Below are 57671 nucleotides of genomic sequence, written 5' to 3'. Positions count from 1 at the left end.
CAAATATCACTCGTACTTCTAAACCTTTATCATCAACAGCAAACACTCGGCACGCTTGGTCTGGCTGACGGTAGCGCGATTTTGCCATACAACGTAAGCCGTCTTCGCTAAATATATCTGCAGGCGGTAAACCATCGACCCAATCGAGCTTATAAGCTTGCAGCTCATTACTCAGCATCATGGGATGCTCATGACCTTGTCCAACGATCAAACGGTTGTTGTCCAAGTCTTTTGCCAATACGAACCAAGGCTCTTCTGGGCGATCTTTGACACCGCCAATGCCAATACCACCGCGCTGACCTAACGTATAATACATTAAACCATCGTGTTGACCGATAATGTGACCATCGTCAGTCATGATATCGCCTTTTTGAGCGGGCAAGTACTGTTGTAAAAAGTCTTTGAAACGGCGCTCACCAATAAAGCAGATACCGGTTGAATCCTTTTTATTGGCGGTAATAAGATCATGTTCTTCAGCGATTTGACGAACCACTGGCTTTTCAAGCTCACCGACTGGGAACAGCGTCTTAGCGATTTTATCGCCGCCAACCGCATGTAAAAAGTAACTTTGGTCTTTATTGTTATCAAGCCCGCGTAATAGCTGCGCAACCTCAGTGCCATTAGCATTCGTATAGTTCATACTACGGCGCGTGTAGTGACCGGTGGCGATATAATCTGCACCCAGCGTCAAAGCATAGTCTAAAAACGCTTTAAACTTGATTTCTTTGTTGCACAAAATATCTGGATTGGGCGTACGACCTGCTTTGTATTCTGCTAAAAAATGCTCAAAAACCCGATCCCAATATTCCATGGCAAAATTGGCCGTATGTAGCTTCATACCGATTTTGTCACATACCGCTTGTGCGTCCGCTAAATCATCCATTGCCGTACAGTATTCGGTGCCGTCATCTTCTTCCCAGTTCTTCATAAACAGACCTTCGACTTTAAAGCCTGCTTGTTGAAGTAAAACGGCTGATACAGAAGAATCAACGCCACCTGACATACCGACAATCACGTGCTTGGCGCTAGGATTTTCGATATCGGCAAGTGTTAATGGACGATGAGGCGTAAAAGACTCAGAAACGGCTATGCTTGAGGTATCTTGTATGGCTGACATAAAGCGGCTCAACTATTTGTACGTTCTCCAAAATAGATATTGACGCCAAAAATTATGCCATTGCTACAATAGGTAGTCTCAGCAGAACGACGTCAGCTTATCTTTTGGATCTGGTATTATGATAAAATAAACGTCATATTATACCAGTTAATTGAAACTGGTGGCGACCGATGGTGTCTAGGCATTAGTAAAATCGCTTTAGAAATTTAGATAGTGGTTTTGAATTATTTTAATCACGTTTCACTCATCTTGGAATAATAATGATAAAAATTGGTCAAGGTATCGACGTTCACGCTTTTCACAATAATGGTCAGCAGCAGCAATATGTGGTGCTAGCAGGTGTGCCTATTGAACACACGCACAGCTTGCTTGCACACTCTGATGGAGATGTGGTGCTGCATGCGCTTGCTGATGCACTGCTTGGCGCATTGGCGCTTGGCGATATCGGTCAGCATTTTCCTGATACAGATGCCGCCCATGCAGGGTTGGACTCGCGGGTGCTGCTACGTTATGTCTACAGTAAAGTGCAAGAGGCTGGTTATAGTCTAGGCAACGCTGATATCACTGTGATGTGTGAGCGTCCAAAGCTGGCACCGCACAGTCAAGCCATGCGTGATAATATCGCCAGTGATTTGCAGACGGCGGTCAATAATATCAGCGTTAAAGCCACCACCACTGAAAAGTTAGGCTTTACCGGTCGGCAAGAGGGCATTATGGCCAATGCCGTGGTATTATTAGTACCTAATGTTGTCGAATCTAGATAGCTTGGATCGGGTGTCATCGCTGCTTGAGCACTCCGAGTCATATTGACTTGGTGAGTTGAGCGTAGATTTTATATATAGAGTCTATAGAGTTGTACTTGTAATACCGTGGCGCTTGCCCCATGTATCAGCCATCTCTTTTTTCAATCATTTTGTAATATCAATCACTGTTTTCAATGAACCGCTTTATCAATAGGAGCTTTTATGAGTGAGCAAACCCCAAATACCGCTGCAAACGACGTTGAACAATTGATCCGTGATCAAATCCGTGACAATAAAGTTATTATTTATATGAAAGGCACGCCGCAATTTCCACAGTGTGGCTTTTCTGCTAAATCGATTGAAGTGCTTACTCAAATCGGTCGCCCATTTGCGTTTGTAAATATTTTAGAAAACCCAGAAATCCGTGCTACTTTGCCAAAAGTCGCCAATTGGCCGACTTTTCCACAGTTGTGGATTGATGGCGAATTGATGGGCGGATCAGACATTATTTTGCAAATGTATCAATCAGGCGAGTTAAAGCCATTGGTTGAAGCAAACAGCCCTGCTGCTTAATACTTGAGAGTACGCTTTGGATGTCTTTGATATTCAAATAGACTTTATAAGATAAAGCACAGTAAACCCAAATGGTCAGTTAATGGCTATTTGGGTTTTTTATTGTCTTTAAGCTTTAGTGTCTTTAGGCTTCGTTGTTTTTATCGAATTTACCCCCATATAGTGTGCAAGATATCAGCGATATAGATAATAATTATCATACGAGTGAGAGAGCTTTATGAATAGTCAAGCAACGGAACAGCCGAACGTGCAAAAAGAAGCTGCTGAGCAAGCGGTAATCGAAAAACGCCGTGAGCATTTAAAAAATGAATCCACGCGCATCATTGAAATTGCTGGCAATGAGCCACATTCAGCGCTGAAATGTATTCATCAGCTTAGCGTGGCAGGCGGCGCAACAGAAGCCACTTATATTGCGATTGAGCAGCGTATCGTTGCGGATCAAGATTCTGCGGGCGCTTATCATTTGGCATTATTGGCACAGAATACGCCAGATTTACCCATCGATGCGCGTCAACTTATCGAGATGGTCGTTAATAAAGGTGATAACCAGCAGCGTTTGGCATTGCTAAAAAACTTGCTGCTACCGCCAGTAGACATAATTAAAGAGCAAATTTTGGCGAGTAATGATGGCGATGCTATTGGCTTGATGAATGCTTATTTGCAGATCAATCCAGAAGGTTATGGCAGTCAGCATATGCTGAGCAGTGGTCAATCAGATCAAATCGTACCGCTGAGCCCTGGTAACTAGGCGCTAGTTATTAAGTTGCTAGCTACTAAGTTTAAAAACGATGCTTAAAACTTAATGTAAATAGTTTCTACTGCGGCGTTTTTTAAGCATCAAAAAATTGTTATAATGATGGGTTAATAATCCAATATCTAGCGGCTTTTCCAAGTCGTTAACTTTTTAAATCCGACTGACGTTTATTTGCTGATGACCATGCTATTTAGCCATAAAATTCTGGTAATAATAGTTTTTGGCTAAAAGCGGCGTTATGAGTCAAGTGAGGCGTATATGCAATACCCAAAAAATTACGACGTGGTAGTGATCGGTGGTGGTCATGCTGGCACAGAAGCTGCTTTGGCAGCCGCACGTATGGGCGCGCAGACCTTGCTGTTGACACATAATATTGAGACGCTTGGGCAAATGAGCTGTAATCCAGCAATTGGTGGTATCGGTAAATCGCATCTGGTGCGTGAGATTGATGCGCTTGGCGGTGCAATGGCATTGGCAACGGATAAGTCAGGCATTCAGTTTCGTGTGCTTAACAGTCGTAAAGGGGCGGCAGTTCGAGCTACGCGTGCGCAAGCAGATCGTATTTTATATAAAGCCGCCATTCGCCATACGCTTGAGAATCAGCCAAATCTTGATATATTTCAACAAGCGGCTGATGATATCTTAGTCGAAAATGGTCGTGCGACGGCAGTGGTTACTGCAACGGGTATTATCTTTAATACGCAAACGGTGGTACTGACTTCAGGAACGTTCTTGGGCGGGGTGATTCATATTGGTCTCGAGAGCTCAAAAGGTGGTCGCGCAGGCGATCAACCTTCTATCAAGTTGGCAGATCGTTTGCGTGAGCTTAAGCTGCCAGTCGGGCGTTTGAAAACAGGTACGCCAGCGCGTATCGATGCGCGTAGCGTTGATTTTAGTGTGATGACCGTACAGCCGGGTGATACGCCGCTACCAGTGATGAGTTATATGGGTGATGTGTCTATGCATCCTGAGCAGGTCAACTGCTATATCACCCATACCAATGCGCGCACCCATGATATTATCCGTGAAAACTTAGACCGTTCACCGATGTTCTCTGGCAAAATCGAAGGTGTGGGTCCACGTTATTGCCCATCTATCGAAGATAAGATCCATCGCTTTGCAGATAAAGACAGCCATCAGATATTTATCGAGCCAGAAGGTTTGACCACCCATGAGCTATATCCAAATGGTATATCAACAAGTTTGCCGTTTGATGTGCAGTTAGAGTTTATTCATAGTATGAAAGGCTTAGAAAACGCGCATATCACCCGTCCAGGCTATGCGATTGAGTATGATTATTTTGATCCACAAAATTTGAAACCAACGCTTGAGACCAAATCTATCGATCGTCTTTACTTCGCTGGACAAATCAATGGTACAACTGGCTACGAAGAGGCTGGCGTACAGGGTTTGCTAGCAGGTACTAATGCGGCATTGGTTACGACTAATAATAGTGAGTTTGAAACGTGGACACCGCGCCGTGATGAAGCCTATCTTGGCGTGCTCGTTGATGACTTGATTACCCATGGTACGACTGAGCCATATCGTATGTTTACGAGCCGCGCAGAATATCGTCTACTATTACGTGAAGACAATGCAGATCAACGCCTAACTGAGACGGGTCGCAAGCTTGGTCTAGTAGATGATGTGCGCTGGCAAGCGTATCAAGAAAAAATGGAAGCGATCACAACGGAGACCTCACGTCTCAAAGATATGTGGGCAACCCCTGCCAATACGTTAGGCAAAAAAGTCACAGAGCAAACGGGGGAGGTGCTGTCAAAAGAATCGACTGCTTTTGATTTGCTCAAGCGTCCGCAGATTCATTTTGCTGATATCGCTGCCATCACTGATTCGCAAGTCGATGCGCAAGTGGGTGAGCAGATAGAGATTTCTGTGAAGTACGCAGGCTATATTGACCGTCAGCAAGAAGACATTGATCAAATGAAGCGTTTAGAGAATACGGCGCTGCCAATGGACTTTGACTATAGTGTGGTATCTGGCTTATCAAATGAGATTGTGCAAAAACTCACGCAAGTTCGTCCTTCGACTTTAGCCCAAGCGGGACGAGTAAGTGGTGTGACGCCTGCCGCCATTCAACTGTTAGCCATGACGGTTAAAAAACAGAAAAAAGCGAAGGCCGCGCTAGATTCGTAATAGTAGTATAACTAGTATAACAAAAGCCCATAACGATATACCGTTATGGGCTTTTGTTTGTTTATAATGCAATTGCTGTTAAAAGAAAATAGAGCAGGCGCTTGTCTTACTTGCTATTTTGTCTCTATACTAGGTTAGAAAACATAATGATTACTTGTCAATTTATCTCGCTGATGTCCATATCATGATGGGTTTGTCAACGAACTGAGCCTATTTATGATTGATGCTATTGTCTTTGCTATTACCATTGTCTTGCCCAACCTTGCCTTAATGTGGTTGGGTTTTTTTATGCAGAGACGCGGTGAGGCGAGCCAGACTTTTATTGATCAAGCATCGAGCTTTGTCTTTAATTACTGTTTACCCTGTTTGCTTTTTTTTAGCGTCGTTGATAGTGATGTCGATTACAGCAAACAAATCACGCTGATAGTGGCTGGTATTCTGGTGACATTCATTTTGTTTATAGGTGCAGAGATTTACGCCAAATATTTTGTGAGCAAACCGGCTGATCAAGGGGTGTTTGTACAAGGGATATTTCGGAGTAATATGGCTATTATTGGACTGGCAACAGTTGCTAATGCCTACGGAGAACGTGGCTTAAGCATCGGCGCTGTCTATATGGGTGTGGTGACGATACTGTTTAATATCTTAGCGGTTATCACTCTCAGCCGTGTGTCCAAAAGTGTGGATGATACTTGGCTCAGTCGCAGTACCATGATTATCAAAAAACTATTTACCAACCCACTGATTATCGCATTGGTAGCAGCATTTGCTTATAAGGCGTCACCGCTGCCGCCTATTACAGGTGTGATTCATACGACTGGTGATTTACTGGCGGCAGTGGCATTGCCCTTAGCATTGATTTGCGCCGGTGCCAGTATTGATTTGAAGTCGATGTTGCACCCTTCAGGGCTATCCATGCAGGCGAGTATCGGACGTATTATCGTTGCGCCATTGATTGCCATCGCTATTGGATTGGGATTTGGTCTATCAGGTGTGCATATGGGTGTGTTGTTTTTGATGGCAGCCTCACCAACAGCCGCCGCCAGCTATGTAATGGCAAAAGCCATGGGTGGCAATGATGTGTTAGCTGCTAATATTTTGGCTTTTACCACCGTGGTAGGTATGTTTGGAATGGCGATTGGTGCGGCAATATTACGCGGGTTAGGATTAATGTAGTAGCCGTTTGGCGTGATAAAACATGTTCTAATAATAAATCTATAAATAGGAGTACTCAAATTGCAATTACTAAACAAAGCAATCGTGACCGAACATCTCAATATGCAATCTGCCATTGGGGCGATAGAAGCATTGTTGCATCAACAGGCAGCGCATCCCAATTGGATCAAAGCGCCTGAACGTTTGGTCATTGAAACTTTTAGTGAAGATGACGCCCATAGCTTAGGTTCGCATTTATCCATGCCAGCCACGATGTATGATGGTAAGAACGAGTATACAGCCGTAAAATTGGTCACCATTTGTCCTGATAATCCGAGCCGAAATTTACCAACCACAACGGCGATTATTACCGTGTCAAACAATGATACTGGTGAGATATTGGCAATTATGGATGGGGTTTATATTACCCAAGTGCGTACGGCAGCATTGTCAGGTATTGCGACCAAATATATGGCAAGCGCTGACTGTCAAAGTGTGGCGGTGGTCGGTTGTGGTGGCATGGCTTATGAGCAATTACATGCGGTAATGACAGTACGTCCTGAGATTAAAACAGTATATTTATGGAATAGAAGCAGGGAAGGCGCTGAGACTTTCAAAGTGAAATTTACTCGTGATTATCCGCAATGGGACGTTACTATAACGGTTTGCGAAAATATCAATGATGCTGTCCGTGATGCAGATGTTATCAATGTCGCAACCCGCGCAACAGAAGGTTTGTTTGATCTCAACCATATTAAATCTAATGTACACATCAACGCAGTCGGCGCCTATCAGCCTTCAATGAAAGAGATAAGCAATGATGTCATTGCAAACAGTCGCATGGTCGTTGTCGATGATTTGGTTGGCAGTCGTCATGAAGCGGGTGATTTAATCCAAGCTCACGATAGTGTCGATTGTGCATGGACATGGGACGACCTCAGTGGTGACTTACAAGCGCTAGTCACAGGGGCGCTACAAGAAAAAACCGCTAAGTCTAATCATGGTGTTACGTTATTTAAATCGGTTGGTGCAGCCAGTTTTGATGCAGCAGTCGCTCTATATGTCGCACAACAAGCCGCACAAAAAAATCTTGGCTCGTCAATTGAATGGTAATGCCATTTATAGTCACCGTACGTAAAGATTGCTGTGTTTTTATTATGTAGCAAGCCAAAAAAAGCCCTCTTTCTAAATAAGAAAAGAGGGCTTTTTACATTGCTTTAAACGTTCAATTAATACGTCCCTAGCATATTTCGAGAGCGGTTATTAATTTGGATTGTCTTTATTACGTTTGTCTTCGCGCCGCTGCTTACGTTTTGGGCTGGTGCGGTAGGTCAAATAACCACCGACAGCCATCACCGCAAGAAAAGCCACAATGTACATAAATATTGATGAGCCGATAAGCAGTGAGGCACCGATAATAGGAGTTGCATCCATGTCAAACATCCAGCTAAGGTTTATCAATAATTATGCAAGTGTCTGATTTCATTGTAAAGTAAATAAATTTAACTCAGGTGTAAGTTCCAGTGAACGCATGCGCGCTGCCTGATCGTAAACGTTAGCCGTCACAATCAGCTCGTCTGGCTGATACTGGGCAAGGAATGCCGCCAGTCTCGGTTTGACAGTTTCCACAGAACCGATGAATGACACTGATAATGCGCTATCCACCATCATTTTTTCAGCAGGGCTCCAGATACTGTCCATATCGTGAGTAGGTTTCGGCATTTGACCTGTTTCACCACGGCGCAAGCGTACGAAACTTTGCTGCGCAGAGGTAAAATGATACTGTGCAGTAGCATCGTCATCGGCGAGTAATAAATTGGCCGCCAGCATGACATAAGGCTTATCTAAATAGGCTGATGGTCTGAACTGTTCACGATAGGCTGTAATCGCTTGCCCAAGCATTTGCGGTGCAAAGTGTGAGGCAAACACATAAGGAAGTCCCAAATGCGCCGCTAACGTAGCCCCAAAAAGAGAAGAGCCTAATATCCAGATAGGAACGTTTGACTTTGCCCCAGGAAATGCCTGTACTGGGCTATTATCTATACCGTTCCCTAAAAAGTACATCAATTCTTGGACGTCTTGCGGAAAGCGATCAGCATCTTGCATCTGACGGCGTAGTGCCTGAAAGGTTGCGCCATCAGTACCCGGCGCACGACCCAGCCCTAAATCTACGCGATCACCATATAATGCATGCAAGGTGCCGAATTGCTCAGCGATGACGAGAGGTGCATGGTTCGGAAGCATCACACCACCAGCACCAATACGTATATGCTTGGTTTGGCTGCCGATATGCGCTAGTAGTACTGACGTCGCTGCGCTGGCGATGCCCGGCATATTGTGATGCTCTGCCATCCAATAACGGTTTAAGCCGACTTTTTCTGCTTGCTGTGCTGTCTCAACCGTTTGGGCAATGCCTTCAGCGATGGTTTTACCTTCAGGCACGGGTGCTAGATCTAAAAAGGATAAGGGAATAGCGTTACTCATAAATCACCTGTTTTTATGATGCCGCTTTTCAACGACATGGTTATATTGGTATTTGATTCTAGTTATAAAAGAGACTAGCGACAGCAATGTTAAAACAGCACCTCAAGAAACTAGTGCTAATTCAATATTGCTGTAACTAGTCGCTCAATAGTTCATATAATGGGGCGGTTCTATTGAATATAAAGGTTATAAGTTAAGACGATAACAAATCTTAATAATGGGGTAGCGTTATAAGAATCACATGCGCGGCAGTCGATTTTGAGTAGAAATGAGAATAGAAAATGACATCATTATCTGTTGATAACGATGCCATTGACGTTTAGTGAAAATATGAATGAATGGTTCTTTACTGGCTAAATTGTTTTTGACACAGTTCCATAAATGCCCGACCATACTGACGAATTTCCGCATCATCCCGTACCGCCATCCAACTGGTAAAGCGCCCAAAGTGATCTACAGGTATCGCGGTTAAATTTTGATAGTGACTTGGTTCAAACGCCATCTCTGCGATAATACCAATACCCAAGCCCAGACCTACGTAAGTACTGATTACATCAGCATCGAGTGCTGCTAGCACGATATCCGGTTCCAATCCTGCTTCTTCAAAAGTTTTGTCAATCGCACCGCGCCCCGTAAAGCCACCGTGGTAGGTCACAATCGGATAGCTGGCGAGGGTCGGCAAATCCACAGACTCGTGATAGGCCAGTTCGTGATCGCTTGGCACAATGACGCGATGCGTCCAGTCATAATAGCGATAGCAGCGTAAATAATTGTTATGAAGTAAAGACTCGGTTGCAATGCCAATATCTGCCTGCCCGCGAATGACCATCTGTGCGATGGTTTCTGGATCCGCTTGTTGTAATATTAGATTGACTTTGGGGAAACGCTCTTTAAACTCTTTGACGACTTGTGGCAATACATATCGCGCTTGCGTGTGAGTGGTGGCAATCGTCAGCGTGCCAATATTCGGATTATTAAAATCGAGACTCAGGTTTTCAATCGTACGGATCTCGGCGAAGATAGATTCGATATGCGGCATTAGTGCTGTGCCCATGGTCGTAAGACCCGTTAGGCGTTTGCCTTGACGGACGAATACTTCCGTTTTGAGCTGATTTTCAAGTGCCGCAATATGTTTTGATAGGCTAGATTGACTGGTGTGCAGTACGGTCGCCGCCTGACTTAAGTTATAGCCATTAATCACCGTATGCCATACTGTCTCCAACTGCTTGAGCTGAATCTGTAAATGCCGCTGATTGACCACTACGTCGATTGCCATAACTAAATCCTATTGTATAAATATACAAACCCTGTCTGTATACAAAAGTGAAAATGTACAAATATGCAGTAAGAAGGTAGTGTAAAACAAAGTGTTTATTCTTGTATATACTTAATGGTTATCTATTTATATTTATTTGGAATATAGAATAAGTCGTTTGTCCGTTGCTAGAAGCAAACCATTACAATAAAAAAGCCCTCGATTAAAGAGGGCTTTTTTAAGATAAAGGCGTATCTATTTCAGTGGGTTTTAGCGAAAGCGATCCGCATTCATCACTTTATTCCAAGCATTTACAAAGTCATGAACGAATTTTTCTAGGTTATCGTCTTGTGCGTAAAGCTCAGCGTAAGCGCGTAGTATGGAGTTTGAGCCAAACACTAGGTCTACGCGGCTGGCTTGCCATTTTACATTGCCAGTAGTACGCTCACGCACCTCATAGAGGGCAGGGGCGTCATTATTGTCTGTCTTAACGGGATGCCAAGAATATCTCATGTCTGTCAAGTTCACAAAGAAGTCATTGCTAAGTGTCCCAGCACGCTCAGTAAAGACGCCTTGTTGGCTCTGAGCGTAGTTGGTATCCAAGACACGCATACCACCGATTAAAACGACCATTTCGGGTGCAGTCAAGCCCATCAGCTGAGTACGATCTAATAGCATCTCTTCAGGTGATATGGCATAGCTGCCTTTGATCCAGTTACGGTAGCCATCATGTCGTGGCTCTAAATCAGAGAAGCTTTCTGTGTCAGTCATCTCATCGCTCGCATCGCCACGACCCGCATCGAATGGCACTTCAATTTGAATGCCTGCATTAGCTGCTGCTTTTTCAATGGCGGTGCTACCAGCGAGTACCACTAAATCTGCGATGCTGACGTCTTTATCAAAGTTCGTCTGGATGGCAGTGAGCGCCTCAAGTACGCGAGCCAATTGCTCAGGCTCATTACCTAGCCAGTCTTTTTGCGGGGCTAAACGAATGCGTGCACCATTGGCGCCGCCGCGATAGTCTGAGGCGCGGAATGTACGAGCGCTATCCCAAGCGGTAATAATAAATTCGCGATGGTCGATACCACTGCCTAGTATCTGTGCTTTTAAGATCGCAATATCATCAGCGCTCAGATTAACATTGCCTTGTGGAATTGGATCCTGCCAAGTGAAGTCCTCGCTTGGCACATCCGCCCCCAAATATCGAGATTTTGGCCCCAAATCACGATGGGTAAGCTTAAACCAAGCTTTTGCAAATACTTCATCGAAATATTCTGGATTTTGATGAAAGTTCTCTGAAATTTTACGGTAAGCAGGGTCTTTAATCATTGCCATATCAGCATCGGTCATGATTGGGTTGCGGCGTACACTTGGATCATGTGCATCTAAAGGACGATCCTCTTCCTTGATATCGATAGGTTCCCACTGCCAAGCACCAGCAGGGCTCTTAGTCAGTGCCCACTCATGATTTAGCAATAACTCGAAATACTCATAATCCCATTGGGTTGGATGCGTGGTCCATGCGCCCTCGATACCACTTGAGACGGTGTCGCCAGCATTGCCTGTACCTTTAGGGTTGCGCCAACCTAGACCTTGCTCTTTGATATCAGCCGCTTCTGGCTCATCTTCTAATAAGGTAGCGTCACCATTACCATGACATTTACCAACCGTGTGACCACCAGCCGTCAAGGCGACTGTTTCTTCATCATTCATTGACATGCGAGCAAAAGTGGTGCGGATGTCTTGTGCTGTTTTGATTGGATCAGGGTTGCCATCGACACCTTCAGGGTTGACATAAATCAAGCCCATCTGTACCGCTGCTAAAGGGTTTTCTAGCGATTCACGCTGATTATCATCTTCATAACGATTTTTGGTAGCCGCCAGCCATTCACGCTCAGAACCCCAATAGATATCCTTTTCTGGATGCCAAATATCGGTACGTCCACCAGCGAAACCTAACGTCTTAAAGCCCATAGATTCATAAGCCATATTACCCGCTAGTATCATCAAATCTGCCCAAGAAAGTTTGTTACCATACTTTTTCTTGATTGGCCATAATAGACGACGTGCTTTGTCCAAGTTGACATTGTCTGGCCAACTGTTTAATGGCGCAAAGCGTTGATTACCAGTGTTAGAACCACCGCGGCCGTCAGAGCGCCGATAAGTACCGGCAGAATGCCAAGCCATACGAATCATTAACCCACCATAATGCCCCCAATCTGCTGGCCACCATGCTTGTGACTCAGTCATTAGATTTTTTAAATCTTGCTTGACGGCTTCTAAGTCTAATTGCTTAAAGGCTTCTGCATAATCAAAGTCAGGATCCATTGGATTGGTTTTGTGATCCTGCTGATGCAAGATATCTAAGTTCAAGCTATTCGGCCACCAGTCGGTTGCTGCCGAGGCGTTCGTAGTATGTGCTTGGTGCATGACAGGACAGCCACCTATGCTTGGACGTTGTGGCTCGTGCGAAGTATCTACATTTTCACTATGAATGGTTGGTCCATGACCATCTCCTTTATCATAAGTGGTGTTACTTGCAGCATCTGATGTTGAGTTTGAGTTAGTCATCATGTGGCTCCTAGGCAGTAATCAGATAAATGGCAATCGAGGGTGTTATTTACTATTGTTTGCAAAAATTATTTGTCATCTCTAGCATATAGAATAATGATTGATTTAGGGAAGCAATTTATACAAACATATTGTTTTATAAAATAAATGGTATACCTAATAAAATTATATTTTTTAAATATATAAAAGTAAGGATTTAGTAATAATTTCTGGTTGTTAAAGCATTAATTATTAATAACTTATCAGGATAATGATTGGCTAATCACAAGAGAAAGAGGTTTATATAAAACGGTTGTGATGCAAAATACGATATTTTCCTTATTTTTATACCCATGCTCAATATGAAAGTAAACCCTAGTCTATAAGCTAGGTTTTATTAACCAGTAGAAAAAAAGGTTAATGCAAAAATATCGTTAGAATGTCTAGTCAAGGTCAGCGTTCTCAAGTACCATAATTCAATTTTGTTGTAATGGCTGTATTTGTGCAACGTTAAGCAATTTTTATCGATCCCGTTTATCAGTGCTATTTATCAGTATCAGTTACCGATAGATGATACTAATGATTGATAAAAATTGTGCGCGGTTGTGTTCTTTTTCTTAAGTGCTAGTGAGCGATTATGTCTGCTGTCAAATCTGTGCCACCCAATCAATCAGCTGTCAAAAAATCATGGGGAGAGGCTGCAAAGGCTTATTTAGACCCTCGTGTCATTATCATGTTGTTTTTGGGCTTTTCAGCGGGTATTCCTATACTGCTTATTTTTTCAAGTTTATCACTTTGGCTTAGAGAGGCAGGCATTGATCGTAGTGTTGTGACCATGTTTAGCTGGGCGGCACTGGGTTATTCGTTTAAGTTTATTTGGGCGCCATTAATAGATGCGCTTCCTGTGCCATTTTTGACCAAATGGTTGGGTCGTCGTCGCAGTTGGATGGTGGTATCACAGCTGCTTATCATATTTGCCATCTTTTTGATGGCAAATGTTAATCCAGTTAGTGAAGACGTTTTAGTTTACATGGCAGGCGCTGCGGTTTTGCTTGGCTTTTCTTCTGCCACCCAAGATATCGTGATTGATGCTTACCGCATCGAGCTTGCGCCGCCATCGATGCAGTCCATTCTATCCTCTATTTATGTGTCGGGTTATCGTATCGGCATGATCGTTGCGGGGGCAGGCGCGTTATATTTGGCAGATTTTTTTGGCTCGAATGAGACTTTTTATAGTTATGAGGCATGGCGAAATACTTACTACATTATGGCAGGTGTCATGACCTTAGGAGTATTAACCACGTTTGCCAGCTATGAGCCAACGGCTGAAACGTTGCAAAGTAAAAAGCAAAAGGGCAATTTAAAAGTATTTCTTATTTATTCTGCTTTACTACTTATCCCAGGTCTGATTTTTGGCATTATTTATCTGATCAATATTTTGATTAATACAGTGTTCGATAGCACATTGGCGATGATACCGTTAATGGTCATGCCAGCGATTAAGTTTTACTTTTTGGCACTGGTCGCTTGCGCACCGTTGCTGCTGTTGTATTTCATCATCAATCAACCAAAAATTATTAATAAAGCCCCATTGGTTGCCGAAACTCGCGAAGATTATGTGAGATTGGTGGCATTGTTTGTGTTTTCAGTGATCGCATTTATCGCTGCTTATATATTAATGGGACAAGTATTGCCAGAGTTCGAAGGGGCATTTCCTAGCTTCTTTGTTGAAACATTGCATCTGCTGATAAGCTTGGGTGTAGCGATAGTAGCAGGTTATGCATTGGTACAAGTAGGGTTGGTGAAAAAAGAAGTAGCCATGGCAACTTGGGTCGAGCCGATTTTAGACTTTTTTAGACGCTATGGCAAAAAGGCGTTATTACTATTGGCGCTCATTGGGCTATATCGAATTTCAGACATCGTGGCGGGCGTTATTTCCAACGTTTTTTATCAAGACATGGGCTTTAGTAAAACAGATATTGCCAATGCAGTGAAACTCGTCGGCGTGATTATGGCGATTGCAGGTGGGTTCTTAGGTGGGTTATTGGCACAGCGTTTCCGTATGATGCATGCCATGATGATTGGGGCAATTCTTGCGTGTGCGACCAATTTATTGTTTGTACTACTAACTTACAACCCAGGCAGTTTGCCGTTTATGTATGTTGCGGTCATATTTGATAACTTAGCCGCAGGGCTGGCGAGTGCCGTGTTTATTGCTTTCTTATCCGCTCTAACGTCTATTCGTTTTACGGCAGTGCAGTATGCGATTTTCTCTTCATTAATGACGCTCATTCCCAAGGTGATGGGTGGTTATTCAGGTGCTATCGTCGATAATATGGGCTATCCATTTTTCTTTATCTTTACTTTCGCTATTGGGATTCCGATTTTGGCGTTGATTTACTTTGTTGATAAACATATCGTCATTGGTGATAACGATGATATTTATGGCGATGACAATAATGATGGAAGCAGTGATAAGTTGGCCAAGGCGAATCCAAACCTGACCGATACCAAAGAACCACCACGCGCGTCAGAGTAGGCTAAGCAGTGTTCTTATTCTCATTAATGCATAATATTTTTAAGAGTTACTTATGACAGCATCGACCATTCGTCAAATCAAGAAGCACATTCAGCAGTTGACAAATGAGGCTGCAAACAGCAATTTGCCGCCATTTTGGCTCACCGATTGGCTATTATATGTCATCGATAAGCCTGCGATAGCGCTAATCACAGATGAAGGTTACCAGCTAACAGACAGTGAGTTTGAGCAATTCAATGCAGGTGTAACGAAGATGCAGCAAGGAATGCCACTTGCGTATTTGACTGGTCAGCAAGAGTTCTGGTCGTTAAAATTTAGGGTCAATGAGCACACTTTAATTCCTAGGCCTGATACTGAAGTGTTGATTGAGCAAGTATTAGTCTGGATAGCAACTCAACCAAATCATGCAGGTAATAATCAGCCGAAGCGCTTACTTGACTTAGGTACAGGCTCAGGCTGTATTGCGATTAGTCTTGCACATGAGTTAAATACACAGCGTTCAGACAGTAAGGCAGAAAGATGGCAAGTCGTTGCGGTGGATATGTCGCCAGAAGCGCTCAAGGTTGCTCAGCACAATGCAGCTATCAATGATGTTGCTGATATTGAGTTTATACAAGGCAGTTGGTATGACGAGCTGCCCAGTCATGGTGAGCTATTATTTGATGTGATTGTGTCCAATCCTCCTTATATCGATGAGGAAGATGAGCATTTAGCACGCCTTGTAGCCGAACCTATTAGTGCCTTAAGTGCCCCCAATCATGGACTGGCTGATATAGAGCATATCGTAGGACAGGCACCGAAATACTTGCGTGTCGGTGGGCTACTGGCTATCGAACATGGTTTTGACCAAGGTGATGCCGTTCGCAAGTTGTTTGTAGACAGTGACTTCGAATCTGTGCGTACAGTACAAGATTATGGTGGTAATGATCGTGTTACGCTGGGTCAAATTAAGTCATCAGATTTTTGTTAGTAGACTTCTTTAATAATAGGTTATTGGTAATAAATATGGCGCACACATCATATGAAGGGCAGTTGTTGGATGAAGAGCTGCTGCGTTATGCAAGGCAAATATTATTAGACGGTTGGGATATTGATGCTCAACTACGCTTAAAGTCAGCTCGTGTGGTTATGATAGGGGCAGGCGGGCTTGGTTGTCCTGCTTCTGAGACGCTGGTGCGTGCAGGACTTGGGCAAATTCATCTGATAGATGATGACATCATTGAAGCCAGCAACTTGCAGCGCCAAACGCTGTTTTTACCTGAAGATATCGGTAAAACTAAGGCGCAAACAGCTGCGCAAATGTTAGAGCGTATTAACCCTTTAATCACCGCTCGCGGTACAGTTGCAAGACTAAGCGAAGACAATGCTTATAAATTGCTCGACATGGCGACAGGCAAGCCTGATTTGCTTTTAGATTGCACCGATAATTTTGCGACGCGTGATGTCATCAATCGTATTAGCGTGCGCTATAAAATCCCGCTATTATCTGCCTCAGCGATTGCGATGCAAGGTCAGTTGGCGCTGTTTGAGCCGCAACTAAACACTGGTTGTTATCACTGCGTGTTTGGTTCGGTAGTGCTTGATGCAGCGGCTGATGAGCGTACGTGTGCCAACTCAGGTGTGCTAGCGAGTACCACTGCTATCATGGGTAATTTGCAAGCGAATGCTGCCCTGCAGTATTTGGGATTAACCAAAAATCCACTGACAAATAAGCTATTAATATGGGATGGTAGCCAGATGCAGCAACGGCTGATGGGCTATCGCCAAGATGCCGCGTGTCCTGTCTGTAGTAGTTATTAGTGATTGTTCAATAGTAGCTGTGTAGCTTGTCATTATTTATAATCGCCTATTCTCAAAAACCTTTCTTATGACCATAGTTGTTTTTTATGAAAATTCATCGTCCGCATTTATTAAAGCATACCTTCAATGTCATGAACCGTGTTCGCCAAACAGCCAGCGTGGCAGGTTTATCTGCGCTGAGAGTGGCAAAAGGTGAAAAGCCTGATGCCACATTATTAAAAGAAACGTTTGAGCAGTTGGGCACGACTTATATCAAGATTGGCCAGTTTATCGCCAGTACGCCGTCACTGTTTCCACGCGAATATGTAAAAGCTTTTCAGAGCTGTTTGGATCAGACCACGCCACTGTCTTATGCTTATATCGAGCAGGTATTGAAAGAAGAGTTGGCCGTTGATGGCATGACGCTCGCTGATAAGTTCGCCCATATCGACTCAAAGCCACTAGCATCAGCCTCTATTGCGCAAGTGCATGCGGCACGGTTGCATAATGGCGATGAAGTCGTATTAAAGGTACAAAAGCCTGACGTCGAGACCATTATGCAAACGGATTTGGGCGTATTGCATGGGGTGACTAAGTTACTTGAGATCTTGATGCCGTCGATGAAGTTTGCCAGTATTGCGCCGATTATCGATGAGATTCGCCTGCGCATGCTTGCCGAGACTGACTTTATCGCTGAGGCACAAAACATCCGCGATTTTCAGCAGTTCTTAGCCGTATCAGGCAATACACGCGTGGTAGCACCCAAAGTATATGAAGAGCTGACGACCAAGCGTGTACTAACCATGAGCCGCTTGTACGGCGTATCTATGGTAGATGAGTCGCTCATGCGTCAGTATTGTGCTGATCCTGCGCAAGTCATGGCGGATACCTTGAATACGTGGTTTGCCAGTCTCATGCTGTGCAACAGTTTTCATGCTGACCTGCATGCGGGCAATTTGATGTTATTAACCGATGGTCGTATTGGCTTCTTGGATTTTGGTATTGTTGGTAAGCTAAAAGCTGAGAGTTGGCGTGCGTGCATGGGTATGATGCAAGCCATGCAGGACAGTGACTATCAAGCGATGGCGCGCCATATGATTGATATGGAAATGACCCATGGTGGCAATAAAGTCGATGTAGTGGCGTTGGGTAATGATTTGCAGCGTATGATGAAGACTATTATGGCGGAGGACAAGTCCTTTACCAGTGGTGTGCCTTTTAATAGTAAAGAGCAAGCCGATGAGTTAAATAAAATGATGCTTGAGATTGTAGAAGTCGGTAAGCGCCATGGCATACATTTCCCACGTGACTTTGCTTTATTGACCAAGCAGATGCTCTATTTTGATCGCTTTATGCGTACGCTGGCACCTGATATGGATATGTTTAGTGATCAACGCGTACAAATGCTAGGACACACAGAAACAGATGTGACCATGCCACCAACAGTAAACGTATCGTAGTTTTCGCTTGTATGTTTGATTATTAATCCGCTGCTGCTCTTGAATGCTCTAACACAAAGGATTGTGTGCTAATGGCCGCAAAAATGGCTCTGTCATGATGACTGCTCTCAAAAGCCGTGCTTTTCCTCATATTACCAATGAAGCTGCCATTGCCTGTATCGGTATGTACTGCATGGCAGTCGTCATGGGCTATGGACGTTTTTTGTTTACTGCCACCTTACCTGATATTATGGTGCAACTGTCGATTTCAACGACGATTGCAGGCTGGCTTGCCTCTATCAATTACATTGGTTATTTTATCGGTGCCCTCATCGCCATGTTTGTGCCTCAGCGTTCAACGTGGCAAGCGCTGACACTGTGGGCGATTATAAGTGTCGTCACAACGATGCTACTTGTCGTACCTGATATGTCATTAACTCTATGGTATCTCATTCGTCTAATCGCAGGTATTGCAAGCGGTGTAGCGATGATCTTAAGCTCATCGTTTGTGATTCAAAGCTTAAGTCCTGAACGCCGCTCTGTACTGTCGGCAGTACACTACGCAGGTATAGGCGTCGGTATCAGTGCTTCTGCCATACTGACGTGGTGGTTGTTAATATTGGGCTATCATTTTGATGTCATTTGGTTGGTAGCAGGCTTTACAAGTTTACCTCTGTTATGGCTACTCTATGCGGTAAAACCAAGACAAGCACAGGGTTACGACTCGCTGCAGACTGATCCTAAACAGCACGTGTCAGTGTATCAAACCTATTTGAGCTTTAAGCGCGCTTTGTATGAGGCCATTGCTGGTCATCGTAAAACTATTGCTTTGCTGTCAGCGAGCTATGTACTGGCAGGCTTTGGTTATATTACCTCTGCGACTTTTTTGCCAGTCATGGCAGAACAGCGCCTCACGACGCAGACGTATGCTGGATTGCTCATTTGGCTAGTCGTTGGTGTGTTTGCGATGTTATCAAATCCACTGTGGGGCGCACTTGCCAAGCGAATTGGTGAAATCAAAACGTTAATAGGCTTAACGATATTACAAGCATTTGGGATGTGCCTGCCCATATGGTTCGACGGCGCTATTGGTTTGTACGGCAATGCTGCTATTTTAGGTTTGACCTTTGTGGGTATGGTATCGATGACGCTCACTTTGATCAAAAATATCAATCCTGCTTACTCAAATTTGCTGATAGGATTGGCAACTTTGGCTTATGCATTGGGTCAGTTCTTGGGACCATTGGTGACGGTAGCATTGGCAGGGCAGGACGACAATTTCAATGCAGGGTTACTCGTTGCCGCCGCTGGATTGATGGTTGGACTGGTGTTGTTGCTATTGTTTCGTCGACAGCCACCGACTACCATTTAAACCACACTACGATTAAATATTTCTCGCAGCTCAAAACTGGTATGCACTTGAGCGACACCTTCGATACGATTGAGCCTATGTAATAAAAACTCCTCATAATGTGCCATATCGCGTACTCTTACCTTGATAAGGTAGTCTTCCGTACGACCCGTGACAATGCTACAGCTAATGACTTCATCAAAGCTCTGAATCTTACGCTCAAATTGCTCAAAGCGCTCAGCCGTATGGCGATCCATACTAATCGCAATAAAGACAGCGAGCGGGTAGCCAAGTTTCTGCGCATCTGTTTTGGTGTGATAACCCGTGATAATACCAGCATCTTCTAAGCGTTTAATACGGCGTGCACAAGGCGTGGCTGACAGGTTGACGCGTTCGGCAAGCTCGGTGATACTCATACGTGCCTGAGTTTGCAATACGCGCAAGAGCTGTCGATCGATCTCATCAATATCGGCTAAATGTGGACTATCCAGATGACTGTTTGGCATGATCTGTTGCTTTATTAGTGAATTCAGCTAATTATACTGAGTAAATTGTGTTTTTTCACTAAAATAGTGTCATATATTATCAAAGAAAGCTGATTTCTATTGCATAAACTCTGATATTATTATGGTATAAACATTGGTTATCTCGTATGATAAACATTGATCTAATCACCAGCCGTCCAGCTAAAAACATAAATTCCCATATCATCTAAGGATTGATTATGTCTGACCAAGCCAAACGCACTGTAGCCTCAACGACTGCAAAGATTACACCCAAAAATGCCGCTTTTGATTATAAAAAGTATCGTCCATTTGCTTTTGCGCCATCGCTGTCAGATCGTACTTGGCCAAGCAAAACGATTGAAAAGTCACCAATCTGGGCAAGTGTGGATCTGCGTGATGGCAATCAAGCACTGATTGATCCGATGACGATCGAACAAAAAATGCGTTTTTTTAAAACGTTGGTTGAGGTTGGTTTTAAAGAGATTGAAATTGGCTTTCCATCAGCGGCGCAGGTTGAGTTTGATTTTGCTCGCAAACTTATCGAAGAAAATCACGTCCCGGATGATGTGACTTTGCAGGTATTGGTGCAGGCTCGTGAGCATTTGATCGCCCGTACGTTTGAGTCATTAAAAGGCGCGAAGCGTGCGATTGTTCATGTCTATAATTCAACCTGCCGTGTACAACGTGAAAAGGTCTACGGTAAAGACAAAGCTGAGATTAAAGAAATTGCCATCACTGGTGCCAAGCTATTACAGCAGTATGCGGCACAGTATCCTGAGACGGAATGGGTATTCCAGTATTCACCAGAGAGCTTTAGTCAAACAGAAACTGAATATGCTGTAGAAGTCTGTGATGCGGTCTGTGATGTGTGGCAACCACAACAAGGGCAGGAAGTGATTTTAAACTTGCCAGCGACCGTTGAAGCGTCTATGCCCAATGTTTTTGCCGACCAAGTCGAGTATTTCTGCCGTCATCTTGCCCAGCGTGAGCATGTCATTATCAGCTTGCATACGCATAATGACCGTGGCTGTGCGGTTGCAGCAGCAGAGCTTGGGGTATTAGCGGGTGCCGATCGTATCGAAGGTACGCTATTGGGTAACGGTGAGCGCACGGGTAATATGGATATCATGGTCATGGCGATGAACTTGTTTAGTCAAGGTATCGATCCAGAGCTTGATTTTAGTAACATGAGCGAAATTGTACAAGTGGTCAGCGAATGTAACAATTTGCCCTTACATCCGCGTCATCCATACGTCGGCGAATTGGTCTTTACGGCCTTTAGCGGCTCACACCAAGATGCCATCAAAAAATCTCTCGATTATAACGAAAAGCATCAAAACGAGACGGATAACGTTTGGGATGTGGCTTACTTGCCAATTGATCCGGCACATATCGGTCGTAGCTATCAAGATGTGGTACGTATCAATAGCCAGTCTGGTAAAGGCGGTGTGGCTTATATCTTGCAGCGCAACTATGGCTTTAATTTGCCGCGCTGGATGCAAATTGACTTCAGCGGCGTGGTACAGAAGCAAGCTGAATCAGCTGCTCGTGAGTTGCAGAATGATGAAATTTTACAAACCTTTGAAGACACGTATCTACAGCAAGGCAGTTTTGAGCTATTAGATTATACGGTCAATAATAAAGGCGGTGAAGTCTACTTTACTGGTCAAGTACAAATGAATGGGGACATCATTAATATTGATGGCACTGGTAATGGTCCATTATCATCGTTTATAGACGGCCTTGCCCAGCATACTGGTAAATCTATCCATGTTATTAATTACGCTGAGCATGCGATTAATCCGCAGCACAATAGCGGTGATGGCATCGATGATGATACCAATAATGACAACAAAACTAATGCGAATGCGGCGGCTTATATCCAACTAAATGTAGATGGTGAGGTTTATTCTGGCATTGGCACTTGTAGCAGTACTGTATCAGCGATGCTTAAAGGCGCATTATCAGCGTTTGCTCAAGCAGTTAGTACTGCCACTGCTTAATGTTTTTATGATCGTTTTGATAACTTGTAGCTATAACGCTGTCGCTTCTTGTCTTTGGCAAGTAAAGCGATGGCGTTATTTTTTGCATGAAAAAAGACAGTCTATATGCAGAAAGTAGACATTTATGACTATCGCCTATCTTGCAGTTGGCTAAAGCATCACGACTGATAGCATAATGTTACTTGTGTTTTTGATGTCTAAGACTTACGCTAATGTACATAACTCATACTATTATATTATTATAAACAAAAGGTTAATTATGGAACCTATCTCACTTGCTTCATTTTCATTGGCTGCTATTTTGGCGTCATTGCCAGTAAATGGCGAAGTGGTCACTAAACCAACTATTACCACTCATATCAGCCCAGCTATCGCAGGACAATGGGAAATCGACTTAGACAGTAGTATCACGATGACCAAAGAAGCCAAAGCCAGACAAGCTGTAGCAAAAGAGCTGAAACAGACAAAAAGTGATGAGCCAGAAGTGACTGCTGGCACAGAAGGTGGTGTCCTTGTGCAAAGTGAAAAGCGCGTCCTTAATATTAAGCCAAATACCAACAACCAGTTAAAGGTCTCTGCTAAAAAAGCAAACCAGTGCCGCGAGCTGTATAATTTTGCGGCCGATAATGAGATGTGGGCAGTGAGTGGCAAAGAGTGGACATATGGTCGTTACCTAATCACGCACCGCGAAGAAGGGTTGCCCATTATTGCGCTAAAAACAGTCTATGACAACAATGAGGTAGATTGTTCAGGTAACCAAATCGACCAAACTGACGAAGCGTTGATTGCGTTTTTAAACCACGATGGCAACCAAATGCAGTGGTGTGCGGATCCTGATGGTAATGAATGCTTTATGAATTTTAATAGAGTGTTACCGTAGCATTCTCTTTATTTATAAAACTTAAAACCATTTTTTCTAAAATAGAAACATAAAAAACCGCTATCTAAATAGGTAGCGGTTTTTTTGTGTTTAACAATAAATCAAAGCAGGTTATACATCCGCGTTCTTTTTATTGCCAGTTAGAAGCTCTCTTTCAAGGTAATGAATATTTTGTGCTTCGTGAATAAAATTGTCATCTGCCAAAATAACATCGCGATGCAGCGGGATATTGGTTTTAATACCTTCAATCACCAATTCATCGAGTGCATGCAGCGTCTTAGAGACGGCTTGCTGGCGCGTTTGACCATGGCAAATAAGCTTGCCAATCAATGAGTCATAATAGCTTGGAATCTCGTAGCCCGGGTAGAGGTGCGAGTCAAAGCGTACACCAGCACCACTGGGGGCAAATAACTGAGTGACTGTACCAGGACAAGGCATAAAGGTGGCTGGATCTTCAGCATTGATACGACATTCAATGGCATGGCCTTGAATCTCAATCTCGCTTTGACGATAAGACAAACCGTAGCCTGCTGCGATTTTTAGCTGCTCGACGACCACGTCGATGCCAGTAATCATCTCAGTTACCGGGTGTTCAACTTGCACACGAGTATTCATCTCAATAAAAAAGTATTCATTATTTTCAAATAAAAACTCAAAAGTACCCGCACCGCGATATTTCACCAACTCACATGCTTTGACGCAAGCGTCTAAGATAGGCTGACGTACATCGTCAGGGATATCAGGCGCAGGGGCTTCCTCTAATACTTTTTGGTGGCGACGTTGCAATGAACAATCTCGATCATATAAGTGAATGGCATTACCATTACCATCGCCAAGCACTTGTATCTCTACGTGGCGCGGATTTTGTAGGTAGCGTTCCATATACACGGTATCATCACCAAACCACAGCTCAGCTTCTTGCTTAGCAGCCTGTACTTGCCCAATGACTTCTTCGAAGCGCTCAACCACGCGCATACCGCGACCGCCGCCGCCAGAAGCTGCTTTAATCAATAACGGGAAGCCGATATGATGTGCTTGCTCTTCAGCATTATGCAACGTTACCGCGCCCACTGAACCAGGGACGGTCGGTACGCCAGCTTTTTTCATCGCATTAATAGCAGAGACTTTATTGCCCATTAATCGAATATGGTCAGCATTAGGACCAACGAAAGTGAGACCTGCTTCTTCGACGCGTTCAGCGAATTCAGCATTTTCAGCCAAAAAACCATAACCCGGATGGATAGCATCGGCACCAGTGATTTCAGCTGCGGTTAAAATAGTATTGATATCAAGATAGCTTTGATTGGCATTGGGTTTGCCAATACAGATTGCCTCATCAACAAAGCGCAGGTGCATCAAGTTTGCATCAGCTGTAGAGTAGACACCGACGGTCTCTATGCCAAGGGCTTTGCAGGCTCGAACGATACGTAGGGCAATCTCACCTCTATTGGCGATGAGCAGTTTTTTTATCATGGGGTCATCCTTGTCGAAGCGGCGGTCATTGATAGAGTCGTTATTTTAGGCACTATTAAATTGAGCTACAATAAAGATAAAATAACTCAAGAAAAAATGCCAAATGATAACGAAATCTCTATCATAATGAGGTAAAGGTTGGTAAATAGTGTCGTTAAGCTTTATAGCGTATGACGGGTTGACCAAACTGTACCACTTCGGAATTATCGACTAATATTTCGTCAACGACACCACTTTGCGTCGCCTCAAGAGGATTCATAATTTTCATGGCTTCGATGATGCCCAATGTGTCACCAGCTTGCACCTTTTGTCCGACCTTTACGAATGGCGGATCATTAGGGCTAGGGGCTGAGTAATAAACACCAACCATCGGCGATGTCTCAACGCTACCCGCTTTTACCGCTGGCTTTGCTTCAGCAGTGATAGGGGCAATGCCAGCAGCAGGTGCGGCCATCATGGTCGGTGCAGGCGCATCATAGTGACGAGTTAAGCTGATATGTTCATCATCTGAGCTGATTTCTAAATTAACCAGTTCACTTTCTTCCATGAGGGCGATTAGGGTGCGTATTTTTTCAATATCCATAGTTTTAATTTTGCCTTCTACTAATTTCAAGAAATAGTGTAACTAAATATTGTGTAGGTAATTGCTAATGATACCTATATTCATGGCAATGAGCAATCGATGTACAGTTGTTAACTGAGTTTTTTTACATATTATGACGTAAGCATTTCTTACGAGTAAGAAATGCTTAATGATTTATCATAGTCTATGTGACCATGTAGCGCTAGTCATGGTTAGTAGATACTGCATTTACATCAGTATAGCTGCTGCATTAACCCCACATCGCCGTCAGACGCTTTTGTTGATAGCGCAGGCGTAGGGTGAGTAGAATAGACGATAAGAATAAACCCGTAATTAATGCCATCCAAAACCCTTGTGCGCCTATATCGGTGAAGCGCACCATATAAACACCGAGTGGCAATGCCACCAGCCAGTAACAAAACAACGTGACCCACATTGGGATCGTGGTGTCTTGCATGCCGCGCAATATACCAGCGACGTTGACTTGCCAGCCATCGAACAGCTGATAACCAAGGGCGAAAATAAGTAAATGCATAGATTGCGTGATAACGGCTGGGTTATCAGAGAATGCGGCTGCCAATTGCGGCCTAAATAGCCAAATACCAAGCATACACGTGAGTGCAATCAATACTGTCCAGATAAGACCAGTGGCTTGCACTTGACGTAACGCCATGAGGTTTTTTTCGCCAAAACGATTGGATACCATGATTGTCAATGCCATCGCGACCGATATCGGAATCATAAACAGCTGGGAGGTCACCGCTAATGCCACCTGATGTGATGCGGTTGCTAGCTCACCTAATGGACTGATAACAAGAGCGCCCAAGCTGAACAAACTGGCTTCAAAAAAGATAGAGATACCAATCGGAATACCAAGTTTGAGGAGCTTTTTAATCTGTTCACGATTAGGACTGGCAAAGGCATAAAAGAAGCGCGTGCTGGCAAACTGCTGTCGCTTAGTAAAGCTGGTATAAGCCGCCAGTAATAAAACATTTATCCATAACACAATAGCCGTTGCGACCCCGCAGCCTGCGCCGCCCATTTCAGGCATGCCAAACAGACCGTGGATAAAAATATAGTTAAGGGGAATATCGGCAAGTAGTCCGATGATACTAATCACTGTCACCGGCTCAGGTCGCCCAAGTGCTTCGCAATAACTGCGTAGTACCGCATAGACAGCCAGAGCGGGAAAACCAAACGACACGCCATGCAAATACTGCGTTGCTATCGGTTGGATGTTTTCAGGCACACCCATGACCCCAAGTACATTGGGTGCTAAATTAACGATGATAAAGCCCATAATACCAATGACACTGGCGGTCCATAAAGACTGCTGCGTGATATGTGGCACTTGATGGTGCTTATTTTGACCGATCGCCTCACCAATAAGAGGGGTGGTGGCGATTAAAATACCAGTGGCTAATAAAAACAGCGGTAGCCAAATACCAGAGCCAACGGCGACGGCAGCCAAATCAAGCGCGGAGACTTGACCTGCCATGATAGCATCGACCACACCAAGTGCTGCTTGGCAAAACTGAGTAATTAAAATAGGAAGCGCGAGCACGCCTAAGCGTAAGCTGTAGCTTTTAAAATCTCTAAAAGATAATGGGAAAACCATAGTGAGCAACTTTTTATTCTTTGCGGTAATTATGATAGATGAGCAAATATTGCCATCAACAAAACAATAGCGAGACGGTCATACCATGACCAAAAACTTGAGCAGAAAAGCAAATGAGGACACGCCCTAAGCACGTTTAACCAAGCCAATCCAGTTTTTTGGATGGATGTAAAAGGGGGAGTCGTGCCGACGATAATACTCCGATAAATAATATGAGCAAGCCCATATAGACAGAGTATGCAAAAAAAGGCAGGCACAAAAATAAAAATAACCCGTCAATCCAAGCAGTGGATTGACAGGTCATAAATAAATAGAATGGTAAAGAAGCCACGCTATGATGTCAACGCTTTAAAAGCATTGTATTGATCTTAAAAACTGACTGTGAAAGGTAATCGATTCCATAAAGTATGCACTTGACGATAACCGTTCTAACTTATAGGCACATCAGCACATATTTATAGCGACTCAGGCAAATCTTGTACCACTGCTTGATAGCCAATCAAGGTATTATTGGCATCAAATGCTTGCACGACAATCACGTAATTGGTGGACCTGGCTGGAATGACAGGGGCAAACTGTGTTTCAAGATTACTTAATATCACATTCTGCACATAGCCGTTGGCACCAGACTCGGCTTTGTTGACATCAATTTGGCTGACCAGTAAATACTTGGTATTGGCAGGATTTTGCCAAGTGACGGTCTTTTGACTGCCATTACCGATGACATCAAGAGTCATTTTGCCCAGACTATAATCAAGTGGGTACGTCTTAAAATTAGAGCGATCGCTGATGGTGTAGGTGACGTTGCAATTTTTTTCGCTACTGGTTAGTTTTTTACCGCCAAGGCCATCCTGATACTCAAAGCTACCTCTCCAAGGTGATCCTGCTTCTTTTTCCTCAAAGCTCCCCGCAAAGGTGGTTAATAAGTTTGGTGTTTCTACGCCCAAATCATTGACATATTTAATGTCTAAAAACGCTAACGTATCGAGACTGCCTGTTATTTTACCCGCGATATAGTTGTCAACCTTAATGGCTGAGTTGATACCCAAAGTATTGTTTTCTTGGCAGGCTTGCTGCTGATAACTAACGCTCCCATCGACGCTGCCAGCGCCATCTTTACTGATGTCAAAGTAGACGGCACCGATATCGATATCGTCGCTGTCACCATCGTCAATCTCAATGAAGTGTCCGACATATAAACCGCCGCGACCGCCTTCTGGGGTTATTTTATCCAAGAAATTATCGAGTGATTCTTCTGGTAAAAATACCGACTCCAAAATCTCAGCCATGGATTTTTCATCATCGCTCAGCTTATTTTCGACTTCTTTATACTTCTTTTTGACTTTGTCTTCCAAACGATCATATTCATTGTTCACCTGATCTTCTATTCGGTCATATTCCTCTTTGACCTTGTCCCCGTCACTGCCACAGGCGCTAAGAGTAAGACTGAACATGCTGACAGTTAATACAGATAATAGTAGTTTGGGTGCGCTCATAAGCGGGTCCTGATAATGGGAATGAAGGTGTGATAAAGAAGGTCGAGAAATGAATTGTTGAGCATAAATCGCAAATATAGCAAATTTTTTGCAGGCAGCGCATCAATAAGTGTTCGTTGATAACACTAAAAACCTTACTCAATCGTTACTATCTAACCACTGGTTGCTCAGATAGTAGATTAAGTGTTTCTGCCATATCCATAATGGTGTACCAGTGTTTGGCGTCTAGTGGAATCACGGTAAGTTGCTCACAGCCTTTTCTCATTAATAGTGAATCCTCAAGTGCGGGTAAAAATTTAAGGGCTGATAGTGGTAGAATATCAATGAACGCTTGCTCAAAAGTGACGTCTACCATATACCAGCGTGGCTCATCTTCGGTGGCAATAGGATCGTAATGACGGTGCTCAGGATGGAACTGGCAAGGGTCAGGGTAGCCTGCTTTGCTTACCCTCATGATGCCAGCGACGCCAGACGGTTTAGCGCTAGAGTGATAAAAGAATACCTTGTCGCCGACCTGCATCTCGTCACGCATGAAGTTACGAGCGCGGTAATTGCGCACACCATCCCAACTGTCGGTCTCTAGGCGTTGCAAATCATCAATACCAAAAAACTTGGGGTTGGACTTCATTAACCAATAAGCCATATCTTTATCCTATTTATCATTATCAGCCATTCATTATTTGCAATATCACTGTATGCAATGTCATTTAATACAATGCCATTTTATGCCATTATTCTTCACTATTTTGCCTATAAAAGTACAGGGTTAACATGCATGTTTGTGACTGATTTTGTTATTGATCGGCTTTTCTTTAAGATAGCCTTTTTTTTAATCACATTAGTCGTTATCCTAGCGCTACTTTCTGCTAGTGACAGCAGTCATCCATTTATGTAACCTTTTTTATAGATACCTTCGTTTATGTCAAATATTAAATCTGCTCATTTTTCTGATAATCTCAGCATCTCTAATAAGACTGCGAGTGGGATACAGGTAAGTGCCATTCCACTGGCGCTTTATATTCATATACCGTGGTGTGTCAAAAAATGCCCTTATTGTGATTTTAATTCGCATGAGCTGCCGATGGATATGCAGCTATCTATGTATGACGAATATGTGGATGCGCTGCTGTCAGATGCTGCCATGCAGCAGTCGTTAACCCAAGCGCGTGAAATTAGTTCAATTTTTATCGGTGGTGGTACGCCTTCACTGCTACCCATTGTGCAATACCAGCGATTGTTTACTGGCTTACGTAGCATCTTTAAGTTTGCTGATGGCATTGAAGTAACGATGGAAGCCAATCCGGGCACGCTTGAGCATGCGCCTTTTTCCCAATATTTAGAGGTGGGTATCAATCGTTTGTCGATAGGTGTACAAAGTTTTGCGGCTGATAAGCTCAAAACCCTTGGTCGCATACATGACTCTGCACAAGCATTGTCAGCGATTCGTGCGGCGCGCGAGGCTGGGTTTGAGCGAGTCAATGTCGATTTGATGCATGGGCTGCCGCAGCAAACGATGAATGAGGCGCTGAACGATATCCAGATGGCGCATGATGCTGGGGCGACGCATATTTCTTGGTATCAATTAACGATTGAGCCCAATACTGTATTTTACCGTAGCCAGCCAATTTTACCAGATGAGGATAACTTGGCAGATATTGAGCAGGCAGGTCAAGCGTTGTTACAGCAATTGGGCTACTGCAATTACGAAGTATCCGCGTGGGCAGGCGCGTCAGATAAGGCATGCCGTCACAATGTGAATTACTGGCAATTTGGTGACTACCTAGCGATTGGTGCGGGCGCGCATGGCAAAGTAACGATTGCTCATGAAGCATTAGCATTAACAGAGAATGGCTTAAAGAATGACTTGCTAGTAGATTCTGGTATTTATCGTTTTAGTAAGTCACGACTGCCTAAGGATTATGTGGATTATCAAGATAACACTGATTCTTCTATTAAACAAAACGCACCAAAAATGGTGGGTTGGCAGGAAATTGATAGTGAGGAGTTGGTCAGTGAGTTTATGCTGAATGCGCTACGTCTACATGACGGCGTCGCTTGGTCGATGTTTACCGCAAGGACAGGGCTTAGTGATGATGATATTGCTGTACAAGTGGCGCAATTGATTACTCAGGGATTGCTGGTAGACAATACTGAACGACTACAGCCAACGCTATTGGGTCAACGTTATCTCAATCAGATATTGCGAGCTTTCTTATAATTGGAGATATTCACGGTGCCTTTAATGTCAGTCTTTACATCGAAAAATAAAGTCATAAAAAAAGGCTTATCAAATAAATGATAAGCCTTTCAAATACGCAAAAAATCAATACTTAGATTTTATTTTGTACGTCTTGTGCGCCGCCAGTAACAGCTTCGCCAGCGCTTGATACGTCTTGGCCCAAACCTTTAAAAGTGTTGCAACCAGTTAGAACAAACATAGCAGTTAAAGATGCGATGATTAATTTTTTCATAATAGAATCCTCAAAAATGGGTCGTTATAAATAATAACAGTGATGCTAAGCATTAGGCTTGAGCCTCACTGAGGGGCTATTGGATAAGATAATAATTGATAAATACTATCTCGATATCCGTTAGAGACATCATAGTGAAAGTTGAAAACTGTGCAAAGTATCAAAATGTAATTATTGGCAGTAAACTGTAACTTTTAATTACCTTTTGCTCAGAAATTCAAATAACCATCATTTTAGTAGAGTCTGTCCACGTTATCTTGGATCGACGATAACACGCAGATTTGACGACTTAAGGAGTCGATATGACCACTCATATTGTGTTGGTAGCGCCAAAAATGCCTAGTAACACGGGCAATATTATCCGCTTATGTGCCAACACGGGCGCGCAGCTACACTTGGTCAGGCCATTAGGGTTTGAGCTTGATGATAAAAAGCTGCGGCGTGCAGGTTTGGATTATCATGAATACGCGCACCTACAAGTACATGATGATTGGGCAGCAGCAAAACTGGCGCTACAGGCAGCGGATTGTCATATTGTCACAGCATTGACCACCAAACTGAGCAAGCCTTTTTATGACTATGACTTTGGTGGGCAACAGATGGCTGCCGAATCTGATCGTGCTTTGATGCCTGAGCAGATACCTAATGTCGCCTTAGTATTTGGCTCTGAAACAGCAGGTCTGGCAGACGATATACGTGAAGATATCGGCGCTGATCACTGGTTGCGCTTGCCTATGCTGGCTGATTCACGCAGTTTAAACTTATCGAATAGTGTGGCGATATGTCTATATGAGGTATGGCGTCAGCAAGGCTTCACTGGTGATGAAGGTCGTAGTATCGGGTATGAGACGTTGACAGTGTACGACCCAAAATAGCCATGCATTTTTTACTGATTGCAGGCGATGATCCAACATTTAGGTATTCATCGCCATTCATAACACCTTATCAATCATATATGCCATATATCTTATAAGCAGTTGGGTGGTTTGGGCAGACCGGCAAGGCGATTGACATGGCGGGCAACCAAGCCAGTGTTGAATAATTGCTGTAGTTTCTGATTGCTGATATCATGCTCTGGCAAGGTTTTCTGTAACCATTTAATCAGTGGGCGCGTGGCTGGTGCGTGATTAAACTGAGTAAAAAATGCCCGTACCTGCTGTAAAATTTGTAAATGCTCAGTTTCTAGATGCACCTCTAGAGTGTTGGCCAATTGCTGAGCGACTTCAGGGGTCCAGATATTATGGTCACATAAATGACCGTCTTGATCCAATTCAACGTTGATTGCCGCTGTTATATCATGATTGGTTATATCGTGATTGATCGTATTATCGTTATTCATAAGGCAATGGTCACTACTTTATCAAACCTCGCATTATTAGCATCGGTATTACTAACACTAGTACTCTGAGTTAGATTGACCCATTCTTCATCGGTTAACAGCCCACTCAACTTGGTCTCTAAATTGAGCTTCGCACTGGTATTGGTACTCAGCTGCGCTACATCATCGGCTAAGGCATAAATATTTGCGATGCCTTGTATTTGACTGTCATTCAAATAGGCATCAAGCCAACTGATAAAAGCCACGGTGCTACCAAGCAAGAGAATACTGTCACCGGTGCGCCATGTCCGTGACATCTCATCGACACTGCGCCTGAGCGTATCCATTGTGCTGTGTATTTGATATAAAGTTGCCATAACAGTGTCCGATTCGTTGCTAGATTTAGGATAAGGCGTGTCCTCATTTTCATCTCTATTTTTAAAATGAGGACACGTCCTAGTATTTAAAGTATTACAAATAAAATGGCGAGGCTAAAAGCGTAGTATTTGCTCAAAGTCTGAAGCGTTCACCACTTCAGGTATCAATGTCAATTGTGAAGCCAAATCAATAGGCAGCATACCCGTGACCCACCCGCTAAAGACATCGTCAGGTAGCCAAGCGGCTGGCATGTCATATAGCTCAAGCGACTGAATCATGCCGTGCAAACGCGACGCAGGCTGCATCAACAAGCCAAAAACAGGCGCATCCAAATACAGCTGTACTTCATGACCAAAGGTGGCTAGCGTTAATGCAAGCGCACAGCCTTCATAACTCGCCATTTCAGTCGGCGTGAGCAGCTGAATTAATAATTTCATGGTTAATTCCTAATCTAATTGGTCGCTGACAGTTATTGTCATAAGATGTAATCTGTCTGCACGGCAAGTCATCAAAATTGCATCAAACGACAGTCGCCTTGCATCATCATCGCAAGCTCACTCAGTCCGACCAGTGAAAAGCCGGTGGCAAGGTTGTCACCATTAAGTTGATGGCGTTTGCTGTTATCCGTGTCGCTAATGCCGCGACTGAGAGCAGTACTGACACAGACAGGCAGCGCTAACTGGAACTGCTCAGCGAGCGTTTGCCACTCTTTGGTTAAATTAATTTGATCCGCCGACTGCCAGCGTAAACCATTGGCCGTATGCGCCGCATCGCCATAAAAAAACACGTTTAAGGTGACATTATCATTGGTATCTTTATTATTGGCGGCATTTATCAGGTAAGCGCGTGCATAGCGTAGCGCTAAATGGGCAAGTGGGTGGCCAGGATCAGCAGTAATCAGAAGCAATGGGGTCATGGTTGTCATAAGAGCTCTTTTCAATCATCTGCGCTAAAGTTGTTTATGCTACCATAAAGCGCTCAAAAGCAAATAGGGTCACTGTCATTAAACGTAGTTTTATATTAAATATCTGACATATTGCGTATCGTTAGTTGATGCTGTGACTGCTTCGTAAGAAAAAACGATAAACTTATGCGCTAAGTTCACGTAGTCTTATCACTCTATGCAAGGAGTTATGTTCCCTATGTCACCCGCTATGCCTTCACGTGCGACCCATGGTACAGATTGTCAGTATACAACCGAACAGCTGCAAATATTGCAGACGGCAAGCGAGTTCGCTTATCAAATTTGGGAGAGTCGAACGGTTTCATGCCAAACGTTTTTACGTAGCTACCCGTTAGATCGAACCTTAACTCGGCAGCAAATCGATGATTTGATTCAAGATTATACGTTAGATGATAATTACCAACTTGCTGATGAAGTGAAGGTGATGAGTGGCCTGCGTCATCTACGTACACTGCTGATGATGCGCTGGATTTGGCAAGATGCCTTACAATTGATAGCGCTTGAGCAATTGACCGACGAGCTGTCTGAGTTTGCAGACGGTTGTATCTCATTTGCCAAAGATTATACCTACCAGTATTTGATTAAACAGTACGGCGAACCAACGTTTGTCAATGCTAAAGGTAACGTGCAAATTGATGACATGGCGATTATGGCGATGGGTAAGCTTGGCGCTCATGAGCTGAACCTATCGAGTGATATCGACCTTATCTTTGTCCATCAGGCTCGCGGTGTAACCAGCGGTGATAAATCAAAAGGCACGCGCAGCATAGATAATAAGCGATTTATGACAAGGCTTGGTCAAGGTATTATTAAATTATTGGATCAAAAGACGGCTGATGGCTTTGTCTTTCGGGTCGATATGCGTCTGCGCCCTTGGGGTGACGGTAGTGATTTGGCTATTCATTTATCCGCATTGCAGAAGTACTTCTCTCAGCATGGACGTGCATGGGAGCGTTTTGCATGGCTAAAAGCGCGAGTAGTAGGGCAGCTAGAACAGCCGTTTTATGATGAGATACAAGCGCTCATCAAGCCCTTTGTTTTCCGTTATTACGTGGATTATAGTGCTTTTTCAGCGCTCAGGGAGATGAAATCGCTTATTCAAAACCAAGTCGCTCAGCGGGAGGATTTGGATAACATCAAGCTGGGTGCTGGTGGTATCAGAGACATTGAATTTATTGTGCAGGCCTTTCAGTTGATTTATGGTGGCAGGCATCCTCAATTACAGGTGAAATCTTGTTTACAAGCAATGCAGGTATTACATAAGCTTGAGTATCTAGAGAGGACTACTTATCAAGAGCTCCAAGCCGCGTATCGTTTTTTACGTCGGCTTGAACACGCCATTCAAGCGATTAATGATCAACAGACTCAGCGCCTGCCACATGATCCGCAGTGGCAGTATAACTTGGCAGTTACCCTTGGGTTTGACGATTGGAACGCCCTGTTAGATACCCTTAACCACCACCGAGACAATGTCAATGTTCCCTTTGAGCGTATGGTGACCGAACGTCAGGTACCGGATCATGAAGACACAGATCTTGAGCCCGAACATCTTGATGAACAGATTGCACGATTGAATGATGTGTTAACGGCAGAAAACCGAGTGCTGTTACAAGATTTTTGGCAATCAAAGATGGTTGCTAACTTAAGTGATGAGGCTCGCGAGCGGTTGGATGACGCTTATCCTGTGATTATCCATGCGTTACTCGCTCATCAAGAGCAGCAGCAATTGGCCAATACCGCTTTGCCGCGTCTCATTACATTGCTCGAAGCGATTTGTCGTCGCTCTATCTATTTGGTGATGATTGCAGAAAATCCCAATGCAACGATTGAGCTGATACCCATGCTGTCGGCCAGTCCTTGGATTGCCAAAGAGTTGGCACATTACCCTGTGCTCTTAGATACTTTTTTACAGCAGCGCTATCGCCACTTGCCGGACAAGCCAGAGTTGCGCGATATTTTGCGTCAACAGCTATTGCGCGTAGAGCCTAATGACGAAGAAGAGCTGCTCAGCGTATTAAGACTATTTAAGAAGAACCAAGTGTTGGCGGTTGCCGCCAGTGATGTATTGGCTGAGCGTCCGATTATGAAGGTGTCGGATTCTCTCACTTATATCGCAGCGGTGGTACTAGAAGCCGCATTAGAACGGGCTTTTGCAGAAATTGTCAAACGCTACGGCTATCCTATTGGTCAAGATGGCGATCCAGTGACCGAGGCAGACTGCGGTTTTGCCATCATTGGTTATGGCAAGCTTGGCGGGCTAGAGCTTTCGTATTCTTCAGATTTGGATCTGGTTTTTTTACACAAAATAAAAGAGCAGGGCATGACCACGGGTGAAAAATCAGTCAGCGGTATGAAGTTTGCTGCCCGTTTGGTACAAAAGCTGATGAACTATCTCAATACCCAAACTCGAGATGGTCGCGCTTATGAGATTGATATGCGTCTGCGCCCCTCGGGTAATGCTGGCATGATGGTGGTGTCTTGTCATGCTTTTGAAACCTATCAGCTAGAAAAGGCATGGTCGTGGGAGCATCAAGCCTTGGTACGGGCACGAGCGATTTGCGGTGACAAACGAGTGACGGCCCGCTTTTGTGATATTCGCCGAGACGTATTATCATTACCGCGCACGATAGAGCAGGTGCGTACAGAAGTCACCAGTATGCGTATTAAGATGCAAAAACATCTGGGCACCAGTCAATGGCAACAACAAGCAGGTAAGTTTCATCTTAAACAAGATGCAGGCGGGATCATCGACATTGAGTTCTTAGCGCAATTTGCAGTATTGGCTTATTCGCATGAGCATCCAAGCCTGACCAAATGGAGCGACAACGTTCGTATTTTTGAAGAAGTGGCATCACTGGGTATTTGGGAGGAGCAAGTCTGCCAAGATTTAACGGATGCCTACCTCAGAATTCGTGCTGCTACTCATCAATTGGCACTATCAGAGCAATCGCTATTGGTGGATGAGTCACTGTGGAAAGAAACACGAGCATTAGTACAAGCGCAATGGCAACATTTGATGGGTGTTAATTTGGCAGATGACGATTCGCCCAATTCTTAAGAAGGTTTTTGCTTATAAATAATAGCCTGTGATACTCAAACTAAAAGATTTCATTTGCTAGCACCGCCAGTGATATAATCGGCGACACATTACGATAAAGCTGTCAGTTGTTGGTTGTTTCTTAGTAAGGATAACACTATATTTTAGCAATAAAAATTGACGCTGCGGTGTTATCATATGATGTTGATAAATACGATTAATCAAAACCTCTAGTCGAAGCATTTATACGTGCGTCGACTATACCTAAAAAAATAGCCGTTAGTGCTAACATAAGGATTATAAAATGAATATGGCAACACAAGATGGTAAGCTTTGGATGAATGGCACAATGATTGAGCAGCCAGATGCCAAAGTCCATGTGCTGACGCATAGCCTGCATTATGGCATGGCTGTGTTTGAAGGTGTGCGCGCGTACCAAACTGCTGATAATCGTACGGCAATTTTTCGCCTAAAAGAGCACACCGAGCGTCTGTTAGGCTCTGCAAAAATCTTTCAAATGAATGTACCGTTTGATGCAGCGACTCTGGAGCAGGCGCACAAAGATGTGGTCAAGCAAAACAACTTGGCAGAAGCCTATATTCGTCCGCTCATTTGGGTCGGTGCAGAAAAGCTTGGTTTATCGTCACGTGATAATAGTATCAATGCGATGGTTGCTGCTTGGCATTGGGGCGCTTATCTGGGTGAAGAGGGTATCAAAAACGGTATCCGTGTAAAAACATCTTCATTTACTCATCATATGACCAATGTGACCATGTGTAAGGCAAAAGCCTCGAGCAACTATCCAGTGTCCATCATGGCCAACCAAGAAGTCACTCGTAATGGCTATGACGAAGCTATCTTGATGGATCCGCAGGGTTATGTCTGCCAAGGTGCAGGCGAGAACTTATTCTTAGTCAAAGACGGTGTGCTGCATACGCCGGACTTAGGTGGCGGCGCGCTAGATGGTATTACCCGTCGTACTATTATTCAGTTCGCTGATGATTTAGGTATCAAAGTCGTTGAGCGCCGTATCACTCGTGATGAGTTTTACTTAGCGGATGAAATCTTTATGACAGGTACCGCCGCTGAAGTGACGCCTATTCGTGAATACGATGATCGTGTTATCGGTAATGGTGGCCGTGGTGAGCTCACTGAGAAATTGCAAACCTTATACTTTGATGTGGTACATGGCCGCAATGAGCAGTATATGGATTGGTTAAGCTTTATTGATTAAGACTAATTCATGAGGTAGTAGGCTTTAATAAAAGACCCAAAACAACTTAGTTGTCTTGGGTCTTTTGCTGTATTTATAAATTGGTTGCGAATAAATAAAGGTCACATTAATAACTATCATGGTTATAATTCTAATGCTTAGTAGAATAATAGCTAATTTTGGATTTTATTTTATTTTCAATCTTTCGAACATTATGGCTATTAATCGTTTTGCTCATTGCCCTAAAAGGAATGAATAATTTTTCACCAATGCCATCAACCAATACAAACTCAGGAATACCTTGTCTGTGCTCGGTATACATAATGCCAGCAATATTAACTTCACCCAATACCACGTGCAATTCACAACACTCATCAAAAAACTTATCTAACGCCTTTGCGTGTGTGTCATTAAAAATATTGGTATTAGAAAGCTCATAAAGTGTCATGGTTGAGCCGCTAGGGTCTATGTCCTTTTCCGCCACTAGACCCAACCCTTTATCCGTTGCGATAAAGCCATATACGGTTTCCATTGGAAACGTAAATCGTTGCTGACCATAGTTATTCTTACAAAGCTGTAAATATTGCAATATCTCTCTGCGAAATTGTTTGTATATGCCCTGAGAATGATGACCGCGCAAGTAATGCTGACCCTTTCTACCACCATTATATGTAGCATGCTCAGGCTTCATTATTTTGATAATCTTATCAGTATCAGATGGGTGCTCATATATATACTTCTGAGTGCCTGCATCTATTCTTTTTAGATTTTGAATTAAAATCATAATAAATCTCAGTTAGTCATATAAAAAATTCAATGAATAGTCTAAGCAAAAGAAAAAGGTGATTTATATTATAGTGACAGTCCGCATTAGTAATAAAGCTGTATTTAAGTGTTTTTTAATAAGTATTCATAGTACGAATCAGGTCTGACTTGTTTAACATAAGACATCTTATGGATACCAGCTTGTGAGACTATGTTTTGATAATCGGCTTCAGCATAAGGGTTATGCAAAGTAGCAACTAATAAATGAGGTTTAGTATCATCGATGATAGGGCATTGATACTGTGCAAGTTTGCCCTTAATGAGCGTGTCAAATAAGATTTGGAAGAAAAAATAATGAGGAATATATTCTTGCGTTTTCCAAAAGTTTAACATCAAATCCAAACACGTATGAATGACCGGATTTTTTTTGTGAGCAAAGATAACGCTATTCAGTAAGTTTACCTTGTGCTTACTATCCCAGTTAAAATAGTAGCTGTTAAATTTATGCCATTGTTGTTTATTATGTGCGTCTGTGGCGCGCTGGTACATAAAAAAACCATTATCCTGTAACATATTAGGCAGAGGTTCGGTGAGATAGATAGTTGCATCCAACCAAACGCCGCCATAAACATCAAGTAATGCTAGGCGTAATAAATCTGCAAAAAATGCCGGTTTAAATCCTGAGAGTGTTTTTTTATCCCAAACAAATTGAGGTAGATCCAGATATTCATGAATATTACTGTCATCTAGCCGAATTATTTTATAGTCTGGACAGTGTTTGTCTATCGATTTGAAATATAATTTAACTGCTTCAGGCAACTGATTTTCATTAATGCCTTGACCCCAATACTGCCAAATTATTTTTTCATCATAAAATTCTTTTTTTGGCTGTAATGAAAAATATTCTAGCTTGTCACTGTAATATAGCTCAATAAAAGATGCCCAACACGCGGCTACTTGGTTTTGTTGCTCAAGATTGGCCTCTTTTTCGAACGCTTTGCGTTTGCTGTGTGGGGTGATTAAGTTATATAGATAACGATAAGGCTTTTTCTTTTTCTTTTTAAGCTGTTTATGGCTCTCACTATCAGAAAAAAAGTGAGGCGATATATTGCTTGAATCGAGTGTTGAGCTTTCTTCGACGTTTGCCATTCTTCTGTTCCCAGTCAGATTTTGTGATTTTGTCATTTGTTTCGGCTCTTAGATAAGCATGTCCGCCAAATCGATAATGTGTCTTATCCGAAAACATTATTTTTGAGCTTTTTTTCCAGTACTCACGCTCACCACGTGTAAAGTATGGAGGCAATATTTTAATGTCTGTGCGCCCTAAAGCAAACTTATTTAGATAACTCTCATCATGCCAAAGAGCAATAATATGTTTTTCTAGATCCGTAATAGTATTTTGATTTAAAGTATTGCTGAAATCTAAGAAAGATTTTGTTTTACCACCAACGATGCCCCCTGCAAAGTAATATTTCCCTTGGTTGTAGGGTATGTAGGCATTGGAGTTAGAATTTCGGTCGTAAGGATATTTGTTTCTACGGCGATGGAACACATGTGGTTGTAAATAAAAAGTGAGACTTTCTTTAGATTTTAATGGCAGCAAGTCTTGCTGAGTTACTATTTTTAGAAACTCCGTATTTCCATTAAAGAAAAAAGTGTAATCAAAAGGTTCGATGAGGTGTCGTGAATTCAAGAACATGTTATAGCGCATAAGGGTGACGTAGGGCCAGATTAGAGCCTCTTGTTTTACTGCTGTAACGTTATTATCTTGTGCATTAAGTGAGTCTATTAATGACTCATCATCGGTAAATATAAAGTAGTGTTTGTGACAGTCGGGAAGTAAGTGTTTTTCAGCAGAGCAATAAAAGTAATCCCAAAAAACGGTATATCGACCAGTGGCAATATATAATATGGCTACAGATGGTTTGTTATCTTCCGTCATTACTTTCCCATTCCAAAATTATTATCATAATAAAATATTTAACGATAAAAAATACTATTTAAAAACTACTTCTGTTGCAAATATGGATTTCTTAAGCTTCATCGCAACCCTGTTAATTTCGCGCTTCGCTTTAAACATAGCAGATTTTTTCTCTGACTTCATACGACCTTGACGATCTATAATTAGGGCGCTTGGGAGCGAGGGATTGCCTTTATTTAACAGCATTTCTTGAATGCATAGAGCAGGGGTCATTTGATAGACGGGTTCAGCGTCATGTTTGATAAAATCGTCAAACATTAACTCATCAAGCGGTCGCAGTTTGTTTTTTGAGATATAGTCCAAATATACTTGCGCACCACGCAACGACAAAATATAACCGGCTGTACCTAAATTTTTCCCTTTTAATTGGGCAATGCGCCGCCTATTTGAGACAATCTCAGAGGAGTTGGAGGACAAGAAGACTTTTTCGGAAAAGGCTTCTGTTTTAATAATATGCCAGTCAGGTTTTATCCAACTCGTGGTGGTTAATAGCGTTTCTGCATCTTCACCTAAATATATATCGTCTTCAAAAATGGCTAAATACGGTATATTTTGATCAATCATTTGTTGCCAAACGGAAGCATGACTCATAAAACATGCCAATTCGCCACCAGTCAAAGCGATGTTTTCTAAATCAATGGGCAAATTTTGAGCATAAGCATGAGCCAAATCTGGAGTTAACGCATCAAAGAACTCAAAATCTACTTTATGTTTGCCAAACTCTTCGTTTATATGCTTTCTGCGCTCTACCGCAGATTCTAAACTTATTACGATATTTTTCATAAAATATAAACTACTTGTTTAGGTATAAGTTGGCAACAGCCGTGGTTTTATTTTGCCACATTCTTTTCTGTTTTTTTATATTATAGGACAAGTCTCTATTTTCTTTGTATTTGCGTTTTATGTTTTGCGAAGCTTCGGTTCCTAAGATATCGCTGTCAAGTCCCAAGGGCTGTACCAATGCAGGCCAAACCCCCAAGCCTTTCCCGTTGTCACTCAGCCATTGTTGGAAAAATATATCAACGGGCATGGAGATGGGTTTGGCGGCTGCTATAAATGCTTCAGCGCCCTTACGCGACCAAATGAGGCCAAGACCACGAATAGGGAAATAATAGGCGTGCCATAATGTATGTTTATCAAAGCTCACGATATCCCGAGCAAGCTTTTTCTTTTTTGCTGCAAGATTTATCAAGTACCAGTCCAACGTTGGATGAGCATATAAAAACGCTAGGGTTTCATTGACTATCGTCTTGAAGCTGGTAGACAAGGTCATATCATCTTCTAGCACCACCAAAAAATCAGCATCCGTCTGCAAAAATTGTTCAGCGCAGTTGTAATGACTTAGATAACAGCCGATTTCAGCGCTTAATAAACCACGTCCTAGATTTTTTCTGGCTTGAGAGTCATCATAATCTGTAAAATCAGATAAATTTTTACCACGACCATCATAGGCAGGTATCCTTTCAAATGGCCAGTCTATCTGCTCTAACTGCTGAGTTGCGCTCTCTAGACGCGTATCGCTTCCATCTAAATTAATCAAATATGTCAATGTTTTCATAGGTTGACCCTTCCTTGCTATATCTATTCTATGACTTATCGAGTTTTATGCTTGCTGTGATTCTCTTGTTTCTTCTAGATAATAGGCTCTGTACCAATCGACAAATTTTAAGATGCCATCTTCGATGCTGGTTTCGGGTCTAAAGCCAATGTCGGCTGTTAGCTCGTCTATGTCGGCATAAGTCGCTGGGACGTCACCTGGCTGCATGGGTAACAAGTTTTCTTTTGCTTTTTTACCGCATGCACTTTCAATCGCGGTAATAAAGCGGCGCAGCGTTACGGGTTGGTTATTACCGATATTGTAGATTTGGTAAGGTGCGATTGCTGTGGTCGCAAAAGATTGTTGTGGTTCTGGGATTTTATCGATAATACGAGTGATGCCTTCGACAATATCATCAATGTAGGTAAAATCACGTTGCATCTCACCATTGTTATAGACATCTATCTGCTCGCCTGCTAATATTTTTTTGGTGAATGAAAAGTAGGCCATATCAGGGCGACCATAAGGGCCATAGACCGTAAAAAAGCGTAACCCTGTCGTGGGGATATTGTATAAATGACTATAAGTATGTGCCATTAATTCGTTAGATTTTTTGGTCGCAGCATACAAGCTAATAGGATAATCTACACGATCTCCAGTGCTAAAAGGCTGCTTGATATTCATACCGTATACAGAGCTAGAGCTGGCGTATACCAAATGTTTTACCTGAGTCTGTCGACAGCCTTCAAGCACGTTCAGAAATCCTACTACATTGGAATCAATGTATTCATGTGGCTTTTCGATAGAATAGCGCACGCCCGCTTGTGCGCCGAGATTAATCACGATATCAAAGCCATGTTCAGCGAATAAACTGGCCATTGCTTCTCGGTCAGCCAGATCTAAGGTGATAAAACTAAAAGTATCTTCGTTTGATTGTTCGTTTAGGATTTTGAGACGGTCTTTTTTTAACGTAACCTCATAATACGAGTTTAGGTTGTCAATACCGACAATAAAGCAATCTTTGCCCAGCAATGCTTTAATTAAATGAAAGCCAATAAAACCTGCGGCACCAGTCACTAAAATCTTCATTAATCACTCCCAAACAAATCTCTAGTAAACACTTTATGCGACACATCTTGGATGTCTGCAGATAAGCGGTTTGCCACGATAATATCGCTCATGGCTTTGAATGCGTCCAAATCCTTAATGACTTTTGAGTTAAAAAACTCTTCTTCTTTTAACACGGGTTCATAGACAACCACTTCGATACCTTTTGCTTTAATACGCTTCATAATGCCTTGAATAGCAGACGCTCTGAAATTGTCCGAGCCACTTTTCATCACTAGTCGATGGATACCAACAATTTTTGGTTGCTTTTCAATAATTTTATCAGCAATAAAATCTTTACGGGTACTATTAGAGTCCACAATGGCTCTGATGAGGTTGCTAGGGACGTCATCATAATTTGCCAATAGCTGTTTGGTATCTTTAGGCAAACAATATCCACCATAGCCAAACGATGGATTGTTGTAATGATTGCCGATACGCGGATCTAATCCTACGCCTTCAATAATTTGCTTGGTATCTAACCCAAAAGTCTGGGCATACGTATCCAGCTCATTAAAATAGGCAACACGCATCGCTAAATAAGTATTAGAAAATAATTTAATGGCCTCAGCTTCAGTAGATTCAGTAAATAGCAGAGGAACGTCTTTCTTTATCGCACCTTCCAAAAGCAAATCTGCAAATTGTCTCGCACGTTCCGACTGCTCACCGACGATAATTCTCGAAGGGTAAAGATTGTCATATAGCGCTTTGCCTTCGCGTAAAAATTCAGGCGAAAAAATGATGTTATCTGTCAAAAATCGTTTTCTAATGTCATTGGTATAGCCGACGGGCACTGTTGATTTTATAACGATTAGCGCATTTTTATTAACACTCAGCACCTCTCCAATGACGCTTTCAACACTTTGGGTATTAAAATAGTTGGTCTTTGAGTCGTAATCCGTAGGGGTAGCAACAATAACAAAGTCTGCGTCTTTGTAAGCTGCTTTGGCATCTAAAGTGGCTGTGAAATCGATGGGTTTGTTGAGTAAAAAATCTTCAATATCTGGTTCTTCAATAGGAGATTGTTTGGCATTCAACATCTCCACTCTTTCTGCTATGACATCGACAGCGATTACTTTATTGTGCTGGGCAAGTAACATAGCATTGGATAAGCCGACATAGCCTGTACCTACTACTGTTATTTTCATAAAAATTCCAAGGTTATATTTTTATTATTATAAGATTGATTCTATTTAGTGAGATTTAGCAATAACGATGATGGCAGATGCTGTGAAAACTTCTGAATCATCGCCTCGGTAATATTGTTACGGGAGTCAGGGTCAAGCAAGTCTAAGCTTTGTATACACCCATATTTGATAGATTGTTTTTGCAAACCTGCTAAAAAATCCTCAACACCGTTTTCATTTTTTAAATAGTTGATTGCTACGGGTGGCTTTAGACAAGCTTCCCCTTGTTGAATTTTTAGATGATTCATTAAGGTAATGGGGTTTACCTGAGCCACATCTCTAAATTTATATTGAATTTGCTCAATCAATAGCTGAGGGTTATGTAAAAGATAGTTTTTTAAAATATTTTTATCGACAATATGGGGATAGTGGTGCACTTCAAAAAACTGATTCATCCCCAAGATTTTAGCGCTGAGCATTTGAGCAATCGTATGTTTGGGTTGAACTTTTTTGCCCGATAATTTTTGTAGAAATTTTCGATATTGGAGTTTAGCTTGTAGAAGGGTGTTTTTTCGCCAATGACCATGAATGATAATCGTGTCGTCATCTAAAAAATCTGTAATAACAGCAGGTTGGTTGAAGAAAAAGTCATCATTCATATATATAAAATAATCAGACAGACCTGAGATATTCCATAGCATGCTTTCAATAGACCGCGTGTTAAAAGTAGGCAAAAACTGCTCATAGCCCGCAAAGAGGTCTTTATGATCGATGATACGTATCTTGTCTTTTGCACAAATATCTTGTTCAGCAAACGCTTCAATCAGTGCCGGTTGCTGTTGGTCGGTGACAATATAGATATGTCGACAGAAAGGTACGTATTTTATGATGGAGGCAATATTGTAATATATTTCATCGTTACTGGCGAAACGTGTTGAGCTGATAGCATCAGATGCCGCGCTGGTTGTTTTCTGATAACGCGCTCTTTTTTGTTTGAGCAGTGGCTCATCACCATCTACCCAAGCAATCACAATATCTATTTGCTTTTCATCATCTGCTTTCATGGTATTTCCTATGGGTTTATCGCCAATAATCTTTTAGCCAAGGGCTTGGCTTAACATGACGATACCACTTGCCGCCGCTACCATTGATGGCATCTGGCGGATTAATCTCACCATGAAAGATGACAATCTTTGCGCCATCTGGCAGAGTAGGTGCGCGCACAAAGTTAAAGGGAATAGGGGCGATGCATTGGTACTTGAAGCTGACACACCATGTTTTATCCCAATACTCTAAATGATGATGCTCACGTAAATAGTTAGACAGATAAGCCTGCTCATGGCGCACTTGGGTACGAATGGTGGCAAAGTTACGCTCAAAGTTTGCGAGCAAATCAGGATAGGTGTTCATGCCAATATTGAAACGATAAACAGAGCTATTACCAATCATTCGCCACGGTTTTTTCCAATCACGGATAATCACCACGCTGTCTTTGTGCTGAGCTTGATAGGTAAAAAAGGCATCTATGTTGTCAACAATAACAATGTCGATATCTAAAAATAAAGCCACACCCTTGAGACCATATAGTTCAGGTTTGAAAGTCGTGAGTTTTTTCCAACCACGCTCAGGCCCAGCAGGCAAATCCATCTCTGGAATAGGATGGCAAGTCACAGCAGGGTCGATACCGCTGCTATCATCAGTGAGGCAGATCATTTGGAAGTCTAAAGTCAAATGGCGACTGACCATATTATAAAGACGGTTGACGTACTCAGCGCCGTATTTGTCACCCCATTTCATACAGATAACATAACGCTGCTCAGCAGTGCTGCGTGCGTGCGTGTGGTCTGTCGATGAGGTATTGGTTACGTCAGTTGCCATAATGCACTCATATTAATATAAATAAAAAATATTTAGGGCGTGTTCTCATTTTTAACATAGTGATAAAAATGAGATAAATTGCCGTCAAATGAAAAAATAGCGCAGACAATATTGAGCTATTGACTGACTATTTGACGCTGTTTGGCAAAATTTGGCCATCTTTAATCCATTTATAGGACGATCGATTGAAATGAGAACACGCCTTAGTAACGTTTAAAGGTACAAAAGTCAGCCAATACTATCACAGCTAGGATTCACGATATCTCTAAACGTTTGGCTAATTGTAAGGTCATTGTTCATTATTCATTGCCGGCGCGTGTGGTTGTATCATGAACGTTTTGATCAGCCCGCTTGTTGTCAAGAATGAATTTGGCTAAAGTTTCTTCATCAACGTTGTAAGGATTCCCTAATGTGGGAATATGTTTGAAACGTCGATAGCCCCACATATAGTGACTACATTTTTCTTCAATCATCTGTTGCATGGCTTGGTTAAGTGCATAAGCGGCGGTCTCGGCATGACGATCATAAAGTGCTGGATCATCAAGCTTATAACAATAGATGTCAAATCCACGACCATCGTCACGGCGAATACAAGATAAGCCGACCAAGGCACATCTGGTTTTACTAGCAAGTTTAGAAGCAAGCGTACTGGTTAATGTTTTAATACCAAAAAAGGGCACAACCACGCCGCCCGAAGGGTCGGGAACATGATCGGGTAAGACGATACTAAAGCCACCTTGTTTGAGGGTTTTAAATATGGCTTTGACACCGCTACCATCGGTTGGTACTAAGGTCGCATTAAGCCTTGAACGCCCTTGTAGCACAAAGTTGTTGGTAATTTCGCCTTTGACAGGTTTGTACATAATGGTTGGGGAACCAAATTGATTGAGCCAAGCGTTCATCATCTCCCATGTACCGAGATGCGGCACGATAGCGAGCATGCCGTTGGCACTCGCAAGTCCTTCTAATAAAATGTCTTTATTATGAACGTCGCGAATCTGAGCGATACTCCACTCAGGTGGCATGGCCCAGCTTTTGATCGATTCAATACTGGTCAAACACTGGTGATAAATAATCTCTTTGGTTAACACTTGTTTTTGCACATCAGTCAGCTTAGGCGCAATTAACGCCATATTGATACTGACTGTACGCATGATACTCAAATTGGGTATCTTGATAATCACCCACGCAACAAAACGTGCCAGTATCTGCAAGACAGACAATGGCACGATTTTAAAAATGTGATACGGATTCATAACCATTCACACGGTGATGAATCACGTAATAAGTACTGAAAAAAATATCCGGACATCGTTAGACCATTTATTGCGCAGGTTTGTTGGTGTCAGCCTGTGCTTTTTCGCGCACACGGATACCAAGATCACGTAGCTGTTTGCTATCGACTTCAGCAGGTGCTTGAGTTAGTGGGCATTCAGCAGTTTTGGTTTTTGGGAAAGCGATAACATCACGGATAGAGTCCGCGCCTACCATGAGCATAATCAGACGATCCAAACCAAAGGCCAAGCCACCATGCGGCGGCGCACCGAATTTTAGGGCGTCAAGTAAGAAGCCAAACTTGTCTTGAGCTTCTTGCTCGCCGATACCTAAAGCATCAAGTACCGCTTGCTGCATATCAAAGGTATTGATACGTAAGCTACCACCGCCAACTTCTGTACCGTTCAATACCATATCATAAGCGATAGAAAGGGCAGATTCTGGGTTGTTTTTCAATTCATCAACAGAACCTTTAGGTTTAGTAAACGGGTGATGCATTGACGTCCAACGACCATCGTCCGTTTGCTCAAACATTGGGAAATCAGTGACCCAAAGTGGCGCCCACTGACAAGTAGTCATTTCAAGGTCTAGACCAATTTTTTGACGTAGTGCACCGATTGCGTCATTGACGACACTGGCTTTATCCGCACCAAAGAAAATAATATCGTTGCTTTCTGCACCAGTACGTTCAATCAAGCTGACCAATACGTCATCGGTCATATTTTTGATGATAGGAGACTGTAGGCCAGATTCTTGGTCGACGCCGTTATTAATGTTGCTGGCGTCATTGACTTTGATATAAGCCAAACCACGTGCACCGTAAATGCTAACGAATTTGGTATAAGCATCGATTTGCTTACGGCTTAATGACGCGCCACCAGGAATTCGTAGGGCAGCAACACGACCTTTAGGATCGTTAGCAGGACCGGCAAATACTTTAAAATCAACGTCTTTCATTAAATCAGCAACGTCGATGAGTTTTAATGGAATACGTAAGTCAGGCTTGTCTGAGGCATAGTCACGCATTGCTTCAGCGTAAGTCATGCGTGGGAATTGCTCAAACTCAACATCCATCATGGTTTTGAATAAATGCTTAATCAAACCTTCGTTGATGTTCATGATTTCTTCTTCATTTAAGAAAGAAGTCTCAATATCGACTTGGGTAAATTCAGGCTGACGGTCAGCACGTAAGTCTTCATCACGGAAACATTTAGCGATTTGATAATACCGATCAAAACCTGACACCATCAGCAACTGTTTAAATAGTTGTGGTGATTGTGGCAAGGCGAAAAAGTTACCTGGGCGTGTGCGTGATGGCACAAGGTAATCGCGCGCGCCTTCTGGTGTCGCACGAGTCAAGATAGGGGTCTCAACGTCTAAGAAACCATGGTCATCTAAGTAACGACGAATGGCGGACGTGGCTTTAGCACGGAAAACCATACGCTCTTGCATTTGCGGACGGCGCATATCAAGATAGCGGTATTTTAAACGCAAGTCTTCTGATACCGTGGTTTTCTCATCATTTAATGGGAAAGGCGGTGTTTCAGATTTCGCCAACACTTCAATTTCTTTGCCCAACAGCTCAATTTGACCACTGGTCATATTATTGTTTTCAGTACCCGCGTAGCGTTGACGTACGCGACCAGTGATTTTTAGCACATATTCAGGACGTACCGCATCAGCAGTAGCAAAGGCTTCTGGTGTATCAGGGTCAACGACGACCTGCAAGATACCAGCGCGGTCACGCATGTCTAAAAAAATCACGCCACCGTGATCGCGACGACGATGTACCCAGCCTACGATACTGATGGTTTGATCGATGAAGCTTTCGGTTACGGCTCCGCAATATTCGTCTCGATATTCGCTATGCGTCATAGTGCTTTGCGTCATAATATAATTATCCAGTTGTCAGCCCAATTCGAAATACAATAATGCAGCCATTGCTGTACGATTCAAGCTATCCGCTAAAAACGCACAAACACCGCGATTAAGACAAATGGTCATCACGTTGGCTACAGAAAATTTGGTGTAAACGCATATTATGCCTAATCTGCCCTTGTTATACAACCAGTGGCGTCCAATCAAAGGGTAGGAAAGTATCAGTAATGGGCGTATTTATTCAGTAACATTTGCATTGGGTTAAATATTGTCATTTTGCTTGAAAATATCAGCCACTGTGCACATATCAGGCTCACTTATAAAATCTTATTAAAATTATTCTAATCATGTAAGGAATGCTACTCATGCTTTTTCACCCTGCTAAGAACCCTGTTGAGCTACAAGTTGTTCATCTAAATAAAAGCCAAGAACAACGCCGTGAAGACTTAATGGAGGCAACTCAAGGTAAAGCCGCGCTTAAGCAATTCAAAAAAGTAATGGCTAAAAAAGCCAAGCAAGCATTGAAGGCAAAAAGCAAAAATAAGAAAAAAAACAGTGATAATAAATCACAAGTTTTCGTTCTCGACTTTGACGGTGATATCAAAGCCACGGCAGTTAAACATTTACGCGAAGAAATCAGCACATTGATCAGCAGCGCAAATAAAGGTGATGAAGTCGTGGTACGTCTTGAATCAGGCGGCGGCTTGGTTCATGGTTATGGTTTGGCAGCAGCGCAATTGGCACGTCTAAAAGAGGCTGGTTTAAAATTGACAGTTTGTGTCGATAAAGTCGCGGCCAGTGGCGGTTATATGATGGCTTGTGTGGCAGATAACGTAGTGGCTGCGCCCTTTGCCATTATTGGCTCAATCGGTGTGGTATCACAGTTACCAAACTTTCATAAATGGCTAAAAAATCATGACGTCGATTATGAGATGTTTACCGCTGGTGACTATAAACGTACTGTTACTATGTTTGGTGAAAATGATGCTGACGACCGTGCCAAATACCAAGAAGAGCTTGAGCAAACGCACGAATTGTTCAAACATTTCGTGAACACCTATCGTCCAGCATTGGATGTCGCGAAAGTCGCAACAGGCGAGCATTGGTATGGCGAAGATGCGCTAAAATTGAATTTAATTGACAGTCTGAAAACCTCAGACAGCTATATTTTAGAGCGTATGGAAGACAATGAAGTTTATGCACTGCATTCACGTCAGAAGCCAACGCTGGCAGAGAAGTTAGGGCTATCACAAGCTGCCGAAGCAACGGTGAATATGGCGATTGACAAGCTGCCAGATGCACTAGCACGTTTTGATTTTAATAGCCGTCTAAATATCCTAAAGTAGTTTTCAGTTTTCCACTCTAAATAGAAGTATTGTTTGTATTTTGTAAAAGGCGTGTCCTAGCGGGTCGCGCCTTTTTGCTGTTTATTCATAAATGCTATGTTATAAATGTGGCATACAGAACAGAGTATACGCACGTACACTATAAAATTAATATTGGGCTTTTTATAAAAGCTTTATGTGAACGTGATGAAAATCATTAACCATCAGCAAGGAAAAGGATGCCAGCTATGTCTGAAAATACATTGATGTTTACCGCCACCGAACATGGTCAAGCCATGCATGCCAAAGTCAAAGCATTTATCAAAACTCATATTGAGCCGATAGAAGCACAGTTTTGGGCGGATTGTCATGCGCAAAACCCAGACGGTAATTGGAAAAATTGGCAGTGGCCAGAAAAATACGAGAGTTTGCGTAAACAAGCACGCGAAGCCGGTCTATGGAATTTGTTTTTGCCAGATGACACGCTAGGGGCAGGGCTGTCGGTGACCGATTATGCACCGATTGCAGAGCTGACTGGTCGTAGTTTATTAGCGCCTTATGTCTTTAACTGTAATGCCCCTGATAGCGGCAATATGGAGCTTTTATGGCGCTATGGTTCTGAAGAGCAGCAAGACAAATGGCTAACACCAATTTTGGAAGGTAAAACGCGTTCGGTATTTTGTATGACTGAGCCTGATGTCGCCTCTAGTGATGCGACCAATATGCAAGCGACTGCTGTCGTCGATGGCGATGAGATTATTATCAATGGCAGTAAATGGTGGTCATCAGGTCTTGGTGATCCTGCGGTCGATATTTTGATTGTCATGGCGTATACCCCTGATGAGAATAAAGACCGTCATCACCAGCATTCGATGGTTTTGGTGCCGGCAAAGACAGCAGGCGTTAACATCGAGCGCATGCTCAAAGTCTTTGGCGATTATGATGCGCCGCACGGCCATGGTGAAGTCAGCTTTGATAATATACGTGTGCCCGTCAGTCACTTTATCGGTGGTGCAGGTATGGGCTTTGAGATTGCACAAGGTCGCCTAGGACCAGGTCGTATTCACCATTGCATGCGCTGTATTGGCGCTGCCGAAAAGTCGCTAGAGCTGGCTGTTAAGCGCGGCATGGAGCGTAGCGCTTTTGGTAAGCCATTATTACAACTGGGTGGTAATTTTGAGCGTATCGCTGAGGCGCGTATTAAAATCGATCAAGCACGTTTGTTGACACTATATGCAGCGCAAAAAATGGATGCGCAAGGCACAAAGGCAGCATTGACTGAAATCTCTGCTATTAAAGTGGTTGCGCCAACCGTGCTACAAGAAGTGGTCGATATGGCGATTCAGATTCATGGTGGCATGGGCGTTTGCCAAGATACGATGTTGCCTGCATTCTTTGCCCAAGCTCGAGCATTGCGCTTAGCCGATGGTCCTGATGAAGTGCATAAAACCATGATTGCTAAGTTAGAATTAAAGCGTCAAGGTTTTAGTCGCCCTTCTAAATCTGGTAAATCCTAAGTTTAGTCATTCATAAACTTATAGAAATTGATTTAAATGAGCATTTGCTTGAATTAATTTCTCATTAAAATTCACTATTACATCGTTAGTAGTGAATTTTCAGCCCTATATTCATTGATAAACATAATTGAGCACACGATAAGGAATGTCATATGGTAACTGCTAATCAAAGCAACACTACCGTCAAAGAAGTAGTTAATAAAATCTTAGATAAAGGCGGCGAGGTTCGTGAGGGCGAAGAGCTTGATGCCAAAGCGGTCAGCTCATGGCTACGTGCTCAAGGCGTCGATATAGAAGGCGAGCCTACCGTTACTCAATTTTCAGGTGGCGCATCAAACTGGACCTATCGTTTGCAATATGAAGGCGAAGGTAAAAGCCAAGATTTAATTTTACGCCGTCCACCAAAAGGCACCAAAGCAAAATCAGCACACGACATGGTGCGCGAATATACGGTTCAAAAATCCTTAAAAGATGCTTATCCTTATGTGCCAAAAATGATAGCGTTATGTACCGATGAGTCCGTCATCGGTGCAGATTTTTATGTCATGGAGCGTATGGAAGGGATCATTCCTCGTGCCAATTTGCCAAAAGGTATCGATTTAAATGAAGAGCAAACGCGTGCATTATGTACCAATGTCATCGATGCTTTGATTGAATTGCATCAAGTCGATTATAAAGCGCATCCTGATTTGGTCAATCTTGGCCGCGGTGAAGGTTATTGCGAACGCCAAGTGGCAGGTTGGGACAAGCGTTATGTCAAAGCCAAAACGCCTAACGTCCCAAGTTTTGCCTTAGTACGTCAATGGCTTGGTAAGCATACGCCTGCTGACAGTAAGACTTGCCTCATTCATAATGATTGGCGCTTTGATAATGTGATTTTGGATGCAGCAGATTCGACCAAGGTGATCGGCGTACTCGACTGGGAAATGGCGACCTTGGGCGATCCTTTGATGGATTTGGGCAGCGCATTGGCGTATTGGATTGAAGAAGATGACAACATCATTATGCAGCAGTCACGCCGTCAGCCCACCCATTTAAAAGGCATGATGACTCGCGATGAAGTGGTTGCTTATTATCTTGAGCAGACAGGTCTAGAGATAGACAACTGGACGTTTTATGAAGTGTTTGGTCTGTTCCGTCTAGCGGGTATCGTTCAGCAAATTTATTATCGCTACTATCATAAACAAACGACCAATCCCGCCTTTAAAAATTTCTGGATTATTGTGCACGTATTACATGCCAAATGTCTGAAGTTGATTGCTCAATATGAAGGTGAGATTTTATTTACTAGCCGAGTACAGCCGCATTTGCAAGATATGGGTGTTGATGCTGCGATGATTGAGCAGTTGCCAAGTCCTATACAGGCTGTTATTAAAGGTATCTTACCAAAGAATTATTTTGGACAAAGCGCACCTAAAGCTGAAGAGTAAGCAAATTAAAAATTGAAAATCTAGAGCTTTTAAAAATTATAAGAGTGCGATTAATAAGGCAATATTTTATGACAACCATACTTTTGGCCCGTCATGGTCAAGCGTCATTTGGACAAGAGAATTACGATCAACTCTCAGAGCTGGGTGGCAAGCAAGCGCAGATGCTAGGTCAGCATTACGCGACGACTCAGCGTCGAATCGATGCGATTTTTACTGGTAGTTTGGTTAGGCAGCAAGACTCTGCACATCATTTTTGGCAGCGTTATCAGTCATTTGTTGATAGCGATAGCAATATCTCTAGTAAGCCTGCGATCGATATAAGTGCGCCGGATAGCTATGTACTGCCACAATTTGATGAATTTAATCATAAAGACGTGTTTATAAAGTCTAATCCTGCTTTTATGAATAAAGGTGCTATTGCGGCTGAGATTGCGCAAGCAGAAGTGCCATCTATGCGTTTAGCGGAGTTGTTTGATTCTGCGATGCAGCGCTGGCATGCAGGTGGGAATGACGGTGATTATATTGAGAGCTGGTCACAATTTAATGAGCGGGCAAAACAAGCGCTTGAGCAAGTGCGTTTGCAAGCGGCTAATCTGAATTTAGAGCGTGATAGTACGGTGCTGGTGTTTACTTCGGGCGGCATTATTTCGGCTATTACCGCGCAGTTATTGCAGCAGGGCAGCTCAACAGCCTATCAAATTAATAAAAGCTTGGTTAATACGGGTGTAACGTCTATTACTTTAAAAGCGCAGAGTACACGGCTATTGTCTTTAAATGAGTACAGTCACTTATTTGCTGATGGCAAACGCTTCGTGACGTGGCGATAACATAGCATGTGATAGCGGTGAGACATCAAGGTCATAATTAAGCCACGATTAAGCCGTGATTAACATCAGGATAAAATGGCTACTCTAAACACGTAGCCGATTTTTATGTTATTAAAATCGGTTATGATAATTGTTGAGTACTTTTTGTGTATTTTTATGACAGACAAGCCGCACTTATCAATTTGCGATATTATAGACTGTCAACTTCATATAACATGGATGTAAACAGGACGTTCTATGCAAAATAAATTGATCAATTTAGTCACCAAAAGCGCCAAACAAAGTAAAAATCAGCTATTTAGCGCGATTCAGCCCGCACGATACCTAAAAGGTTTAAGTAAGCAGCAGATTGGTCATGGTAAAACAGTATTAATCACGGGTGCCAGCTCAGGACTGGGCGAAGGCATGGCAAGATTGTTTGCCAAGCTTGGCTATAATTTGGCGATTTGCGCGCGTCGTACCGATCGTCTAGAAAGTCTACAATCAGAGTTAATGGCAGCGTATCCTGATATTCGTGTTGAATATCGAGCATTAGATGTCAGCGACTATGATGCCATATTTGATGTATTTGATGCGTTCGCAACTGACTTTGGTCATATCGATCGTGTGGTGGTCAATGCGGGCGTCGGGGATAGTCGCCGTATTGGTAAAGGGCGCTTCGATACCAACCGCCGCACCGTTGAGATTAACTTTGTCTCTGCGCTCGCGCAATGTGAAGCGGCGATGAATATATTCCGCGCACAAAACAGCGGTCATCTGGTGGTGATATCAAGCATGTCGGCAATGCGTGGACTGCCTAAGCATCTGACCGCTTATGGCGCAAGTAAGGCGGGTCTGGCTCATCTGGCAGAAGGCATTCGTGCTGATATGTTATTAACCAAATTGCCCATTAAAGTCTCGACCATTTATCCGGGTTATATCCGTACTGAAATTAATGAAAATGCCAAACCACTACCGTTTGAAGTGGATGCAGATACGGGCACCAAATCCATCGTTGCAGCGATTGAGGCTGGAGTCGATGAAGCTTGTGTACCAAGTCTACCGTGGTCTATTGTCGGTCAAGCAATGAAGCATCTGCCATTACAGGTGGTCAATAAAGTCAATTAGTAACTATTTGACTTCATTGCTTTGGTATCAACAGCAATGAAGTCAAAAAGAAGACAATAAAAAACCCTCAGCATTAAAGTTGAGGGTTTTTTATTGTCTTCTTTTTAAAAATCTAAAATCTATGCACTACAAGGTTTGAGGGTTATCGGACATATGCTTTTCACGTAGCTTTTGACGCAATATTTTACCCACATTACTCTTTGGTAACTCGCTCACGAATTCGATATGACGTGGGCATTTATAACCAGTCAAATTGTCCAAAGCAAACTCTTTAATATCACTCTTGGTAACATTATTATCAGCAGGGACGATATAAATTTTGACTGCTTCGCCTTGGTGGTCATCAGGAATACCGATCACTGCGCAATCAATGATGCCTTTATAATCTAGCATGACTGACTCGATCTCATTTGGGAAGACGTTAAAGCCTGAAACCAAAATCATATCTTTTTTGCGATCAAGTAAAGTGATATAGCCCTGTTCATCCATACTGATGATATCGCCAGTACGGAAGTAACCATCGCTGGTAAAGTCATTGCTATTGTCTTTATTAAAATAGCCTGAGGTAATGTTTGGGCCTTTAATACACATCTCGCCAGCTTGATGTAAGCCGACACGATTACCTTCATCATCGACGACAATGATATCTACGCTAGGGACAGGTATACCAATCGTACCGTTAAACTTGCGATCAGTGATGACGTTAGCCGTACCAGCTGCAACCCCTTCAGTCATACCCCAACCTTCGACCATCGGGCAACCAGTGACTTCTAACCAGCGAGCAGCTGTTTGTTCAGTTGCTGCCATACCACCTGCTTGTGAGATGCGTAGCGAGCTAAAGTCCAAATCTTTAAAGGTTGGTTGGTCAAGTAAGCCTTTAAACAAAGTATTCACTGCTGGCAATATATGGAACGGCTGTTTTGACAGCGTTTTAACAAAGCCTGGCATATCGCGTGGGTTAGGAATCAAGATAAAGGTGTAACCCGAGCGCATGCCTAACAGGGTCAGCATAAAGGCAAAAATATGATAAAGCGGTAACGCCATCACCATATTGATATAGACCTCATTAATATCTGAGGTGATAGGGCGGTACCAAGCTTCTGACTGCATCGCAGCGGCGACGACGTTACGCTGAGTCAAAACAGCGCCTTTCGACAAACCAGTCGTTCCACCAGTATATTGCAAAATTGCTTTTTGCTGCAGTGTGGTTTTTGGTGCTTGGATAGGCAAGTTTTTGCCTTTTTTCAGCACATCAGGAAACTTGGTCACATCGTATTTAGGGTCATTCAGGTTATATTTAGGCACTAAGCGTTTGACCTGACGGATAACCGTATTAACCAAAATACCCTTTAGCCCCATCATATCGCCCATTTTCGAGAGGACAATACGCTTGATGTCGGTTTCTTCAATGACTTGTTCGAGTGCTTGAGCAAAGTTATCAACCACAAAAATAACCTGAGCACCAGAATCATTTAATTGATGGCGTAATTCACGACCAGTATAAAGTGGGTTAACTGGGGTACAAACGTAACCCGCTCGCAAAATACCAATCATCGTTGGCAGATATTGCGGCACGTTTGGCATCATGAGTGCAACCACACTGCCTTTAGGAATGCCTTGCGCTTGTAACCATGCGGCAACGGCAAGTGAAGCTTTATCCACATCACCATAAGTATGAGTGACCCCCATACAAATAGTCATAGGATGCATACGAAAACGATTGAAACATTCCTCATACAGCTCTATGAGGCTCTCATATTGATCAGGATTAATGGTCTTGGGTACGTTTTCTGGATATTGCGCCAGCCAAGGCTTATCTACTGTCATACTTAGCGTCCTTAAATGTTGTGATACGTTAAGGTTCTATAAAAGAGTAGTCACATCCTTGTCAACAATATAAATCATCGCCTTGAGAGCAATGGATTGTCGCGTGCTATCCTATCGATTCACAGACTGCTAAAATACGGTGACCTCTATATAAATTATTTAGGGGCTGTCCTAGATAACTAGTTCAGTTCCTGTTTAACCCATTGTTTTAGCTGGTGTAATTGACGTTTTGGATCACTGTAGTTAAAACGCCACTC

At 42.9% G+C, this 57671-nt stretch carries 50 protein-coding genes and 1 pseudogene (1 of these 51 running past the window's edge); 22 read left to right on the top strand and 29 right to left on the bottom strand.

Annotated elements, in window-relative coordinates; all coding sequences use genetic code 11:
* A protein-coding gene (gene mnmA, locus C8D84_RS07965) for a tRNA 2-thiouridine(34) synthase MnmA (protein ID WP_109591329.1) crosses the window boundary here: on the bottom strand, window positions 1-1117 show its 5' portion. The gene continues 110 nt to the left of window position 1, outside the view; the window shows 1117 of its 1227 coding nt (coding positions 1-1117); its start codon is at window positions 1115-1117; its stop codon lies off the left edge, out of view.
* A 260-nt stretch (window positions 1118-1377) separates the two neighbouring features.
* On the opposite strand from mnmA, the gene ispF reads away from it, so the two are divergent.
* The 6 genes from ispF to C8D84_RS07935 all read left to right on the top strand — a co-directional run bounded on the left by ispF (window position 1378) and on the right by C8D84_RS07935 (window position 7609).
* The gene (gene ispF, locus C8D84_RS07960) at window positions 1378-1881 is read left to right on the top strand and encodes a 2-C-methyl-D-erythritol 2,4-cyclodiphosphate synthase (protein ID WP_045446213.1); all 504 of its coding nucleotides are present in this window, start codon (window positions 1378-1380) and stop codon (window positions 1879-1881) included.
* Between the two features lie 201 nt (window positions 1882-2082).
* Window positions 2083-2433, top strand: a complete 351-nt coding sequence (grxD, locus tag C8D84_RS07955) for a Grx4 family monothiol glutaredoxin (protein WP_045446215.1) — start codon at window positions 2083-2085, stop codon at window positions 2431-2433.
* Window positions 2434-2650: 217 nt separating this feature from the next.
* Entirely contained in the window at window positions 2651-3181 is a 531-nt protein-coding gene (locus C8D84_RS07950; RefSeq protein WP_109591327.1) for a hypothetical protein, read from the top strand.
* A gap of 264 nt (window positions 3182-3445) precedes the next feature.
* On the top strand, window positions 3446-5341 hold the full coding sequence (mnmG, locus tag C8D84_RS07945; RefSeq protein ID WP_109591325.1) for a tRNA uridine-5-carboxymethylaminomethyl(34) synthesis enzyme MnmG: 1896 nt from the start codon (window positions 3446-3448) through the stop codon (window positions 5339-5341).
* 216 nt (window positions 5342-5557) lie between these two features.
* The gene (locus C8D84_RS07940) at window positions 5558-6517 is read left to right on the top strand and encodes an AEC family transporter (RefSeq protein WP_087815225.1); all 960 of its coding nucleotides are present in this window, start codon (window positions 5558-5560) and stop codon (window positions 6515-6517) included.
* Between the two features lie 60 nt (window positions 6518-6577).
* Entirely contained in the window at window positions 6578-7609 is a 1032-nt protein-coding gene (locus tag C8D84_RS07935) for an ornithine cyclodeaminase family protein (RefSeq protein ID WP_109591323.1), read from the top strand.
* A 150-nt stretch (window positions 7610-7759) separates the two neighbouring features.
* Here the strand turns inward: C8D84_RS07935 and C8D84_RS13750 are convergent, their stop codons facing one another.
* The 4 genes from C8D84_RS13750 to katG form a co-directional block, all read right to left on the bottom strand.
* The gene (locus C8D84_RS13750; protein ID WP_157908376.1) at window positions 7760-7930 is read right to left on the bottom strand and encodes a hypothetical protein; all 171 of its coding nucleotides are present in this window, start codon (window positions 7928-7930) and stop codon (window positions 7760-7762) included.
* 48 nt (window positions 7931-7978) lie between these two features.
* Window positions 7979-8980, bottom strand: coding sequence for an LLM class flavin-dependent oxidoreductase (locus C8D84_RS07930; RefSeq protein ID WP_109591321.1), 1002 nt, complete (start codon window positions 8978-8980; stop codon window positions 7979-7981).
* Window positions 8981-9326: 346 nt separating this feature from the next.
* The gene (locus tag C8D84_RS07925) at window positions 9327-10256 is read right to left on the bottom strand and encodes a LysR substrate-binding domain-containing protein (RefSeq protein ID WP_109591319.1); all 930 of its coding nucleotides are present in this window, start codon (window positions 10254-10256) and stop codon (window positions 9327-9329) included.
* Window positions 10257-10505: 249 nt separating this feature from the next.
* Complete coding sequence (gene katG, locus C8D84_RS07920) at window positions 10506-12665, bottom strand: catalase/peroxidase HPI (protein WP_211181264.1); 2160 nt, start codon at window positions 12663-12665, stop codon at window positions 10506-10508.
* 757 nt (window positions 12666-13422) lie between these two features.
* Between katG and C8D84_RS07915 the strand changes: the two genes are divergently transcribed.
* The 5 genes from C8D84_RS07915 to C8D84_RS07895 all read left to right on the top strand — a co-directional run bounded on the left by C8D84_RS07915 (window position 13423) and on the right by C8D84_RS07895 (window position 19914).
* The gene (locus C8D84_RS07915; RefSeq protein ID WP_109591315.1) at window positions 13423-15324 is read left to right on the top strand and encodes an AmpG family muropeptide MFS transporter; all 1902 of its coding nucleotides are present in this window, start codon (window positions 13423-13425) and stop codon (window positions 15322-15324) included.
* A gap of 52 nt (window positions 15325-15376) precedes the next feature.
* Window positions 15377-16294, top strand: a complete 918-nt coding sequence (gene prmC / locus C8D84_RS07910) for a peptide chain release factor N(5)-glutamine methyltransferase (RefSeq protein ID WP_109591313.1) — start codon at window positions 15377-15379, stop codon at window positions 16292-16294.
* Between the two features lie 35 nt (window positions 16295-16329).
* Window positions 16330-17124, top strand: coding sequence for a HesA/MoeB/ThiF family protein (locus C8D84_RS07905; protein ID WP_109591310.1), 795 nt, complete (start codon window positions 16330-16332; stop codon window positions 17122-17124).
* 86 nt (window positions 17125-17210) lie between these two features.
* Window positions 17211-18563 carry an ABC1 kinase family protein gene (locus tag C8D84_RS07900; RefSeq protein WP_109591308.1) on the top strand — a complete coding sequence of 451 codons (1353 nt, stop codon included), beginning with the start codon at window positions 17211-17213 and terminating at the stop codon, window positions 18561-18563.
* Window positions 18564-18657: 94 nt separating this feature from the next.
* Entirely contained in the window at window positions 18658-19914 is a 1257-nt protein-coding gene (locus tag C8D84_RS07895) for a YbfB/YjiJ family MFS transporter (RefSeq protein ID WP_109591306.1), read from the top strand.
* Here the strand turns inward: C8D84_RS07895 and C8D84_RS07890 are convergent.
* Window positions 19911-20399 (bottom strand): Lrp/AsnC family transcriptional regulator, encoded by a 489-nt coding sequence (locus tag C8D84_RS07890; protein WP_045447764.1) that lies wholly within the window; start codon window positions 20397-20399, stop codon window positions 19911-19913. The genes C8D84_RS07895 and C8D84_RS07890 overlap by 4 nt on opposite strands.
* A 218-nt stretch (window positions 20400-20617) precedes the next feature.
* On the opposite strand from C8D84_RS07890, the gene leuA reads away from it, so the two are divergent.
* Complete coding sequence (leuA, locus tag C8D84_RS07885; RefSeq protein WP_109591305.1) at window positions 20618-22402, top strand: 2-isopropylmalate synthase; 1785 nt, start codon at window positions 20618-20620, stop codon at window positions 22400-22402.
* 259 nt (window positions 22403-22661) lie between these two features.
* Window positions 22662-23282, top strand: a complete 621-nt coding sequence (locus C8D84_RS07880; protein ID WP_109591303.1) for a hypothetical protein — start codon at window positions 22662-22664, stop codon at window positions 23280-23282.
* A gap of 111 nt (window positions 23283-23393) precedes the next feature.
* On the opposite strand, the gene accC is transcribed toward C8D84_RS07880, so the two are convergent.
* From accC to C8D84_RS07855, 5 genes are all read right to left on the bottom strand, one after another.
* Entirely contained in the window at window positions 23394-24755 is a 1362-nt protein-coding gene (gene accC / locus C8D84_RS07875; protein ID WP_109591301.1) for an acetyl-CoA carboxylase biotin carboxylase subunit, read from the bottom strand.
* Between the two features lie 154 nt (window positions 24756-24909).
* Window positions 24910-25338, bottom strand: coding sequence for an acetyl-CoA carboxylase biotin carboxyl carrier protein (accB, locus tag C8D84_RS07870; protein WP_109591299.1), 429 nt, complete (start codon window positions 25336-25338; stop codon window positions 24910-24912).
* Between the two features lie 250 nt (window positions 25339-25588).
* A complete protein-coding gene (locus tag C8D84_RS07865; protein WP_109591297.1) occupies window positions 25589-26956 on the bottom strand; it encodes an MATE family efflux transporter in 1368 nt (455 codons plus the stop codon).
* Between the two features lie 455 nt (window positions 26957-27411).
* Window positions 27412-28452, bottom strand: a complete 1041-nt coding sequence (locus tag C8D84_RS07860) for a hypothetical protein (protein ID WP_109591295.1) — start codon at window positions 28450-28452, stop codon at window positions 27412-27414.
* A gap of 148 nt (window positions 28453-28600) precedes the next feature.
* Window positions 28601-29095, bottom strand: a complete 495-nt coding sequence (locus C8D84_RS07855; protein WP_109591293.1) for an EVE domain-containing protein — start codon at window positions 29093-29095, stop codon at window positions 28601-28603.
* Window positions 29096-29371: 276 nt separating this feature from the next.
* On the opposite strand from C8D84_RS07855, the gene hemW reads away from it, so the two are divergent.
* Window positions 29372-30670, top strand: a complete 1299-nt coding sequence (hemW, locus tag C8D84_RS07850) for a radical SAM family heme chaperone HemW (RefSeq protein ID WP_109591291.1) — start codon at window positions 29372-29374, stop codon at window positions 30668-30670.
* A 112-nt stretch (window positions 30671-30782) separates the two neighbouring features.
* Here the strand turns inward: hemW and C8D84_RS07845 are convergent, their stop codons facing one another.
* Window positions 30783-30923 carry an entericidin A/B family lipoprotein gene (locus tag C8D84_RS07845; RefSeq protein ID WP_045447789.1) on the bottom strand — a complete coding sequence of 47 codons (141 nt, stop codon included), beginning with the start codon at window positions 30921-30923 and terminating at the stop codon, window positions 30783-30785.
* A gap of 302 nt (window positions 30924-31225) precedes the next feature.
* On the opposite strand from C8D84_RS07845, the gene C8D84_RS07840 reads away from it, so the two are divergent.
* A complete protein-coding gene (locus C8D84_RS07840; protein ID WP_045454970.1) occupies window positions 31226-31798 on the top strand; it encodes a tRNA (cytidine(34)-2'-O)-methyltransferase in 573 nt (190 codons plus the stop codon).
* 92 nt (window positions 31799-31890) lie between these two features.
* Here C8D84_RS07840 and C8D84_RS07835 read toward each other — a convergent pair whose 3' ends face one another.
* The 4 genes from C8D84_RS07835 to tusD form a co-directional block, all read right to left on the bottom strand.
* Window positions 31891-32262 (bottom strand): TusE/DsrC/DsvC family sulfur relay protein, encoded by a 372-nt coding sequence (locus tag C8D84_RS07835; RefSeq protein ID WP_109591289.1) that lies wholly within the window; start codon window positions 32260-32262, stop codon window positions 31891-31893.
* Window positions 32259-32618 carry a hypothetical protein gene (locus C8D84_RS07830; RefSeq protein ID WP_109591287.1) on the bottom strand — a complete coding sequence of 120 codons (360 nt, stop codon included), beginning with the start codon at window positions 32616-32618 and terminating at the stop codon, window positions 32259-32261. Before C8D84_RS07830 ends, C8D84_RS07835 begins: the two co-directional genes overlap by 4 nt.
* 114 nt (window positions 32619-32732) lie before the next feature.
* Window positions 32733-33056, bottom strand: coding sequence for a hypothetical protein (locus C8D84_RS07825; RefSeq protein ID WP_045454966.1), 324 nt, complete (start codon window positions 33054-33056; stop codon window positions 32733-32735).
* A 71-nt stretch (window positions 33057-33127) separates the two neighbouring features.
* On the bottom strand, window positions 33128-33544 hold the full coding sequence (tusD, locus tag C8D84_RS07820; RefSeq protein ID WP_211181263.1) for a sulfurtransferase complex subunit TusD: 417 nt from the start codon (window positions 33542-33544) through the stop codon (window positions 33128-33130).
* A 217-nt stretch (window positions 33545-33761) separates the two neighbouring features.
* Between tusD and glnE the strand changes: the two genes are divergently transcribed.
* Together glnE and C8D84_RS07810 are read left to right on the top strand one after the other, a co-directional pair.
* Complete coding sequence (gene glnE / locus C8D84_RS07815; RefSeq protein WP_109591285.1) at window positions 33762-36641, top strand: bifunctional [glutamate--ammonia ligase]-adenylyl-L-tyrosine phosphorylase/[glutamate--ammonia-ligase] adenylyltransferase; 2880 nt, start codon at window positions 33762-33764, stop codon at window positions 36639-36641.
* Between the two features lie 283 nt (window positions 36642-36924).
* On the top strand, window positions 36925-37854 hold the full coding sequence (locus C8D84_RS07810; RefSeq protein ID WP_109591283.1) for a branched-chain amino acid transaminase: 930 nt from the start codon (window positions 36925-36927) through the stop codon (window positions 37852-37854).
* Window positions 37855-37984: 130 nt separating this feature from the next.
* Here C8D84_RS07810 and C8D84_RS07805 read toward each other — a convergent pair whose 3' ends face one another.
* The 11 genes from C8D84_RS07805 to aspS all read right to left on the bottom strand — a co-directional run bounded on the left by C8D84_RS07805 (window position 37985) and on the right by aspS (window position 49378).
* On the bottom strand, window positions 37985-38617 hold the full coding sequence (locus tag C8D84_RS07805) for a YrbL family protein (RefSeq protein ID WP_109591281.1): 633 nt from the start codon (window positions 38615-38617) through the stop codon (window positions 37985-37987).
* 104 nt (window positions 38618-38721) lie between these two features.
* Entirely contained in the window at window positions 38722-39747 is a 1026-nt protein-coding gene (locus C8D84_RS07800; RefSeq protein ID WP_109591279.1) for a capsular polysaccharide synthesis protein, read from the bottom strand.
* Window positions 39683-40540, bottom strand: a complete 858-nt coding sequence (locus C8D84_RS07795) for a glycosyltransferase family protein (protein ID WP_109591277.1) — start codon at window positions 40538-40540, stop codon at window positions 39683-39685. Before C8D84_RS07795 ends, C8D84_RS07800 begins: the two co-directional genes overlap by 65 nt.
* A 54-nt stretch (window positions 40541-40594) precedes the next feature.
* Entirely contained in the window at window positions 40595-41362 is a 768-nt protein-coding gene (locus C8D84_RS07790; protein ID WP_109591275.1) for a glycosyltransferase family 25 protein, read from the bottom strand.
* Between the two features lie 10 nt (window positions 41363-41372).
* A complete protein-coding gene (locus C8D84_RS07785; RefSeq protein WP_109591273.1) occupies window positions 41373-42137 on the bottom strand; it encodes a glycosyltransferase family 25 protein in 765 nt (254 codons plus the stop codon).
* A gap of 45 nt (window positions 42138-42182) precedes the next feature.
* Window positions 42183-43205, bottom strand: a complete 1023-nt coding sequence (locus C8D84_RS07780) for an NAD-dependent epimerase (protein ID WP_109591271.1) — start codon at window positions 43203-43205, stop codon at window positions 42183-42185.
* Entirely contained in the window at window positions 43205-44371 is a 1167-nt protein-coding gene (locus tag C8D84_RS07775) for a nucleotide sugar dehydrogenase (protein ID WP_109591269.1), read from the bottom strand. Before C8D84_RS07775 ends, C8D84_RS07780 begins: the two co-directional genes overlap by 1 nt.
* Window positions 44372-44412: 41 nt before the next feature.
* Window positions 44413-45414, bottom strand: a complete 1002-nt coding sequence (locus C8D84_RS07770; RefSeq protein WP_109591267.1) for a Stealth CR1 domain-containing protein — start codon at window positions 45412-45414, stop codon at window positions 44413-44415.
* 16 nt (window positions 45415-45430) lie between these two features.
* Window positions 45431-46147 carry a glycosyltransferase gene (locus C8D84_RS07765; protein ID WP_372860760.1) on the bottom strand — a complete coding sequence of 239 codons (717 nt, stop codon included), beginning with the start codon at window positions 46145-46147 and terminating at the stop codon, window positions 45431-45433.
* Window positions 46148-46527: 380 nt separating this feature from the next.
* Window positions 46528-47484 carry a lysophospholipid acyltransferase family protein gene (locus C8D84_RS07760; RefSeq protein WP_109591262.1) on the bottom strand — a complete coding sequence of 319 codons (957 nt, stop codon included), beginning with the start codon at window positions 47482-47484 and terminating at the stop codon, window positions 46528-46530.
* Window positions 47485-47551: 67 nt separating this feature from the next.
* Window positions 47552-49378: an aspartate--tRNA ligase gene (gene aspS / locus C8D84_RS07755; RefSeq protein ID WP_109591409.1), complete on the bottom strand. Its 1827-nt coding sequence runs from the start codon at window positions 49376-49378 to the stop codon at window positions 47552-47554.
* Window positions 49379-49746: 368 nt separating this feature from the next.
* Between aspS and sohB the strand changes: the two genes are divergently transcribed.
* The 5 genes from sohB (at window position 49747) to C8D84_RS07730 (ending at window position 55587) form a co-directional block, all read left to right on the top strand.
* Window positions 49747-50727 carry a protease SohB gene (sohB, locus tag C8D84_RS07750; protein WP_109591260.1) on the top strand — a complete coding sequence of 327 codons (981 nt, stop codon included), beginning with the start codon at window positions 49747-49749 and terminating at the stop codon, window positions 50725-50727.
* Window positions 50728-50972: 245 nt separating this feature from the next.
* Window positions 50973-52223, top strand: a complete 1251-nt coding sequence (locus C8D84_RS07745) for an acyl-CoA dehydrogenase family protein (protein WP_170108292.1) — start codon at window positions 50973-50975, stop codon at window positions 52221-52223.
* A gap of 152 nt (window positions 52224-52375) precedes the next feature.
* The gene (locus tag C8D84_RS07740) at window positions 52376-53653 is read left to right on the top strand and encodes a phosphotransferase family protein (RefSeq protein WP_109591258.1); all 1278 of its coding nucleotides are present in this window, start codon (window positions 52376-52378) and stop codon (window positions 53651-53653) included.
* Between the two features lie 68 nt (window positions 53654-53721).
* Window positions 53722-54480, top strand: a complete 759-nt coding sequence (locus C8D84_RS07735; protein ID WP_109591255.1) for a histidine phosphatase family protein — start codon at window positions 53722-53724, stop codon at window positions 54478-54480.
* Window positions 54481-54717: 237 nt separating this feature from the next.
* Window positions 54718-55587, top strand: coding sequence for an SDR family oxidoreductase (locus tag C8D84_RS07730; RefSeq protein ID WP_109591252.1), 870 nt, complete (start codon window positions 54718-54720; stop codon window positions 55585-55587).
* 126 nt (window positions 55588-55713) lie between these two features.
* On the opposite strand, the gene C8D84_RS07725 is transcribed toward C8D84_RS07730, so the two are convergent.
* Both C8D84_RS07725 and C8D84_RS07720 read right to left on the bottom strand, forming a co-directional pair.
* The gene (locus tag C8D84_RS07725) at window positions 55714-57414 is read right to left on the bottom strand and encodes an AMP-binding protein (RefSeq protein WP_060490965.1); all 1701 of its coding nucleotides are present in this window, start codon (window positions 57412-57414) and stop codon (window positions 55714-55716) included.
* A gap of 179 nt (window positions 57415-57593) precedes the next feature.
* A pseudogene (locus C8D84_RS07720) lies at window positions 57594-57671 on the bottom strand (IS1595 family transposase); the annotation flags it as partial.

The organism is Psychrobacter immobilis, from assembly GCF_003148585.1.
Lineage (GTDB): Bacteria > Pseudomonadota > Gammaproteobacteria > Pseudomonadales > Moraxellaceae > Psychrobacter > Psychrobacter immobilis.
The sequence above is the reverse complement of the archived record's forward strand: the minus strand, read 5'-3'. Positions and strand labels throughout refer to the sequence as shown.

Excerpts from the sequence above, each read along its gene's own strand:
- C8D84_RS07840 (WP_045454970.1), top strand. The coding sequence starts at position 31,226 with ATGACCACTCATATTGTGTTGGTAGCGCCAAAAATGCCTAGTAACACG.
- C8D84_RS07900 (WP_109591308.1), top strand. The coding sequence starts at position 17,211 with ATGAAAATTCATCGTCCGCATTTATTAAAGCATACCTTCAATGTCATG.
- C8D84_RS07880 (WP_109591303.1), top strand. The coding sequence starts at position 22,662 with ATGGAACCTATCTCACTTGCTTCATTTTCATTGGCTGCTATTTTGGCG.
- accB (WP_109591299.1), bottom strand. The coding sequence starts at position 25,338 with ATGGATATTGAAAAAATACGCACCCTAATCGCCCTCATGGAAGAAAGT.
- C8D84_RS07845 (WP_045447789.1), bottom strand. The coding sequence starts at position 30,923 with ATGAAAAAATTAATCATCGCATCTTTAACTGCTATGTTTGTTCTAACT.
- C8D84_RS07780 (WP_109591271.1), bottom strand. The coding sequence starts at position 43,205 with ATGAAGATTTTAGTGACTGGTGCCGCAGGTTTTATTGGCTTTCATTTA.
- C8D84_RS07835 (WP_109591289.1), bottom strand. The coding sequence starts at position 32,262 with ATGAATAACGATAATACGATCAATCACGATATAACCAATCATGATATA.
- tusD (WP_211181263.1), bottom strand. The coding sequence starts at position 33,544 with ATGACAACCATGACCCCATTGCTTCTGATTACTGCTGATCCTGGCCAC.
- C8D84_RS07740 (WP_109591258.1), top strand. The coding sequence starts at position 52,376 with ATGGTAACTGCTAATCAAAGCAACACTACCGTCAAAGAAGTAGTTAAT.
- C8D84_RS07725 (WP_060490965.1), bottom strand. The coding sequence starts at position 57,414 with ATGACAGTAGATAAGCCTTGGCTGGCGCAATATCCAGAAAACGTACCC.
- sohB (WP_109591260.1), top strand. The coding sequence starts at position 49,747 with ATGCTTTTTCACCCTGCTAAGAACCCTGTTGAGCTACAAGTTGTTCAT.
- C8D84_RS07800 (WP_109591279.1), bottom strand. The coding sequence starts at position 39,747 with ATGGCAAACGTCGAAGAAAGCTCAACACTCGATTCAAGCAATATATCG.
- aspS (WP_109591409.1), bottom strand. The coding sequence starts at position 49,378 with ATGACGCATAGCGAATATCGAGACGAATATTGCGGAGCCGTAACCGAA.
- C8D84_RS07760 (WP_109591262.1), bottom strand. The coding sequence starts at position 47,484 with ATGAATCCGTATCACATTTTTAAAATCGTGCCATTGTCTGTCTTGCAG.
- C8D84_RS07930 (WP_109591321.1), bottom strand. The coding sequence starts at position 8,980 with ATGAGTAACGCTATTCCCTTATCCTTTTTAGATCTAGCACCCGTGCCT.
- C8D84_RS07890 (WP_045447764.1), bottom strand. The coding sequence starts at position 20,399 with ATGCCAAACAGTCATCTGGATAGTCCACATTTAGCCGATATTGATGAG.
- C8D84_RS07825 (WP_045454966.1), bottom strand. The coding sequence starts at position 33,056 with ATGAAATTATTAATTCAGCTGCTCACGCCGACTGAAATGGCGAGTTAT.
- glnE (WP_109591285.1), top strand. The coding sequence starts at position 33,762 with ATGTCACCCGCTATGCCTTCACGTGCGACCCATGGTACAGATTGTCAG.
- katG (WP_211181264.1), bottom strand. The coding sequence starts at position 12,665 with ATGCACCAAGCACATACTACGAACGCCTCGGCAGCAACCGACTGGTGG.
- C8D84_RS07745 (WP_170108292.1), top strand. The coding sequence starts at position 50,973 with ATGTTTACCGCCACCGAACATGGTCAAGCCATGCATGCCAAAGTCAAA.
- C8D84_RS07730 (WP_109591252.1), top strand. The coding sequence starts at position 54,718 with ATGCAAAATAAATTGATCAATTTAGTCACCAAAAGCGCCAAACAAAGT.
- C8D84_RS07765 (WP_372860760.1), bottom strand. The coding sequence starts at position 46,147 with ATGAAATGGGGTGACAAATACGGCGCTGAGTACGTCAACCGTCTTTAT.
- C8D84_RS07915 (WP_109591315.1), top strand. The coding sequence starts at position 13,423 with ATGTCTGCTGTCAAATCTGTGCCACCCAATCAATCAGCTGTCAAAAAA.
- C8D84_RS07790 (WP_109591275.1), bottom strand. The coding sequence starts at position 41,362 with ATGAAAAATATCGTAATAAGTTTAGAATCTGCGGTAGAGCGCAGAAAG.
- C8D84_RS07795 (WP_109591277.1), bottom strand. The coding sequence starts at position 40,540 with ATGACGGAAGATAACAAACCATCTGTAGCCATATTATATATTGCCACT.
- C8D84_RS07735 (WP_109591255.1), top strand. The coding sequence starts at position 53,722 with ATGACAACCATACTTTTGGCCCGTCATGGTCAAGCGTCATTTGGACAA.
- C8D84_RS07770 (WP_109591267.1), bottom strand. The coding sequence starts at position 45,414 with ATGAAAGCAGATGATGAAAAGCAAATAGATATTGTGATTGCTTGGGTA.
- C8D84_RS07860 (WP_109591295.1), bottom strand. The coding sequence starts at position 28,452 with ATGAGCGCACCCAAACTACTATTATCTGTATTAACTGTCAGCATGTTC.
- C8D84_RS07810 (WP_109591283.1), top strand. The coding sequence starts at position 36,925 with ATGAATATGGCAACACAAGATGGTAAGCTTTGGATGAATGGCACAATG.
- hemW (WP_109591291.1), top strand. The coding sequence starts at position 29,372 with ATGTCAAATATTAAATCTGCTCATTTTTCTGATAATCTCAGCATCTCT.
- C8D84_RS07895 (WP_109591306.1), top strand. The coding sequence starts at position 18,658 with ATGATGACTGCTCTCAAAAGCCGTGCTTTTCCTCATATTACCAATGAA.
- C8D84_RS07905 (WP_109591310.1), top strand. The coding sequence starts at position 16,330 with ATGGCGCACACATCATATGAAGGGCAGTTGTTGGATGAAGAGCTGCTG.
- ispF (WP_045446213.1), top strand. The coding sequence starts at position 1,378 with ATGATAAAAATTGGTCAAGGTATCGACGTTCACGCTTTTCACAATAAT.
- C8D84_RS07830 (WP_109591287.1), bottom strand. The coding sequence starts at position 32,618 with ATGGCAACTTTATATCAAATACACAGCACAATGGATACGCTCAGGCGC.
- accC (WP_109591301.1), bottom strand. The coding sequence starts at position 24,755 with ATGATAAAAAAACTGCTCATCGCCAATAGAGGTGAGATTGCCCTACGT.
- mnmG (WP_109591325.1), top strand. The coding sequence starts at position 3,446 with ATGCAATACCCAAAAAATTACGACGTGGTAGTGATCGGTGGTGGTCAT.
- grxD (WP_045446215.1), top strand. The coding sequence starts at position 2,083 with ATGAGTGAGCAAACCCCAAATACCGCTGCAAACGACGTTGAACAATTG.
- C8D84_RS07940 (WP_087815225.1), top strand. The coding sequence starts at position 5,558 with ATGATTGATGCTATTGTCTTTGCTATTACCATTGTCTTGCCCAACCTT.
- C8D84_RS07950 (WP_109591327.1), top strand. The coding sequence starts at position 2,651 with ATGAATAGTCAAGCAACGGAACAGCCGAACGTGCAAAAAGAAGCTGCT.
- C8D84_RS07855 (WP_109591293.1), bottom strand. The coding sequence starts at position 29,095 with ATGGCTTATTGGTTAATGAAGTCCAACCCCAAGTTTTTTGGTATTGAT.
- C8D84_RS07865 (WP_109591297.1), bottom strand. The coding sequence starts at position 26,956 with ATGGTTTTCCCATTATCTTTTAGAGATTTTAAAAGCTACAGCTTACGC.
- C8D84_RS07775 (WP_109591269.1), bottom strand. The coding sequence starts at position 44,371 with ATGAAAATAACAGTAGTAGGTACAGGCTATGTCGGCTTATCCAATGCT.
- C8D84_RS07925 (WP_109591319.1), bottom strand. The coding sequence starts at position 10,256 with ATGGCAATCGACGTAGTGGTCAATCAGCGGCATTTACAGATTCAGCTC.
- C8D84_RS07785 (WP_109591273.1), bottom strand. The coding sequence starts at position 42,137 with ATGAAAACATTGACATATTTGATTAATTTAGATGGAAGCGATACGCGT.
- leuA (WP_109591305.1), top strand. The coding sequence starts at position 20,618 with ATGTCTGACCAAGCCAAACGCACTGTAGCCTCAACGACTGCAAAGATT.
- C8D84_RS13750 (WP_157908376.1), bottom strand. The coding sequence starts at position 7,930 with ATGGATGCAACTCCTATTATCGGTGCCTCACTGCTTATCGGCTCATCA.
- prmC (WP_109591313.1), top strand. The coding sequence starts at position 15,377 with ATGACAGCATCGACCATTCGTCAAATCAAGAAGCACATTCAGCAGTTG.
- C8D84_RS07805 (WP_109591281.1), bottom strand. The coding sequence starts at position 38,617 with ATGATTTTAATTCAAAATCTAAAAAGAATAGATGCAGGCACTCAGAAG.